This window comes from Pseudomonas abyssi (assembly GCF_003444685.1).
Lineage (GTDB): Bacteria > Pseudomonadota > Gammaproteobacteria > Pseudomonadales > Pseudomonadaceae > Halopseudomonas > Halopseudomonas abyssi.
Map to the genome: position 1 here is coordinate 518,269 of NZ_LMAZ01000001.1, position 50,962 is coordinate 569,230.

Annotated in this window: 42 protein-coding genes, 2 tRNA genes and 1 riboswitch (1 of these 45 cut by a window edge); of the genes, 29 read left to right on the top strand and 15 right to left on the bottom strand. The window is 62.3% G+C overall.

Annotation, left to right across the window (positions count from 1 at the left end; genetic code table 11):
* The 3 genes in view from ASB58_RS02405 to ASB58_RS02415 are tightly spaced (at most 3 nt apart) and all read right to left on the bottom strand, a layout consistent with a single transcriptional unit that may run on beyond the window.
* On the bottom strand, positions 1–682 hold the 5' portion of the coding sequence (locus tag ASB58_RS02405) for a metal ABC transporter ATPase (protein WP_118129226.1). Its footprint begins 179 nt before the window's first position; 682 of the gene's 861 nt are visible here — the first part of the coding sequence; its start codon is at positions 680–682; its stop codon lies beyond the left edge, outside the window.
* A 3-nt stretch (positions 683–685) separates the two neighbouring features.
* Entirely contained in the window at positions 686–1,489 is an 804-nt protein-coding gene (locus ASB58_RS02410; RefSeq protein ID WP_118129227.1) for an aldo/keto reductase, read from the bottom strand.
* A complete protein-coding gene (locus tag ASB58_RS02415) occupies positions 1,486–2,664 on the bottom strand; it encodes an FAD-dependent oxidoreductase (protein ID WP_118129228.1) in 1,179 nt (392 codons plus the stop codon). Before ASB58_RS02415 ends, ASB58_RS02410 begins: the two co-directional genes overlap by 4 nt.
* 116 nt (positions 2,665–2,780) lie before the next feature.
* Here ASB58_RS02415 and waaA point away from each other — a divergent pair, with 116 nt between their 5' ends.
* Positions 2,781–4,040: a lipid IV(A) 3-deoxy-D-manno-octulosonic acid transferase gene (gene waaA, locus ASB58_RS02420; RefSeq protein WP_118129229.1), complete on the top strand. Its 1,260-nt coding sequence runs from the start codon at positions 2,781–2,783 to the stop codon at positions 4,038–4,040.
* A gap of 51 nt (positions 4,041–4,091) precedes the next feature.
* On the opposite strand, the gene ASB58_RS02425 is transcribed toward waaA, so the two are convergent.
* Positions 4,092–5,525, bottom strand: coding sequence for a TolC family outer membrane protein (locus ASB58_RS02425; RefSeq protein WP_118129230.1), 1,434 nt, complete (start codon positions 5,523–5,525; stop codon positions 4,092–4,094).
* Between the two features lie 218 nt (positions 5,526–5,743).
* Positions 5,744–5,840: riboswitch (TPP riboswitch) on the top strand.
* Between the two features lie 73 nt (positions 5,841–5,913).
* On the opposite strand from ASB58_RS02425, the gene thiC reads away from it, so the two are divergent.
* The 8 genes from thiC to parC all read left to right on the top strand — a co-directional run bounded on the left by thiC (position 5,914) and on the right by parC (position 15,864).
* Positions 5,914–7,797, top strand: coding sequence for a phosphomethylpyrimidine synthase ThiC (gene thiC / locus ASB58_RS02430; RefSeq protein WP_118129231.1), 1,884 nt, complete (start codon positions 5,914–5,916; stop codon positions 7,795–7,797).
* A gap of 202 nt (positions 7,798–7,999) precedes the next feature.
* Positions 8,000–8,614, top strand: a complete 615-nt coding sequence (locus ASB58_RS02435; RefSeq protein WP_235827162.1) for an NUDIX domain-containing protein — start codon at positions 8,000–8,002, stop codon at positions 8,612–8,614.
* Complete coding sequence (locus ASB58_RS02440) at positions 8,611–9,075, top strand: DUF1249 domain-containing protein (RefSeq protein WP_407920648.1); 465 nt, start codon at positions 8,611–8,613, stop codon at positions 9,073–9,075. Before ASB58_RS02435 ends, ASB58_RS02440 begins: the two co-directional genes overlap by 4 nt.
* Positions 9,076–9,148: 73 nt before the next feature.
* Positions 9,149–9,949 (top strand): 3',5'-cyclic-AMP phosphodiesterase, encoded by an 801-nt coding sequence (gene cpdA / locus ASB58_RS02445; protein WP_118129232.1) that lies wholly within the window; start codon positions 9,149–9,151, stop codon positions 9,947–9,949.
* Between the two features lie 144 nt (positions 9,950–10,093).
* A complete protein-coding gene (gene parE / locus ASB58_RS02450) occupies positions 10,094–11,989 on the top strand; it encodes a DNA topoisomerase IV subunit B (RefSeq protein WP_118129233.1) in 1,896 nt (631 codons plus the stop codon).
* Positions 11,989–13,014, top strand: coding sequence for a DNA topoisomerase IV (locus ASB58_RS02455; RefSeq protein WP_118129234.1), 1,026 nt, complete (start codon positions 11,989–11,991; stop codon positions 13,012–13,014). The genes parE and ASB58_RS02455 overlap by 1 nt, the downstream gene beginning before the upstream one ends.
* Before the next feature lie 41 nt (positions 13,015–13,055).
* On the top strand, positions 13,056–13,535 hold the full coding sequence (locus tag ASB58_RS02460) for a retropepsin-like aspartic protease family protein (RefSeq protein WP_096003736.1): 480 nt from the start codon (positions 13,056–13,058) through the stop codon (positions 13,533–13,535).
* A 46-nt stretch (positions 13,536–13,581) separates the two neighbouring features.
* On the top strand, positions 13,582–15,864 hold the full coding sequence (gene parC, locus ASB58_RS02465) for a DNA topoisomerase IV subunit A (RefSeq protein ID WP_096003417.1): 2,283 nt from the start codon (positions 13,582–13,584) through the stop codon (positions 15,862–15,864).
* 27 nt (positions 15,865–15,891) lie between these two features.
* Here parC and ASB58_RS02470 read toward each other — a convergent pair whose 3' ends face one another.
* Positions 15,892–17,427: a histidine kinase gene (locus ASB58_RS02470; RefSeq protein ID WP_096003418.1), complete on the bottom strand. Its 1,536-nt coding sequence runs from the start codon at positions 17,425–17,427 to the stop codon at positions 15,892–15,894.
* 162 nt (positions 17,428–17,589) lie between these two features.
* On the opposite strand from ASB58_RS02470, the gene serB reads away from it, so the two are divergent.
* Entirely contained in the window at positions 17,590–18,801 is a 1,212-nt protein-coding gene (gene serB / locus ASB58_RS02475; RefSeq protein WP_118129235.1) for a phosphoserine phosphatase SerB, read from the top strand.
* A gap of 66 nt (positions 18,802–18,867) precedes the next feature.
* Here serB and ASB58_RS02480 read toward each other — a convergent pair whose 3' ends face one another.
* The 3 genes from ASB58_RS02480 to epmB form a co-directional block, all read right to left on the bottom strand.
* Positions 18,868–20,937 (bottom strand): EAL domain-containing response regulator, encoded by a 2,070-nt coding sequence (locus ASB58_RS02480; protein ID WP_118129236.1) that lies wholly within the window; start codon positions 20,935–20,937, stop codon positions 18,868–18,870.
* A 62-nt stretch (positions 20,938–20,999) separates the two neighbouring features.
* A complete protein-coding gene (locus ASB58_RS02485) occupies positions 21,000–22,784 on the bottom strand; it encodes a cyclic-di-GMP receptor FimW-related protein (RefSeq protein ID WP_118129237.1) in 1,785 nt (594 codons plus the stop codon).
* A gap of 182 nt (positions 22,785–22,966) precedes the next feature.
* Positions 22,967–23,995 carry an EF-P beta-lysylation protein EpmB gene (epmB, locus tag ASB58_RS02490; RefSeq protein ID WP_118129238.1) on the bottom strand — a complete coding sequence of 343 codons (1,029 nt, stop codon included), beginning with the start codon at positions 23,993–23,995 and terminating at the stop codon, positions 22,967–22,969.
* Positions 23,996–24,101: 106 nt separating this feature from the next.
* On the opposite strand from epmB, the gene efp reads away from it, so the two are divergent.
* Together efp and epmA are read left to right on the top strand one after the other, a co-directional pair.
* Entirely contained in the window at positions 24,102–24,668 is a 567-nt protein-coding gene (gene efp, locus ASB58_RS02495) for an elongation factor P (protein ID WP_083725482.1), read from the top strand.
* Positions 24,669–24,737: 69 nt separating this feature from the next.
* Positions 24,738–25,700: an elongation factor P--(R)-beta-lysine ligase gene (gene epmA, locus ASB58_RS02500; RefSeq protein ID WP_118129239.1), complete on the top strand. Its 963-nt coding sequence runs from the start codon at positions 24,738–24,740 to the stop codon at positions 25,698–25,700.
* On the opposite strand, the gene asd is transcribed toward epmA, so the two are convergent.
* The 3 genes from asd to ASB58_RS02515 form a co-directional block, all read right to left on the bottom strand.
* On the bottom strand, positions 25,701–26,555 hold the full coding sequence (gene asd, locus ASB58_RS02505; RefSeq protein WP_118129240.1) for an archaetidylserine decarboxylase: 855 nt from the start codon (positions 26,553–26,555) through the stop codon (positions 25,701–25,703).
* A 9-nt stretch (positions 26,556–26,564) separates the two neighbouring features.
* Positions 26,565–27,374 (bottom strand): rhodanese-like domain-containing protein, encoded by an 810-nt coding sequence (locus tag ASB58_RS02510; protein ID WP_118129241.1) that lies wholly within the window; start codon positions 27,372–27,374, stop codon positions 26,565–26,567.
* A gap of 89 nt (positions 27,375–27,463) precedes the next feature.
* Complete coding sequence (locus ASB58_RS02515; protein ID WP_118129242.1) at positions 27,464–29,038, bottom strand: hypothetical protein; 1,575 nt, start codon at positions 29,036–29,038, stop codon at positions 27,464–27,466.
* A 109-nt stretch (positions 29,039–29,147) separates the two neighbouring features.
* Between ASB58_RS02515 and motA the strand changes: the two genes are divergently transcribed.
* Positions 29,148–30,002, top strand: coding sequence for a flagellar motor stator protein MotA (gene motA / locus ASB58_RS02520; RefSeq protein ID WP_096003427.1), 855 nt, complete (start codon positions 29,148–29,150; stop codon positions 30,000–30,002).
* Between the two features lie 3 nt (positions 30,003–30,005).
* Positions 30,006–31,046 carry a flagellar motor protein MotB gene (motB, locus tag ASB58_RS02525; RefSeq protein WP_096003428.1) on the top strand — a complete coding sequence of 347 codons (1,041 nt, stop codon included), beginning with the start codon at positions 30,006–30,008 and terminating at the stop codon, positions 31,044–31,046.
* Here the strand turns inward: motB and rsgA are convergent.
* The gene (rsgA, locus tag ASB58_RS02530; protein ID WP_118129243.1) at positions 31,040–32,080 is read right to left on the bottom strand and encodes a small ribosomal subunit biogenesis GTPase RsgA; all 1,041 of its coding nucleotides are present in this window, start codon (positions 32,078–32,080) and stop codon (positions 31,040–31,042) included. The genes motB and rsgA overlap by 7 nt on opposite strands.
* A 91-nt stretch (positions 32,081–32,171) precedes the next feature.
* Here rsgA and orn point away from each other — a divergent pair, with 91 nt between their 5' ends.
* Positions 32,172–32,714 (top strand): oligoribonuclease, encoded by a 543-nt coding sequence (gene orn / locus ASB58_RS02535; RefSeq protein ID WP_096003430.1) that lies wholly within the window; start codon positions 32,172–32,174, stop codon positions 32,712–32,714.
* Here the strand turns inward: orn and queG are convergent.
* Positions 32,704–33,771: a tRNA epoxyqueuosine(34) reductase QueG gene (gene queG / locus ASB58_RS02540; protein ID WP_118129244.1), complete on the bottom strand. Its 1,068-nt coding sequence runs from the start codon at positions 33,769–33,771 to the stop codon at positions 32,704–32,706. The genes orn and queG overlap by 11 nt on opposite strands.
* Before the next feature lie 62 nt (positions 33,772–33,833).
* Here queG and ASB58_RS02545 point away from each other — a divergent pair, with 62 nt between their 5' ends.
* The 12 genes from ASB58_RS02545 (at position 33,834) to ASB58_RS02600 (ending at position 46,930) form a co-directional block, all read left to right on the top strand.
* Positions 33,834–35,336 (top strand): NAD(P)H-hydrate dehydratase, encoded by a 1,503-nt coding sequence (locus ASB58_RS02545; RefSeq protein WP_118129245.1) that lies wholly within the window; start codon positions 33,834–33,836, stop codon positions 35,334–35,336.
* On the top strand, positions 35,333–35,806 hold the full coding sequence (gene tsaE / locus ASB58_RS02550; RefSeq protein WP_096003433.1) for a tRNA (adenosine(37)-N6)-threonylcarbamoyltransferase complex ATPase subunit type 1 TsaE: 474 nt from the start codon (positions 35,333–35,335) through the stop codon (positions 35,804–35,806). Before ASB58_RS02545 ends, tsaE begins: the two co-directional genes overlap by 4 nt.
* A 10-nt stretch (positions 35,807–35,816) precedes the next feature.
* Positions 35,817–37,229 (top strand): N-acetylmuramoyl-L-alanine amidase, encoded by a 1,413-nt coding sequence (locus ASB58_RS02555; RefSeq protein WP_118129977.1) that lies wholly within the window; start codon positions 35,817–35,819, stop codon positions 37,227–37,229.
* A 1-nt stretch (position 37,230) separates the two neighbouring features.
* Entirely contained in the window at positions 37,231–39,087 is a 1,857-nt protein-coding gene (gene mutL, locus ASB58_RS02560) for a DNA mismatch repair endonuclease MutL (RefSeq protein WP_118129246.1), read from the top strand.
* Positions 39,087–40,073: a tRNA (adenosine(37)-N6)-dimethylallyltransferase MiaA gene (gene miaA, locus ASB58_RS02565; RefSeq protein WP_118129247.1), complete on the top strand. Its 987-nt coding sequence runs from the start codon at positions 39,087–39,089 to the stop codon at positions 40,071–40,073. The genes mutL and miaA overlap by 1 nt, the downstream gene beginning before the upstream one ends.
* Before the next feature lie 132 nt (positions 40,074–40,205).
* A complete protein-coding gene (gene hfq / locus ASB58_RS02570) occupies positions 40,206–40,460 on the top strand; it encodes an RNA chaperone Hfq (RefSeq protein ID WP_083728692.1) in 255 nt (84 codons plus the stop codon).
* Between the two features lie 17 nt (positions 40,461–40,477).
* Positions 40,478–41,779 carry a ribosome rescue GTPase HflX gene (hflX, locus tag ASB58_RS02575; RefSeq protein ID WP_096003436.1) on the top strand — a complete coding sequence of 434 codons (1,302 nt, stop codon included), beginning with the start codon at positions 40,478–40,480 and terminating at the stop codon, positions 41,777–41,779.
* A 109-nt stretch (positions 41,780–41,888) separates the two neighbouring features.
* A complete protein-coding gene (gene hflK / locus ASB58_RS02580) occupies positions 41,889–43,085 on the top strand; it encodes an FtsH protease activity modulator HflK (RefSeq protein ID WP_118129248.1) in 1,197 nt (398 codons plus the stop codon).
* On the top strand, positions 43,085–43,960 hold the full coding sequence (gene hflC, locus ASB58_RS02585) for a protease modulator HflC (RefSeq protein ID WP_096003438.1): 876 nt from the start codon (positions 43,085–43,087) through the stop codon (positions 43,958–43,960). Before hflK ends, hflC begins: the two co-directional genes overlap by 1 nt.
* A 33-nt stretch (positions 43,961–43,993) precedes the next feature.
* Positions 43,994–44,344, top strand: a complete 351-nt coding sequence (locus tag ASB58_RS20415) for a DUF2065 domain-containing protein (RefSeq protein ID WP_407920649.1) — start codon at positions 43,994–43,996, stop codon at positions 44,342–44,344.
* Between the two features lie 51 nt (positions 44,345–44,395).
* A complete protein-coding gene (locus ASB58_RS02595) occupies positions 44,396–45,586 on the top strand; it encodes an ATP phosphoribosyltransferase regulatory subunit (RefSeq protein WP_118129249.1) in 1,191 nt (396 codons plus the stop codon).
* Between the two features lie 48 nt (positions 45,587–45,634).
* Entirely contained in the window at positions 45,635–46,930 is a 1,296-nt protein-coding gene (locus tag ASB58_RS02600) for an adenylosuccinate synthase (RefSeq protein ID WP_118129250.1), read from the top strand.
* Between the two features lie 144 nt (positions 46,931–47,074).
* On the opposite strand, the gene ASB58_RS02605 is transcribed toward ASB58_RS02600, so the two are convergent.
* Positions 47,075–47,161, bottom strand: a tRNA-Leu gene (locus ASB58_RS02605).
* Positions 47,162–47,209: 48 nt separating this feature from the next.
* Positions 47,210–47,296, bottom strand: a tRNA-Leu gene (locus ASB58_RS02610).
* A gap of 258 nt (positions 47,297–47,554) precedes the next feature.
* Between ASB58_RS02610 and rnr the strand changes: the two genes are divergently transcribed.
* Together rnr and rlmB are read left to right on the top strand one after the other, a co-directional pair.
* Entirely contained in the window at positions 47,555–50,041 is a 2,487-nt protein-coding gene (gene rnr / locus ASB58_RS02615) for a ribonuclease R (protein ID WP_235827166.1), read from the top strand.
* A gap of 2 nt (positions 50,042–50,043) precedes the next feature.
* On the top strand, positions 50,044–50,790 hold the full coding sequence (gene rlmB / locus ASB58_RS02620) for a 23S rRNA (guanosine(2251)-2'-O)-methyltransferase RlmB (RefSeq protein ID WP_118129252.1): 747 nt from the start codon (positions 50,044–50,046) through the stop codon (positions 50,788–50,790).
* Positions 50,791–50,962: the final 172 nt, after the last annotated feature.

Here is a 50,962-nt window from a genome sequence, read left to right on the forward strand (position 1 = left end):
TATCCAGACGCGCGATCAGCTCGCCGCTTTCCTCATCGAGATACTCATCTGCGTGCAGTAGTGACAGGCTGCGCAGGCTCTCCGGCAGTTGCAGCGTCATGCTGTAGATCAGCTGCAGTGAGCTTGTGGGCAGGTGCACGTAGGCGTGCGGGCGCTCCAGCAGGTTGAGCTCGCGGCACAGTACCGGGCGGGCAGCGCCGCTGCGAGCGCCCAGGGCAAAGTAATGTTCATCGTTCAGCGGCAGGCTGTCGGCGTAGGGGGTAGGCAGCCAGGTGTCCTGATAGCGGCCCTGCAGCCAGCCAGCCTCGCTTTCTATCAGCAGCTCTTCGGCTATTTCCGTCATTACCGTGAGTAGCGGTACCCGCAGCTCGTGGGCTGGCACGTAGCCCGACAGCAGCTTGAGTACCCGGTCGCCGCGGTCCGGGCGGTCCTGGCGTACCAGTAGATGAAAGTCGCGACCTTGCCAGTGCAGGTGCAGGTCGACGGAGACCCCCAGATTGGCCAGCGTGACCTCAAAACAATGTGGATCATCCAGCTGCAATGGCTGCCGGCGCGCCTGCATCTGGGCAAAACTCAGTGGACTGCCGACCGGCTCGTAACGCAATACTTCAGGGCTGGCGGCCACCGAAATGGCCTGAGTCTTGAAAGCGACGGGGTTCTTGCGGGCGACAATCTGGGTCATGCCTTACTCCATCTGCGTGAGTACCGATACAGCAGCCTCGACGTTCTGCGCCAGGTGCACGGGGTTGATGGTGCCGATGATGGCGCTGGTGACGCCCGGGTGGCCGAGTACCAGCGCAAGGCCGGCGCGTACCGGGTCTTCGCCATCCAGGCAGAGATGCCCGCTGGCCAACGCCTTTTTGATCAGAATGCCCTTATTGTGTTGCAGCGCGAAGTCCAGCACCGGTTGTTCCGCCTGCTCGCGCAGGTTGTAGGTGACCATGGCGCAGTCGCCCTGCTGCAGGGCGCGCAAACCGCCGTCGACGGTCTTGCCGGAAAATCCGTAGGCCAGAATCAGGCCTTCCTGCTTGAGCTGAGCCAGGGTCGGGTAGACCTCCTGGTCGAGCACCTCAAGGTCGTTGCCATCCGAATGCACCAGCACCAGCTCGATCCGGTCGGTGCCCAGGCGTTGCAGGGAACGCTCGACCGATTGGCGTGTGTGTTTGGCTGAAAAGTCGAAGTGCGACTGCCCGTCGGTAAACTCCTCGCCCACCTTGCTGCAGATGATCCACTGATCACGTTGGCCCCTGAGCAGCGGCCCCAGGCGCTGCTCGCTGGTGCCGTAGGCTGGCGCGGTGTCGAGCAGATTGATGCCCAGCTCGCGAGCCTGGGCCAGCAGGTTGCGCACGGCGTCGTCGTCCGGCAGCTCGAAACCACTGGGGTATTTGACGCCCTGGTTGCGGCCGATCTTGACCGTGCCCAGCCCCAGCGGGGAAAGCTTCAGGCCGGTGCTGCCCAGCGAGCGGTAGTAGGGGCGCAGATCAGTCATCGAAAACACATATCCCAGATTGGTTCGGCGACGCGCGGGCGCGGCAGGTCGCTTGGCAGAGGCGCATGCGGCTGTGGCCTGATTTGCTGGCGTTCCAGCTCCTCGAATACCAGGTCGCTGAGGTTGGGGGCCAGGGCCAGCTTGGTCGGCCAACTGATCAGCGCGTTGCCCTTGGCCTGCACGTAGGCATTGTCGGGGCGTACTAGGCCACTTTGCGCCGGTTCTGCGCGGTTCACCGGCAGAGTAGTCCACTGGCAGTTATCCAGATTGATCCAGGGCAAGAGTTCGGTGAGTTCGCGCTTGGCTGCGTCAATCAGCGCATCGGCCGTCTGGTTGACGCCCTGTTCGGCCAACTCGCCGCCGAGATACCAGCACCATTGACCGTCTTCACAAGGGTGGGTAGTGACGGTCAGCCGCGGCTTGGGACTGGCGCCCAGGCAGTGCGCAAACAGTGGTGGCAAGTCCGGCCCCTTGACCAGCACCATCTGCAACGGACGGCGTTGCATTGCCGGCTCGCTTTCGCCCCATTCCTGCATGAGCGCGTCGGTGCCTTCACCGGCGGTCAGAACGTAGCGCTGGGCACGGATGGTGGCGCCATGAAGCTGCACTCCGCTGATGCTGCCATCGTCGGCGCGCAGCACGTGCGGGCTGCTGTCGGCGATCAGGCCGTCACCGCTCAGCTCGGCGAGGCGAGTGATGGCGGAGGGTACGTCCAATACCAGTTCGCCGAGCTGATAGACCTTGCCGCGAAAGGCCGGGTCATTGAAGACCTTGGGCAGCGCTTTGCCCTTCACTTGCTCGACGCGCCCGCGCAGGGCCTTGCTGGCAAAGAAACCGGCGAGGTTGCTGATCAGGCTACCGGGTGACCACAGATAGTGATGCTCGGAGAGCACGCGTACGCCGCGCAGATCCAGCTCACCGTCGCCCGCCAGGCAGCTGCGCCAGCGCTCGGGCATGCCGGCGATGGCCTCGGTAGCGGCATTGAGCTTGCCGCCCAACGCGTACTTGATACCGCCGTGAATAATCCCCTGGGACTTGACGCTTTGGCCGCCGCCAAGGGCGCCGCGCTCCACCAGCAGGCTCTGGTATCCCGCCTGGCGCAGCCGTGCATTGAGCCAGAGGCCGGCAATGCCGCCGCCGATGATGCAGATGTCGGTGTCGAGGGTTGTGCTCATGGGCTCCCGCTGAACGTTTGATAAAGGCCGTCTAGTATAGTCATTGGCGGCGGGCTGGGTCACACTTGCGACAGTTGCAATCCATTGCCGCCCGGCTTTTGATCTCAGGAGATGACATGGCGCGCCGCCTTTATACCTTGCTGTTCTGCCTGTGCATGCCACTGGTGCTGCTGCGCCTGCTGTACCGTGCCATCAAGGCGCCGGCCTACGCCCGCCGTTGGTCCGAGCGCTTCGCGCTGGGCGGTGATGTACGCGCTGGCGGTATCTGGGTGCACGCGGTGTCGGTAGGCGAGAGCATTGCCGCAGCCCCGATGGTGCGCGAGCTGCTCAAGCGTTACCCCGAGTTGCCGATCACCATCACCTGCATGACGCCGACCGGCTCGGAGCAGATTCGCAAGCTGTTTGGCGGTCAGGTCGGGCATGCCTATCTGCCCTATGACTTGCCCTGGCTGCAGCGTCGGTTGCTGCGCCGTCTCAAGCCGCGCGTCGGCATCATCATGGAAACCGAGCTCTGGCCCAACCTGGTGACCGAGGCCGCGCGTGCCAAGGTACCTCTGGTACTGGCCAATGCGCGCTTGTCCGAGCGTTCGGCGCGCGGCTATCAGCGCGTGTCTGCACTGGTGCGCCCGATGTTTGCGGCGCTGGACTGGGTTGCGGTGCAAAGTCAGGCCGAGGCGCTGCGCTTTATCACGCTGGGTGTGGCGCGGGAGCAACTGCAGGTCACCGGCAGTATCAAGTTCGACTTTCGCGCAGACCCGACGTTGTTGCAGCAGGCGGCTGATCTGCGCGCGCGCTGGGGCGAGCGCCCGGTGTGGATCGCTGCCAGCACCCATGCTGGAGAAGACGAGCAGGTACTGCGGGCTCATCAGACCGTGCTGCAGGCGTTGCCGGATGCGCTGCTGATTCTGGTGCCCCGTCATCCGGAGCGCTTTGATGCGGTGGCGCGGCAGGTGCAGGACGCCGGGCTTGCCGCAGTGCGTCGCAGCAGCGGCCAGCTGCCGGCGGCGGATCAGCAGGTGCTGGTGGGCGATACCATGGGCGAACTGGTGATGCTCTATGCCTGTGCCGATGTGGCGTTTGTCGGTGGCTCGCTGGTGCCCAACGGTGGTCACAATTATCTGGAGCCTGCTGCTCTGGGGGTGCCGGTCCTATCGGGACCGCACCGCTTTAACTTTACTGAAATCAGTGAGCTGCTGGAGGGGGCGGGCGCGTTGCAGGTGGTGAGCGATGAGCAGGCGCTGGCGAGCGCGGTGCAGGCGTTGCTGGAGGATGCGTCGGCCAGGGAGCGTGCCGGCGCCGCTGGCCGTGCGGTGGTGCAGGATAATCAGGGCGCGCTGGAGCGCCTGCTCGCCGGCATTGCCCGGCTACTCGGCTGATTGCCCCTGCCACCAACAACAACGGCGCCTGTGGGCGCCGTTGTTGCTAGCTTAGAACGTGGTGCTGTCCGGATCGCTCGGCGGCAGCGGCGTGGGGCGGTTGCCCATCGACATCTGCTCCATCTCCTCCTGGGTTGCCTGCGGGATGAAGTCCTCGTCCGGGTCATAGTTCGGGTTGAGCCACTGGGAGAGGTCCTGCAGGTCCTGTGGGCTAAGGGTGCCGGCGGCCAGCTTCAGGTTCAGGTTGTTGATGATGTAGTTGTAGCGCACGGTGTTGTAGTCACGCACGGTGCGGAACAGGTTGCGCTGGGCGTCCAGCACGTCAACCACGTTGCGGGTACCTACCTCGTAGCCGGTTTGGGTGGCGTCCAGCGCCGCCTTGGCGGAGACAATAGCCTGGCGGCGAGCTGACACTTCTTCAACGCTGGAGGTCACTGTGCGGTAGAGGTTGCGGGTGTTTTCCACCACGCGGCGGCGTTGCGCCTCGCTGGATTGTTCTGCCTGGGTCAGGCGGTAGGTGGACTCGCGCACCTGGGAGGTGGTCAGGCCGCCGGTGAACAGCGGCATGCTCAGCTCCACACCAAAACTGGTCAGCTCGGTGTCGGCGCTGGACTGGCCGGCAGTCGGGATCGAGGCCCCGCCGTTGTTGTTGCTGTAACGCACAAAGGCGTCAACCACCGGCGCGTAGCCGGCCTTGCTGCTGCGCAGGCTGTCTTCGGCGCCTTCAATGGCGTAGCGACTGGCTTGCAGGGTCAGGTTTTGCGCGGCGGCGGTTTCGACCCACTCCTGCATACTGGCCGGGGTCGGCGGCAGCACGGGCAGCTCGTGGCTGATGCCGTACAGGCTGTCGTAGCTCTGGTTGGTCAACCGGGTCAGCGCCTGGTAGCTGACATCCAGGTTGGTTTCGGCGGTCAGGCGGGCGGCGCGGGCGCTGTCATAGCCGGCGCGGGCTTCGAGCACGTCGGTGCGGGCCGACAGGCCAACGTCAAAGCGTTCCTGGGCTTGCTCCAGCTGGCGCTCAAAGGCCTTTTCCTCGGCCTTGGCGGTAGCCAGGTTGTCGGACGCCTGCAGCACGTTGAAGTAGGCCTGGGAGACTTCCAGGATCAGGTTCTGCTGCGTCGCCGAGAATTCCAGTTGGGCCTGCTGAGTGGTCGCCTTGGCGGCCTGGTAGGTGAACCAGCGATCGGCGCGGAATAGGGGCTGGGTCAGGCTGGCCTGGTAATAATGTGTGGAATACTCGTCACCGCCCACGTTGTCGATCTCGAGATCCTCGCGTGCAGCGCCGGCGCCAATGCCCAGGTTGGGCAGCAGTTGCGAGCGTGCCTGTGGCAGCGCTTCCTGACGTGCCAGGGCGTCTGCCTCGGCGGCGGCCAGATCGGCGCTGTTCAGCACCGCCTGGCGGTAAATGGTCATCAGATCGGTGTTGGCTGCAACCTGGGTAGAGGCGCCGGCCAGTAGCAGGGCAACGTAAAGAGGGCGGAGCATGCAGAGGTCCTTCGCATGGGGGCAAGTCAGGCAAGGCTAAAAGGCTCTGAACGCCGGGTCAAGCGGCCTGGTATCAACAATCGGGAACAAACTGTTGTGGCGACTTTTGCTGACATTTTCGCGGATTTTGTCAGCCAGCTTTCGCCCAGAAAAACCATTGCGGCAAAGCCCCTCTACTGCGGGCTTGAGACTACGGCGACAGGGCTCTAGACTGTGCGGACATCTTGACGGGGTGCTGCTTGCAAAGCGGCTGAGATGATACCCGTTGAACCTGAACCGGCTAGCACCGGCGTAGGAATCGAGATAGACGGCAAGCGCGAGTCCGCAAGGGCTGGCGTGGCCGTGGCTTTTCGGTTCCCTGCGCATCTCAACGCAGTGGAGCATAACAATGAACAGCAAGTTGCCTGATACCGCCATCGCCACCTCGGGTGCCGACAGCGCCGCCACCCAACCCTTCCCCAATTCTCGCAAGGTCTATGTGACCGGCTCGCGCCCGGACATCCGTGTGCCCATGCGCGAGATCAGCCTGGCGGATACGCCGACCGACTTTGGCGGCGAAACCAACGCGCCGGTGCTGGTTTACGACACCTCTGGCCCCTACACCGATCCGCAGGCCAATATCGATCTGCGTGCCGGCCTTGCCGATGTACGCGGCGCCTGGATTGACGAGCGCGGCGATACCGAGGTGCTGCCGGGGCTGACCTCCGAGTTTGGCGCCTCGCGCCTGGCTGACAGCTCTCTTGATCACATGCGTTTTGCCCACGTGCGCACGCCGCGCCGTGCCAAGGCCGGCTGCAATGTGTCGCAGATGCATTACGCCCGTCGCGGCATCATCACGCCCGAGATGGAGTACGTCGCGATTCGCGAGAACATGAAGCTGCAGGAGGCGCGCGAGGCCGGGTTGCTCAAGGAGCAGCACGTCGGCCACAGCTTTGGCGCGAATATCCCCAAGGAAATCACCGCCGAGTTTGTGCGCGAAGAGATCGCCCGCGGCCGGGCGATCATCCCTGCCAACATCAACCATCCGGAGCTGGAGCCGATGATTATCGGCCGCAACTTCCTGGTGAAGATCAACGGCAATATCGGCAACTCGGCGCTGGGTTCTTCCATCGAAGAAGAAGTCGAGAAGATGACCTGGGGGATTCGCTGGGGCTCGGACACGGTGATGGACCTGTCGACCGGCAAGAACATCCACGAAACCCGCGAATGGATCATCCGCAACTCGCCGGTGCCGATCGGTACCGTGCCGATCTATCAGGCGCTGGAGAAGGTGGGTGGCGTTGCTGAGGATCTGACCTGGGAGATTTTCCGCGACACCCTGATCGAACAGGCAGAGCAGGGTGTGGATTACTTCACCATCCATGCGGGCGTGTTGCTGCGCTATGTGCCGATGACTGCCAAGCGGGTCACCGGCATCGTATCGCGCGGCGGCTCGATCATGGCCAAGTGGTGTCTGGCACACCACCAGGAGAACTTCCTGTATACCCATTTCGAGGATATCTGCGAAATCATGAAGGCCTACGACGTCAGCTTCTCGCTGGGTGATGGCCTGCGTCCCGGCTCCATTGCCGACGCCAACGACGAAGCCCAGTTCGGTGAACTGGAAACCCTGGGCGAGTTGACCAAGCTGGCCTGGAAACACGACGTACAGGTGATGATCGAAGGGCCGGGCCATGTGCCCATGCAGCTGATCAAGGAAAACATGGACAAGCAGCTGGAGTGCTGCGACGAAGCCCCCTTCTATACCCTTGGCCCGCTAACCACGGATATCGCGCCGGGTTATGACCACATCACCAGTGGTATCGGTGCGGCCATGATCGGCTGGTTTGGCTGCGCCATGCTCTGCTATGTGACGCCCAAGGAACACTTGGGACTGCCGAACCGGGATGATGTCAAAACCGGCATCATTACCTACAAGATTGCGGCCCACGCGGCTGACCTGGCCAAGGGGCACCCGGGGGCGCAGATCCGTGATAACGCACTGAGCAAGGCGCGTTTCGAATTCCGCTGGGAAGACCAGTTCAACCTGGGCCTGGATCCGGACACAGCGCGCGCCTATCACGATGAAACGCTGCCGAAGGAGTCGGCCAAGGTAGCGCACTTCTGCTCGATGTGCGGTCCCAAGTTCTGCTCGATGAAAATCACCCAGGAGGTCCGCGAGTACGCTGCCCAGCAGCGCATCGATGCGGTCGATCTGGCGGTGGAAGAGGGCATGAAGGCTAAGTCCGAAGAGTTTCGTACCACCGGCTCTCAGCTCTACCACAAGCTCTAATCGCGTTCGCGCGCGTCTTGCGGTCCAGGGTCTGGCACGTCCGGACCCTTGCCGTCTGCCGGTCAGATATGCGAGCTTAAGCGACTGACTCTTATTCGCTGTGCCCCACGCCAATGGGGCATGGCGGATTTATGCTTTGCTTGCAGCCTGCAGGGGCCAGATGCCTTGTGCTCTGCAGCTGACTGATCCGGGGAGTGTGCTTTTGTCCTTTACGCGCGACGATGTGGACATCATCAGTCGGGAAACCGGCTTCAAGGGGTTCTATCGCCTCGACGTCCTAAATCTGCGTCACCGGCTGTTCAACGGCGGCTGGGGCCCCGTGCTGCGCCGCGAGCTGTTTGTGCGTCACGACGCGGTGTGTGTTCTGCCGTACGACCCCTGGCTGGATCAGGTGGTGCTGATCGAGCAGGTGCGCATCGGTGCTCTGGAGAAAAGCGACAACCCCTGGATGCTGGAGCTGGTCGCCGGGCTGATCGATACCGATGAATCCCCGGAGGAAGTAGCCCACCGTGAGGCGGACGAAGAGGCTGGCCTGACCCTGCGCTCGCTGCACCCGATTACCCGCTACTACCCGTCACCCGGTGGCAGCGACGAGTTTGTGCATCTGTATTGTGCGCTGGTCGACAGCCGTGGTGTCGGCGGTATTCACGGTCTGGCCGAGGAAGGCGAGGATATCCGCGTAAGTCTGTGGCCGCGAGAGCAGGCTCTGCACGCGCTGCACAGCGGCCGGATTGATAACGCCGCCAGCATCATTGCCCTGCAGTGGTTGCAACTGAACGTTGATCAGCTGCGCGCGGGTGCCGGAGACGCGCCGTGAGCGCCTTGCGCAAGCCACGTTACCGGGTCGACCTGATCGGCCTGCAGGCTGTCTGCGAGAGTAATTACTGGCGTCTGCTCAAGTTGATGCCGCGCCTGCACGAGGAAGATGAGCGGCGCATCGAGATTGATGCCGGTGACGGTGAGGAGCAGGCGCTGGTCATTCGTGTACTGGAGCGTTGTCCCTATACCTCGACGCTACAGCTGGCCCATGAGCGGCGCCAGAGCTGGGTGACGCCACCCAGCATGGAAGTGCGCATGTATCACGATGCCGGGCTGGCCGAAGTGGTGGCCGCCTATAACAGTCGGCGGTTTCGCGGCGTCTATCCGTACCCTAACGAGCAGATGCTGCAGCCGGACGAAAAATATCAGCTCAACCAGTTCCTGGGGGAGTGGCTTGGTTACTGCCAGCGTCATGGACAGAGCGCACAGCCGTTGTTCTTTGCTGGTCAGGGTCTGTGACCCAATCGCTGGAATCGCGGCGCGGCAGGGGCCAAGATAATCGCCGAGAGCGCGGACAAGGAGTGGGAGCAGGATGTCGTTAGGATCGGACTTCATCTGCGTTGTGCAGTTGACCGACAGTCATCTGTTTGCCGATGCAGAAGGTGATCTGCTGGGCTTGCAGACGCAGGCCAGTCTGGATGCCGTAGTGGACATGGTGCTGGAGCAGATTTCACGCATGGATCTGGTGCTGGCCACTGGCGATATCACTCAGGATGGCAGCGAGGCGGCGTATCGCCGCTTCATTGCCTCCAGCCTGCGTTTGCCGGCACCCTGTTACTGGATTCCCGGCAATCATGATGACGCCGAGCTGATGGCCCGGCTGGGCAAACCGCTGGGCCTGACCCGTGACTGGGTGGATATCGGCAACTGGCGGATCGTGCTGCTCGACTCAAGCATTTTGGGCGCGGTGCCGGGGCATTTGTCGGCGACCACCCTGAGCAGCCTTGACGACGCTTTGGCAACGGCCGGCGACCGCCATGTACTGGTGTGTCTGCATCACCAGCCCGTGAGTATCGGCAGCGACTGGATGGAGCCCATCGGTCTGCTCAATGCCGCGGACCTGCTGACCCGTCTCGAGCCGGATTCGCGGGTCAAGGCCGTGCTCTGGGGGCATATTCACCAGCATTTCGACCAACGGCTTGGACATCTGCGCCTGCTGGCAACGCCCTCGACCTGTGTGCAGTTTGCGCCCAGCAGTGACGACTTTGCGACCGACACCCAGGCTCCGGGGTATCGCTGGCTGCGGCTGTACGACGACGGGCGTATCGAAACGGCTGTGTCTCGCCTGCCTGCCGGCCAGTTTCTGCCCGATCCGGAAGCGGTTGGTTATTGAGTTCTCGCCGTGCAGACGGTGGCAGGCAAGCGGCCTGCCGGATACTATGTGACCCCATGTCTGTCTTTACTGCCGGTTGCCGCGCCTGCTGCGCATCCGCTGCCTGCATGTTGAAAAGATTCAAGAAGGAAACCTGCCTCCACCATGTCTCAATCGACCTATAACGCCGATGCGCTGGAAGTCCTCAGCGGTCTGGACCCGGTGCGCCGTCGTCCGGGCATGTACACCGACACGACCCGTCCCAACCACCTGGCCCAGGAGGTCATAGACAACAGCGTCGACGAGGCTCTGGCCGGTCACGCGCGCACCATCAGCGTGGTCCTGCACCAGGACAATGCCCTGGAGGTCAGTGATGACGGGCGCGGCATGCCCGTGGATATTCACCCGGAGGAGGGCGTTTCCGGGGTCGAACTGATCCTTACGCGGCTGCATGCCGGCGGCAAGTTCTCCAACAAGAACTACCAGTTCTCCGGCGGTCTGCACGGGGTGGGTATTTCGGTGGTCAACGCGCTGTCCCACAAGGTGGAAGTGCGGGTCAAGCGCGATGGGCAGGAATACGCCATGGCTTTTGCCAACGGCGACAAGGTGCGCGAACTGGAAGTCATTGGCACGGTCGGCAAGCGCAATACCGGCACGACCGTTACCTTCTGGCCAGACGCCAAGTATTTCGACTCGGCCAAGTTCAGTATCACCCGGCTGAAGCATCTGCTCAAAGCCAAGGCGGTGCTCTGCCCTGGGCTCAAGGTGGACTTCGATGATCGCCAGTCCGGCGAGAAGATCAGCTGGTGTTATGAAGATGGCCTGCGTGATTACCTGGTCGACGCCTGCGCCGAATGGCCGAAGCTGCCGGAGGAGCCCTTCTCCGGGGCCTTTGCCGCCAAGCAGGAGGCGGTCGACTGGGCGGTGTTCTGGCTGCCCGAAGGCGGCGAGCTGGTGCAGGAAAGCTACGTCAACCTGATCCCGACCGCCCAGGGCGGTACCCACGTTAATGGCTTGCGCGCGGGGCTGCTCGAAGCCATTCGCGAATTCTGCGAGTTTCGCAATCTGTTGCCGCGCGGCCTCAAGCTGGCGCCAGAGGATATCTGGGAGCGCGTTAGTTATGTGCTGTCGCTGAAAATGGCGGAGGCCCAGTTCTCCGGTCAAACCAAGGAGCGGCTGTCCTCCCGCGAGTCCGCGGCCTTTGTTTCCGGCGTGGTCAAGGATGCCTTCAGCCTGTGGCTGAACCAGCACGCCGATATCGGTCAGCAGATTGCTGAAATGGCGATCAGTCATGCCGGCCGCCGTCTCAAGGCCGGCAAGAAGATCGAGCGCAAGCGGATCACTCAGGGCCCGGCGTTGCCGGGCAAGCTGGCCGATTGCGTAGGGCAGGACAGCTCCCGCTCTGAACTCTTTCTGGTCGAGGGTGACTCGGCCGGTGGTAGTGCCAAGCAGGCTCGCGACAAGGAATTTCAGGCGATCATGCCGCTGCGCGGCAAGATCCTGAATACCTGGGAGGTTGAGTCCAGCGAAGTGCTGGGATCGCAGGAAGTGCACGATATTGCGGTTGCCATCGGGGTGGACCCGGGTGCCGCGAGCCTGGAGCAGCTGCGTTACGGCAAAATCTGCATCCTGGCCGATGCCGACTCCGACGGCCTGCACATTGCCACCTTGCTATGCGCGCTCTTTGTCCGTCACTTCCGTCCCTTGGTTGAGGCCGGGCATGTGTTTGTTGCCATGCCGCCGCTGTACCGGGTGGATATCGGCAAGGACGTGTATTACGCCCTGGACGATGCCGAGAAACAGGGCATTCTTGATCGCATCGAGGCCGAGGGTAAGCGTGGCAAGATTCAGGTGACGCGCTTCAAGGGTCTGGGTGAAATGAACCCGTTGCAGTTACGCGAAACGACTATGGCGCCAGATACGCGGCGACTGGTGCAACTGACCGTGGACGAGACACAGGATACCGAGCAGCTAATGGACATGCTGCTGGCCAAGAAACGTTCCTCTGACCGCAAGGCCTGGCTGGAAAGCAAGGGTGATCTGGCCGAGGTGCTGCTCTGATGCGTCATGCTGGTCTGCGCCTGCTGGGCGCCTGTGTGCTGCTGCTGAGCGGGCTTGCCAATGCTTTTGAACGAGCGCCCGAGTTGCAGCTGGAAGCCGCCCTGCCGGTAGACGGCATGCCGCGTGGCAACCTGTCTGCTTTGCAGCACTGTAATGGGCAGTTGCTGACGCTGTCTGACCGTGAGGACACCAGCCTGTTTGTGTTGCAGCGTGGCGAGCATGCCTATCAGGCGAGCGTAGAGAGCTTCACGCTGCCGGCCGATTCGCCCTCGATGTTGCCAGTCAAATTGCTAGCCGGTGCCTGGTTGCGCGGATTGAGCGGCCAGGCGCTGGATTTTGAAGGACTGGCCTGCGATGGCGAAGGCAACCGTTATCTGGTCAGCGAAAGTCAGCTGGGTGTCCTGCGTCTGCCGCCGCCCGCTGAGACGCCGGTGCAGGGTAGCTGGCTGGGTCTGGATCCGGCGGTCTACACCGAAGGGGAAGCCCGTGGTTTGTGGCAACAGGTCAACGCACTGGCCGAAGGGGTAGCGATTGATGCCCAGGCCGACACGTTGTGGCTGGCGGCCGAACGGCAGGGCAGGGGGTTGGTCAAGTTGCAGCGTCAGGGCGACCGCTGGGTCTGTCCTTTGGCTGGGTGTGTCCTGCTGGCTGAGCGCCGCTTCCTGCCGACCGAGCCTTTCGGTCCCGGTATTCTCAACCGTGAAGTCATGCCGGTCGACTTTTCCGATCTGGTGTTCTGGGAGGGATGGCTGTGGACCCTGGAGCGCAATGCGCATCAGGTGTGCCGGCGTAACGCACTTTCCGGCAAGCGCGAACGCTGCTGGTCCTTTGCCCAGTCGGTACTGGTTGAGCCCTATTTCTATCCGGACGCCCCGTTCGGCCTGGCAGAAGCCCTGCTGATCAGCGACGAGGGAATTGTCATCGGTCTGGACAACAACAACCGGCTGCGCCCGGATGGCGACGCGCGGCCCTGGTTGTTTCACTTTGCGCTGCCGGCGGACTGGCAGGAGGACGTGACGCCGTGAACGAATCTACGCCTCCCTCCCAGCGCAAGCTGGGCACCGGCATGATGATTCTGGCGTGGATTGCCGGCCTGTTGCTGGCTGCCTTCTGGTTCAGTGGTGTGGAGGAGCGTCAGCGCAATCCCAACCAAAACCCCGAGTCCAGTCGCCTGGACAGTGCGGTCGAGGTGCGCCTTGAGGCCAACCGCCAGGGGCACTATCTGGTCAACGGGCGCATCAACAGCAGCGCCGTTACCCTGCTAGTGGATACCGGGGCGAGTTTTGTTGCGGTGCCGGCCGGTCTGGCCGAGGAGCTGGGGCTGGAGCGCGGACGGCAATTTATGGTCGACACCGCCAATGGCACAGCAGAAGGCTATGCCACCAGACTGAACAGCCTGCAGATTGGCGATATTCGCTTGCATGACGTCGAGGCCGGCATTGTTCCCGGCATGGGCGGCGACGAAGTGCTGCTGGGCATGAGTGCCCTGCGCCAGCTGGATTTTCGTTCGCAGGGCGGTGATCTGCTGCTGCGACAGTATCAATGAGTTTTCAAGCGGGTAGCCCGGCGCTGCCCACCTGTGGAGATGAAACATGAGTGATGGACTGGACCTGAGCCTGGATGGCGTAGAGCGTCGCTCGCTGGCGTCCTTTACCGAGGAAGCCTACCTCAACTATTCCATGTACGTGATCATGGACCGTGCGTTGCCGCACATCGGCGACGGCCTCAAGCCGGTACAGCGGCGCATTGTCTATGCCATGAGCGAGCTTGGGCTGTCGGCCAGCTCGAAGCACAAGAAGTCGGCCCGCACCGTGGGTGACGTGCTGGGTAAATACCATCCGCATGGCGATTCGGCCTGTTACGAAGCCATGGTGCTGATGGCGCAGCCCTTCTCTTATCGCTATCCGCTGGTAGACGGACAGGGCAACTGGGGCGCGCCGGACGATCCCAAGTCCTTCGCCGCCATGCGTTACACCGAAGCCCGTCTGGCGCGCTACAGCGAGGTGTTGCTGGCGGAGCTGGGGCAGGGCACGGTGGACTGGCAGCCGAACTTTGACGGCACCATGGACGAGCCCATGGTGCTGCCGGCTCGTCTACCCAATCTGCTGCTCAATGGTACGACTGGCATCGCCGTGGGCATGGCCACCGATATTCCGCCGCATAACCTCAAGGAGGTAGCGGCGGCCTGTGTGCGTCTGCTGGATGACCCGGGCGCTGGCCTCGACGAGATTCTCGAGCATGTGCAGGGGCCGGATTTCCCCACCGAAGCGGAGATTATTACCCCCCGTCACGAGCTGCTGAAGATGTACGCCAGTGGGCGTGGTTCGGTGCGTTGCCGTGCAGTGTGGGATAAGGAAGATGGCGAGGTGGTCATCACTGCGCTGCCGCATCAGGTGTCCGGGGCCAAGGTGCTGGAGCAGATTGCCGCGCAGATGCAGAACAAGAAGCTGCCGATGGTCGCGGACCTGCGGGACGAGTCAGATCATGAAAACCCGACGCGCATTGTCATCGTGCCGCGTTCCAACCGGGTCGATCTGGACGATCTGATGCAGCACCTGTTTGCCACCACCGACCTGGAGCACAGCTACCGGGTCAACATGAACGTGATCGGCACCGACGGCAAGCCGGCGGTCAAGGATCTCTGGACCCTGCTCAGCGAGTGGCTGGGTTTCCGGGTGGCGACCGTGCGGCGCCGTCTGCAGTTCCGGCTGGACAAGGTGCTGGCTCGCCTGCACCTGTTGGATGGGTTGCTGGTTGCCTTCCTCAATCTGGATGAAGTGATTCACATCATTCGCACCGAGGACCACCCCAAGGCGGAGCTGATCGCCCGGTTTGATCTCAGCGAGCTGCAGGCCGACTACATTCTTGACACGCGTCTGCGTCAGCTCGCGCGCCTGGAAGAGATGAAGATTCGCGCCGAGCAGGATGCGCTGCGCGATGAACGTGACCACCTGCAGAGCGTGCTGGGTGACGAGCGCAAGCTGCGTAGCCTGGTGCGCGACGAACTGGTTGCCGATGCCGAGACCTACGGTGATGAGCGTCGCTCACCGCTGGTGGAGCGCAAAGAGGCCAAGGCCCTGTCCGAAACCGATCTGGTACCCTCTGAACCGGTGACCGTCGTGCTGTCGGAAAAGGGCTGGGTGCGTTGTGCCAAGGGGCATGATGTCGACGGCGCAGCGCTCAGCTACAAGGCGGGCGATGCCTATCTGGGGCAGGCCATCGGACGGTCCAATCAACAGGCGGTGTTTATCGACAGCAGCGGGCGCAGCTATTCGCTGGCAGCCCACACGTTGCCGTCGGCACGGGGGCAGGGTGAGCCATTGACCGGTCGTTTCAGCCCGCCAGCCGGCACCAGCTTTGATGCCGTGCTGATGCCCGAGGATGAGAGCCTGTATCTGCTGGCTTCGGATGCCGGCTACGGGTTCCTGGTCAAGGGCGAGGACATGCTGGCCAAGAACAAGAATGGCAAGGCGCTGCTGAATCTGCCGGAGGGTGGCCGCATCCTGACGCCGCAGCGCGTGCGATACCCGCAGAGCAGTCATCTGGCGGCGGTCTCCAACGAGGGACGTCTGCTGGTATTTCCGCTCAAGGACCTGCCGCAACTCTCCAAGGGCAAGGGCAACAAGATACTGTCGCTGCCCTCTGCTCGGGTTAAATCGCGCGAGGAGTTTGTTGCCGGATTGGCCGTGTTGCCGCCGGGGGCGCAGTTGGTGCTGACGGCTGGCAAGCGCACCCTGACGCTCAAGGCGGCGGATCTGGAGCATTACAGCGGTGAGCGGGGCCGCCGCGGCAACAAGCTGCCGCGGGGCTTCCAGAAAGTCGACGAGGTAGCTGTAGAGTTGCCGTCAGCCAGTGCGTCGGCCGAGGGCGTCTGATCGCTGCCTTGGGCAGCCAGCGCCGGCTCAGGCCTGGCGCTGGTTGTACAGCGAGCTGAGCTGACGCTCGAGCAGCGACTGATACGGCTCAAGTAGGCGTTCGATACAGAAGGTGCCCGGCTGGCTGGCCAGCCGGCGGGTTGAGGCGCATTGGCGCAGCGGTGTGCTGGCGGCCAGCTCGGCGTCTACCAGGAGCAGGTTGCGGCTGTGCTGTAGCTGCTCCAGTACCTGCTGACAGGCGGGGTGTTCACCCAGCGCCTTTTCATCCAGCCCGACCAGCCCGGCGGCATGGCCCAGCGCCAACTGCAGGTGCAGGGCAGTACCGGTGTCAGCAATCTCGATCTGCAGATCATGACCGAGTACTCTCAGCAGCTCGCCGCAGCACAGGCTGTGTTTCAACTCCGCACCGCCCGCCTCCGGATTATCCCGAAACAGCAGTACGCTGGTGCCGTCGAACAGCGTGTGCTGCTCACCGCCGTAGAGCTGGCAGGCTCGTTGTACTTGCTGGCGATAGCGTTCAAGCAGTGTCATCAGCCGCTCGCGCGGCAGGCGGCGCAGCGCCTCCTGATTGCCCAGGCGCACCGCCAGCAGCGCTTGGCGCGCTGGTTCAGGCGCCGGTTCACTTGCTGCTGCGCTGTCAGTCGGGGCGTCGTCCGTGGCTGCCCCATTGTCGGTTTCTGCGCTGCTCTCTTGTGCCTGCGGCTCGTCTGTCGGCGTGCTCTGGCTGTCGTCGTCCGGCTCTGACGCCAGAGCGGGTGTTGCGACGCTCTCGACCTCAAGGTTATCGGCCGCCTCAATATAGGCGGGTGTTATCAGCGGGACGTGATCGGGCTCCGGCTCGGTTACAGGCTCCGGTTCCGGCGCGGGTTCTGGCAGCAGCCCGCGATGAGCAAGCAAGGCGCGCGATAGTTCGCCCAGCTCATCACGGCGGCGATAACCGGGGGCCGGGTAGCTGGGGGTGCTGTCCCACTCGGCCAGGGCGGAGAGCTGGCGTGACAGTTCTCGTGCACGATGCCAGGCCAACAGGCCCCCGACACCACCAATAAGCAGCAGCCCCCAGATCAGGCGTTCAAGCAGCTGCTGCGCAGGCTGGTTGAAGGGCGCCGCGCTGAGAGTCAGCTGTACCTGACCGGCGAGCTGGTCCTGCAAGTGGACGGCTGCGGGGTAGCGTCCCTGGCCTGGTGCACGCAGATGGCGCGGCGGCTCGCTGCCGGCTTCGGCCAGCAGGCGGTTGTTGGGGGAGTAGAGGCTGACATGGGCGATCATCGGGTTCTGGGCCCACTGCGCCAACAGCATATTCAGGCTGAGACGGTCCTCGGCGGCCAGTGGCTCGGCGGCCGAGGCGGAGATCTGCCTGGCCAGCGCGCTACCCGTGCGGTCCGCCTGCTGGGCAATGTCCTGATTCAACTGCACCTTGCCAAGCCACAGCAGCAGAACGAGCATCAGCAGCATGGGGGCCAGTACCATCAGCGGCAGGGCACCGGCCAGTGTCAGGGAGCGGCGGCGCAGGTTGGCGTAGCAGCGTAAAAAGAGATTGTCCGGGGTAGAAGTTGGGCGGCTCAAGGCAAGACTCGACTGGTGGCGGAGGCGGCACCCTGGTGTAACCGGGCAGCGACGCGTTGGGCGAGTATAGCTATTCGCGAAAAGCGGAAAAAGGCTGATCTGTGAGCTGGTTGCCAAATGCGGGTAGAATAGCCGCCAGTTCCATCTGCCGGAGTGTGCGTCTTGAAGGAAATTGTCCTGATCAACATCACTGGCCCTGATCGTCCGGGCCTGACTGCTGCCATCACTGGCCTGCTGGCCAAGGCGCAGGTCCATATTCTGGATATCGGCCAGGCTGTTATTCACGACACCCTGTCCTTCGGGATTCTGGTGGAAATGCCGGTCGGGCAAGGCAGCTCTGATGTGCTCAAGGATGTGTTGTTTCGAGGCTATGAGCTGGACCAGCAAGTACGTTTCACTCCAGTCAGCGCCGAAGAGTACAGCCGCTGGGTAGAGGGGCAGGGCAAGGCGCGGCATATCGTGACGCTGCTGGCCCGTCGGGTTACCGCCGAGCACATTGCGCGGGTGAGTGAAATTACTGCTCGCTATGGCCTCAATATTGATCATATCGACCGTTTGTCCGGGCGTATCCCAGAAGGTCTGCCGGAAGATCAGGGCAAGGGCTGCATCGAGTTCTCGGTGCGCGGTGAGCCGGCGGATGCGGCAGCCCTGCGCGCCGAGTTCCTGGCTATCGCTCAGGAGCTGAGTGTGGATATCGCCTTTCAGCAAGACAGCCTGTTCCGCCGCAATCGCCGGCTGGTGGTGTTCGATATGGACTCCACGCTGATCGATGCCGAGGTGATCGATGAGCTGGCGAAGGCCGCGGGCGTGGGCGAGGCGGTGGCGGAGATCACTGAGCGGGCGATGCGTGGCGAGCTGGATTTTCGTGCCAGCTTCCGTGAGCGCATGGCGTTGCTCAAGGGCTTGCCGGTCTCCACGCTCGACAGCATTGCCGAATCACTGCGCCTGACCGAGGGCGCAGAAACCCTGATAGCCCAGCTAAGACGTCTGGGCTACAAGACGGCGATTCTGTCCGGGGGATTCAACTATTTTGCCGAGCGCCTGCAGCAGCGCCTGGGTATCGACTACGTCTATGCCAACGCCCTGCCGGTCGAGAATGGTCTGGTGACCGGTGAGGTTGAGGAGCCGATTGTAGACGGTCAGCGCAAGGCTGAGCTGCTGCGTCAACTAGCCCAGCAGGAAGGGATCAGCCTGGAGCAGACCATCGCCGTGGGCGACGGCGCCAACGATCTGCCGATGCTCTCCATTGCCGGGCTGGGTGTGGCGTTTCGTGCCAAGCCGCTGGTCAAACAGTCTGCCAAGCAGGCCATTTCGACTCTGGGGCTGGATGGCATTCTGTATCTGCTGGGCTTCCGCGACCGGGATGGCGCCTGAGCTGGATAGGAATGCGCTGATAAATCCCACGTGTCCTTGCGGGATGTATCAGCGCTTCCTTGCGAGTTACTCAGCGCTGAAGTCGTAGTTCATGGCGTCGCTGGGCGCCTGCAGGTAAGAGCCCTGAATGTAGTTGACGCCGGCCTGCCACAAGGTCGGCATCATGGTGGCGCTATCGACATAGGGCGCGATGGTCAGTTTGCCCTGGTTGTGCAGCGCGCTGATCATCTCCTTCAAAGTATCTACCGCCTTGGCAGTGGACAGGTCACGGGTAAAGGAGCCGTCGATCTGAATGTAGTCGGCCTGTACATGCTTGAGTGAGGCGTAGGGGTTCAAGGCGCCGCCGAAGTGGCTGATCGATACCCTGCAATGCATCTGGCGCAGCGCATCGGTGTGCACCTTGGCCTGCTTCAGGTAGGTGTTGATGTCGGCGTCGTTGAACTGGAAGATGATGGCGTCGGCCGGCAGGCGCGCTTCCTTGAGGATGGCGGCGATCCACTGAACCATATCGGGTGATTGCAGGCTGGCGGCGCTGAGGTTCAGCAGCAGATGCGTTTCAGCGCCCTTGCTGCGGTGGTTGCTCAACAGTTTCACCGCGCGGCTGATCAGCCAGCGGTCGATATCCAGGGCCAGTCCGGCTTCCATTGCTGCCGGCAGAAACTCGCTGGCGGGCACCTCTTCTCCCTTGCTGTTGAGTAGCCGCAGGAAGGTCTCGTAATTCTCGGCTTCGTCGCCGCGCAGGCTGATGATCGGCTGAAACAGCAGACGGAAGCCATTGGTCTCCAGCGTGTGGCGGATCAGCGCAATCAGGTCGCCGCGGTTGGCCTGCATGGCCAGTTCTTCAAGCGGGTCAAACACCTTGATTGCGTTGCCGCCGTCGGTGCTCAGCTGGTCGGCGATGCGGTGCGCGCGGTCGATGGCTTCAGTCGGATTGGCGCTGGTTTCGCTGATGGCAGCCACGCCCATGCTCACGGTGATGCGTACGGTGCGCCCGTTCGACTCGAACAGGTGGCCTTCGAGCTTGCTGCGCAGCGCTTCCAGTTGCGCCATGGCCGCTGCGGGCTCCTGACCCTCGAGCAACATGCTGCAGGCGTCATCGGCGAAGCGCGCCATCAGCGTATCTTCGCTGAAATGGTTGCGCAGCAGCTGCGCCAGGTCAGTCAGCAACAGGTCTGCTGCGCCAATGCCGATATCGGCCTGGAGGCTGCTGAATCCATCGATGCTGAGGTATACCAGCGTACTGGCAACGCCCTGGCGTACGGCCTGATCCAGTACGGTGTCGAGTTGCTCCTGAAAGTAGGCGCGGTTGAACATGCCGGTCACCAGGTCGCGGCTGGCCATCACCTTGAGCTTTTCCTCGAACTCGGCGCTGGCGGTCTCGGCGCGAATGACTACCTGGGTGCAGGGCTCGCCGTCGTAACTGGCAGGCGAGAAACTCAGGCGAACGGGGAAGCGCTTGCCGCTGCTGTCGACGGCCTTGCAGCGCAGGTCGCTTTGGCCACCCTGATCATCATGGTGACGCAGAAAGTCCTTGAACGCGGCTTGATCTTCGGCATCGATCAGGCCGACCATGGGTTCGGCGGCCAGGTCGTCGGCATCTTCGTAACCAAAGAGTTCGCTGTAGGCGCGGTTGGCGTAAATGTGCATGCCGTCATGTACATAGGCGATGGCGTCGACCGAGCTGTCGAGCAGCAACTGACAGCGCTTTTCTGCCTCGCGCAGGTTCTGCTCGGCAATGCGCCGCTGCCGTCGGGCCTCCAGGTTGACCAGTTCGCGGTCTACAATCAGGGTCAGCAGTGCGTCGGCGTCTTGCGGCAGGGCGTCTGCCATGCCGCAGCGCAGCGCGCTGGTGCGCATGTCGATATCGATGCCGGGCTTGAGCAGGATCAGCGGCACATCCCGCGACTGACGCTTGATCAGTGCAGCGGCGTCTTCGGCGCTCATGAAGCTGGTTTTCGGCTGGGCCAGGCACAGATCCCAGTTTTGCTGCAGGCACTCCTGCAGGTCTTCGGTCGAGGTGATGCGATGGGCGCGGGTGGCGTGCCCTGCATTGCGAAGCAGGCTAACCAGACGCTCAGCGTTGTTTTGCGAGTCGTCGAGGATCAGCAGCCTGATGGCTTTTTTATCGTTGGCCATGGTCTTCCGGGGAGTGCAGGCTGCCTTGCTGCGCAGCCTGTTGCGGTATCAGAGCACTGAATCTACAGAGACTTCCAGAGTGAGTCAAAGTCATCCTCGACAGCGACTGTCAAAGATGCGCCTTCAGTCTCAGATTGAGGCTTCTCTTCCCGTGGCTGCTCGATCAGGTGGTATTCGAACTGGCTGAAACTGCCGGTTGCGGTAACCCGATTGTTGAGGTGAGCCCGTTCTGCCTTGCCGCCTTGCAGGATGCTGATCTTGCTGTTGACCTGGAAGGGCAGGCGCGGAGTGATGATGGTTGCCGGCCGATCGATGGCGGTAACCTCGGGCAGCAGCAGGGCGCGCAGGTACTGGCTTGGTTCGCCGGTCTTGCGAATCAGCTTGGCTGCGCAGGGGGTGCAGTGGGGGGCGATAAGCTCGATGCCCATCTGTGTGCCGCCGCCGCGTACCTGCCGAATCCAGCGTACCACCGCGAGGCTCCAGTCTTGCTCGTTGGCTTCTTGCACGCCCAGCAATTCGCCAGCCTGCAGCTGCTTGGGTACGTCCTTGGGCCAGGTCAGGCAGAAACCGCCGGGGCTATGGTTGACGATCGGCAGGCTGTGGATCGGGTAGGTGTCGTCGCTGTCGTCGTCACCGTCGGCCTGGCTGCCGTAATCGATCTGTTCAATGTTGCCGCCGCTCCATTCGACCGATTGGCCGCCGTCAAAGGCGCCTGTCCAGCCGCCTTGCTTGGCGCGTTGGGCGGTCTCGGAGAAGGGGTTGAGCTCTTCTTCGGTGGCGTCGATCATGCGCGCAAAGGCCTTGCCGGCAATGCGGAAGTGAGTGGCGCTCATGCCGATGCTGACGCGCAGCTGGCCTTGACTGGGGATACGGTTGAACGTGCGCTCGGCGAGATCGCCCCAGGATTGGCTGACGTGCTGCAGCAGCTCGATGCCCAGGGTGCCCGGGATGTTCAGGTCGCCGGAATAGTCGTTGCCTTCGAGCATGAAATTCTTGATGTTGCTGACCAGCCCCCGGGTATCTAGGCCCAGGCTGTTGTCCAGGCTTTCGCCGCGAATCAGTGATTTGTAGCGCGGCGGGCAATCCATGTCCGGGTTGATGATGAACAACGCTTTGCTGTCATCCGGTTCAACCAGGCGGGCGTGTTTGCTCCAGTCTTCGAGGGTGGCGAACAGCCGGCCCATAGCGCTCTGGCGCATCTGGTTAGGACGCGCCGAGCCCATCAGCAGCGCCACCAGGTAGCACTGCTCAATGCTCAGCGGTTGCTTGTTGGCGCTTTCGGTGTCATTGACCGGGGTCTGGTGCAGCTTGCGCTTGCGAGCCATCTGATACAGCTGATGCAGCTCGAGCCAGATGCCGTCTGCGACCGGGCAATAGAGCTGGAAAGCGCGCAGCAGTGGACCGCACAGGCCACGAATGGAGCGCTGCAGGGCCAGTGTCATCAGGGTGCTGTGGTCGCGCGATTTGATGCTGCGCTCTTGCGCTACCACGATCTTGTAGCCATTGGCCAAGTGGTTTTGCAGGGATTGCGACAGGTTGGCAACCTTGCGAGGCTTGTCTTCCAGCACGATGGACTGGCCGAGATAGTACTTGGACAGCGCCGAACAGACGTAGTGAACTTCGGGGCGAATACGCTCGAGCATCGCCAGCCTGCGGTCTGGGGCGACCTCGTACTGGTTCAGCTCAATCAATCCTTGATAAAGCTGGCGGGCTGTTTCACCGATGTTGGCCTTGGGAAGGTTGGCCAGCCACTGGGTGATGCCCTTCTCGGTGCCCTCGGCGAAGCTCAGGCTGCTGAGCGTTTGCTGAGGTATGCGCAAGTGCATTTTTTGCGTCGTGCTATCCATAACAGTCGTATCCAGTACATGCGTTTCCGGCCGGGCCGTGGCAGCAATGGTGTGCTGCTCATCCGTGGCACTTGAAGGGTTCTGTCTTCTGTGAAAACACTGTAGCAGCTTAGTCCTCAACTGGCTAAGTGCAGAAGCCGAGTCGCGACCTGCCATGCGCTACTGCCAAATCCTCTGATTATTTATAGGTCATGCACCAGGGTGACGCTGACCGGGACCTTGGCGGGTTCACCGGCGGTTTCGCGTACCAGCCTGGGTACCAGGTAGCCGGGCAAGCGCGTAAGCAAGCGTCCGACCAGCTCTTGCGCTTGGTTGTCGGGCACCAGAAAGTGGCTGGCGCCGCGTACGCGGTCGAGCAAATGCAGATAATAGGGCAATACGCCACTGTCGCCTAGTGCTTCGCTCAGGGCTATCTGTGCCGACAGGGTGTCGTTGACGCCCCGCAACAGGACCGCCTGATTGAGCAGGGTGACGCCGGCCTGACGCAGACGGTTGGCGGCATCGCGCGTCAGCTCATCGAGTTCTGCGGCATGATTGCAATGCCAGACCATGGTCACTGGCAGGCGCGTGCCGCACAGCGCATCAATCAGCTCCGGGGTGATGCGTTGCGGAATCACGATCGGCAGTCGAGTGTGGATGCGTAGCCGGCGTACGTGGGGTATGGCGGCAATTTCGCGGGTCAGCCAGGCCAGGCGTCGATCGTTGGCGGCCAGGGGGTCGCCGCCGCTGTATATGACTTCGCTGATACTGTCGTCCTGACGGATGTAGTCCAGTGCCGCGTCCCATTCAGCGGTGCTGAGGCTGTTGTCCTGGTAGGGAAAGTGACGACGAAAGCAGTACCGACAGTTGACCGCGCAGCCGGCGCTGACCACCAGCAGCAGGCGACCATGGTACTTGTGGATGATGCCGGGACGGGCGTTGCTGTGCTGTTCGCCTAGCGGGTCGGCAACATAGCCTGGTTGCTCGTCCAGCTCGATGCCGAGCGGCAGCACCTGACGCAGTAGGGGGTCGTTGATATCGCCGGGCCGGATGCGCGAGAGGTACGGTTCGGGGACGCGCAGGGCAAAGTCCTGCGCGGCAGCCAGCGTGCCCTCGAGCAGTTGCGGGTCCAGTTGCAGGCGGTGAAGCAGGGTGCGCGGGTCGGTGATGCTGGAGGCGAGCAGATTTTGCCAGCTGGCAGGCTCAACACGAACTGCAGAAGCATGTATCATTGGCGTTTTTCCGCGCATGGGTATCAGGGTGTCCGACTGAATGCCCCGCACGCTGTGTGGTGCGGCGCGCTTCGGATCATCCGTTTAATTGAAAGTGGGAACTTGTATGGCCAACTATTCTACCAACGAATTCAAACCGGGTCTTAAGGTGATGCTGGACGGTGATCCGTGCTCGATCCTCGAGAACGAATACGTCAAGCCCGGCAAGGGTCAGGCGTTTAACCGCGTCAAGGTCCGCAACCTGAAAACCGGTCGCGTCAACGAGCGCACCTTCAAGTCGGGCGACAGCCTGGAAGGCGCTGACGTAATGGATCGCGAAATGGAATACCTGTACACCGATGGTGAGTTCTGGCACTTCATGGCCACCGACGGCTCCTTCGAGCAGTACGGCGCGGACGAAAAGGCCGTTGGCGACTGCATGAACTGGATGAAAGAGCAGGTGGTGTACACCGTGACCCTGTTCAACGGCGCGCCGATCGCCGTGACGCCGCCGAACTTTGTGGAGCTGGAAGTGGTTGAGACCGACCCGGGTGTGCGTGGCGATACTTCTGGCGGCGGCAACAAGCCGGCCAAGCTGGTTACCGGCGCCGTGGTCAAGGTGCCGCTGTTTATCAACACTGGCGACGTGCTGAAGGTCGATACCCGCTCCAGCGAGTACGTTGGTCGCGCATAACGACGCAAGTCGTTGAAGAAACCGGGGCCTGGCCCCGGTTTTTTGTGTCTGCAAATCGAGGTAAGCAACATGAGCCGAGCGTGGCAACCCAGCGCAACCATCGACGCCTTGCGCCAGCGCGCGGGCATCATTAACCAGATTCGTCAGTTCTTTGCCGAGCGCGGCGTGCTGGAGGTGGATACCCCAGCCCTGTCGCATGCCGCGGTCAGTGATCCGTTCCTGCACCCGTTTGCCACGGATTTTGTGCCCGAGGGCGGTGGCCAGGCGGCAACGCTGTATCTGCATACGTCACCGGAGTATCCGATGAAGCGCCTGCTGGCCGCCGGCAGTGGTCCGATCTGGCAGCTTTGCAAGGTGTTCCGTAATGGCGAGGTGGGGCGCAGGCACAACCCCGAATTCAGCATGCTGGAATGGTATCGCCCCGGCTTTGACCATCATCAACTGATGGATGAGGTCGACGCGCTGGTCTGTGCGGTGCTTGAAAGCGCGCCGGCGCGCCGGATCACCTATGCCGACGCCTTTGCCGAGCATACCGGGCTGGATGTGCACGCCTGCTCCGATATGGATCTGCAACGGCTGGCAGCGTCGCGCTGCGGCTTTGCTGGCCAGCTGAGCCGCGACGGTTATCTCAATCTGCTGTTTGCCGAGTGCGTTGAGCCGGCATTGCAGGCCCCCACGATGGTGTACGCCTTTCCGGCCTCGCAGGCGGCGCTGGCGCAGATTGTCGAGGGTGATGATCGGGTGCCGGCGGCGGCGCGCTTCGAGCTGTTTGTGCAGGGTATGGAGTTGGCAAACGGCTACTTTGAGCTGACCGACGCCGATGAGCAGCTGCGCCGATTTGAGGCTGACCAGCAGCAGCGTGAGGCGTTGGGTGTTGCTGCGCTGCCAATCGATTTGCCGCTGGTGGCGGCGCTGCACGCCGGTTTGCCGTCGTGCGCCGGGGTGGCGCTGGGGGTTGATCGTCTGGTGATGCTGGCGCTGGGCGCCAGCACTATTGCTGAGGTGATTGCCTTTGATGCCGGGCGGGCCTGATCAGGCGCCGCCGAGCGTACCCATTTTCTGACCCATGCTGACCGTGTCGCCTGCTTTCAGGGCGTCGCTCCAGCGCGCTGCGTCCGGTCCGAAGAGTACGATGGCGGTGGAGCCCAGCTTGAAACGGCCCATTTCTGCGCCCTTGTCCAATTGGGGCGCGGCTTCGCCGTAACGGGTGCTGCGCAGCTGGCGGCTGGGCGGTGCTACCAGGCCGGCCCAGACGGTCTCGACTGAAGCGACGATCATGGCGCCAACCAGCACCAGCGCCATGGGGCCGGCTTCGGTGTCAAACAGGCAGACCACGCGCTCGTTGCGCGCGAACAGCTCGGGCACGTTTTCGGCCGTCAGCTGGTTGACCGAGAACAGCTTGCCCGGCACGTAGATCATGTCTTTCAGCGTGCCGCCAAGCGGCATATGTACCCGGTGATAGTCGCGTGGCGACAGGTACACGGTGGCAAACTCGCCGCCCTGAAAGACTTGAGCCTGCTGGGCATCGCCGCCCAGCAATTCCTGCACGCTGAAGCTGTGGCCCTTGGCCTGGAAAATGCGGCCGTGCTCGATCCTGCCGAGCTGGCTGATGGCGCCGTCAGCGGGGCAGAGAATGGCGCCGGGGCTATCGTCCAGCGGCCTGGCGTCGGGCTTCAGAGCGCGGGTGAAAAACTCGTTGAAGCTGGGGTAGGCCGTGGGGTTTTCTTCTAGCGCCTGGCTCATATCCACGTCGTAGCGTTTGACGAACCAGCTGATAAAGGGGTTCTTGACCCAGTTCCAGCGACAGTTGGCCAGCCAGCCCGCTGCGCGGGACAGCAGGTGGTGCGGCAACAGATACTGAAACAGGATAAACAGACGGTCTGACATGCGCTTTCCTCAGGATTCAACAGGGGTGTCGGGGTGGTTGCCCCACTCGGACCACGAGCCGGCGTAGGCCTTGACGCGCGGGTAGCCGAGAATTTTGGCCGCCAGGTAGGTAAAGCCCGAACGGTGATGGGTTTGGCAGTGGGTCACCACTTCCTTGTCTGGCACGATGCCCAGTTGCTGCAGCTGCTCGGCCAGATCGCTGCGCAGACGCAGACCGCGTGACGGGTCCATACCTGCGGTCCACTCGAAGTTGATGGCGCCAGGAATGTGTCCGCCCTTGCTGGCGACGACCTTCTCGCCGCGATATTCCTGCGGCGAGCGCGCGTCCCAGATGACCCGGTCGGGGTTGTTCAGATCGGCCAGCAAGTCAGTCAGCATGATGGTGTGGCCGCGCTCGATCTCCAGTTGCGGCGCGCTGGGTTCGGCCTGATTGGGCATTGTCTCCAGGGTCAGGCCGTCAGCGATCCAGGCTTTGAGACCGCCGTTGATGTAGCTGTAGTGGTGATGGCCGATGCAGTCGAGCATCCAGATAAAGCGCCCGGCCCAACCGCCGCCCTCGTCGTCGTAGACAATGTAATGCAGATCATCGTGATGCCCTAGCTCGGCAAATATCGCCTGCAGCTCGGCCATGCCCGGGAGTGGACCCGGGCGCGGGGCGGGAGAGGCGGTGCGCGAAGGGGCCAGGTGAACGGCACCTGGAATGTGGCCGGCCAGGTATTGCTCGCTGCTGCACAGGTCAACCAGGCGAGTCGTGCGGGCGTCAATCGGCAGCGTCAGATCGCATGGTTCGATCAGTAGCGGCAAGGTGGCTTGAGCCATGGGAAAGGTCTCCTGGAGGTCCGGACCGGAAAAGGATGAATGCTAGAGCTTGTGGGGGCGTCACCACAAGCGCTGGTGTGTGACGATGGTCAGGCGCGCTGTTTGAACTGTACCAAGGCCTTGTGCAGACACTGGGCGGTTTTCACCAATGCCTGCTGGCGCTGGTGGCTCAGCGCGCGGCCCTGTTCGCCGGCGACAAAGATCAGTGCCAGCACCTGCTGGTTGTGCATTACCGGTGCCAGGTGAAAAGCAGTGGTGTAGGGGTGCTGCTGCAGCGGTGTTGGCAGTTGATTGAACTGCAGGTGGCTGGCGCTGACGCTGTGGCAGGCTGCTGAGCTTAGCCAGCGGAGCCAGACGCTGTTCTTGCTCGGGCCGACCCGGCTGCCGGAGCTGAACAGGTCAGGTGCGAAGCCGGCGTTGCTGCGCACCACCAGTTGGGCGCTCGCGCCGTGGGCCAGAGCGATCCAGCTGCGCTCGGCGCCCAGTCCGTCCTGTAGCGCCTGTTGGGCACAGTCGAGCAGGGCTCCGAGGTTCTCAAATGGTGACGGTGTGGCACTGAGCTGCAGGCAAAGGGCGCGCCAGTGGGCGGGTCTCGCTCTGGTCTGTTCTGGCTGTTCGACAACATTGCCCTGCAGCGGCAGGGTGGCCGACAGTTGCTCGATGGCCGCTGGTTGCTCAGTCCACGGCAGAGTGGCGGCGGGCAGGAGCAGGTCCTGGGTGACCGCCTGGTACTGGGTTCGAGCATTCTCCACGGCATTTTCATGGCTCAGGCGTTGCGCTTCCGGGACGTCGCAATTCAGGTACAGCGCGGCCAGTTGCTGCCAGCGCAGGGTATGGCTGGTGTACCAGTTGCTGTGCGCGCCGAGCGCCAGGCCGCTGGCGATCAGTACGCCATTGGCCGGCTGCGTCAGCCAGCGATACAGGTCACGGTCGGCGTCAAGGCGGGCCAGCTGTTCCTGCGGATGGGTGCTGTCACGGGCTACGTGCAGCGCCTTGACCATGGTGCGCCGGTGGTCGTTCAGGGAGCGGTAACCTTGCAGTATCCACGGCGGTAGCCACCAGTCCTGGGCGACCAGCTGTACCAACTGAAAGCCGGCAGTGGTGGTGGCGGCTATCCGGGTGCGGGTCACACCTTCAGGCAGCGCACCGCGATTGAGGCGGTCCCACTGCTCAAACAGGTGAGGCTTGAGGTAGGTCAGCGCCCACAGCGGGGAGAGGAACAGCAAGGTGGCCAGCGACATCTCTTGCCATAGGCGGGCAATGCGGTTGGCAAACAGCCCTTGCGCTTGGCCGACGGCATGCTCGCTGATGCTGAGCAGCTGGCGGTACGGGCGCGGCAGTTGGTCGTGCTCAACCACTGGCAGCTCTCGCAACAAGTTGATCAGGCGTTGGGTGCCAAGTAATGAGCAGGCTTGCTCCAGTGTCAGTACGTCGACATCGCGCTTGCGCGCCGCCTCGCCGGCTTGGCGACAGATGTGCAGGGCTGCCACCGGGACGCGCATGATCTGGTGCGTCAGCTCGGTAATGCTCAGCAGGTCGCTGCCAAGCTGTTCCAGCAGGTGGTCGCGTTGGCAGCGGGTGATGGGCAGCACGCAGGCATTCAGCTTCTGGCGCAGCTCGCCGATAACCTCTGTGTAAGCGTTGATGTCGGGGTGTGTGCTCATGCGCTTTGCGGCTTTATAATAGGTATTTGCACGACTATAACCTGAAAGGCAGCTATTTTGCTGCCCTGCGCTGTTTTGTGCGCTTGATCGCTCGGGATGACACGGATCTATGTTGAAAATTGGTGGTTTTGTTGTAGTCATCGGCGCTGTGCTGGGTGGCTTTTTGCTGTCTGGTGGCAATATCGCTGCGCTGTGGCATCCCTTTGAGATCTTGATTATTGGTGGTGCGGCCTTCGGCGCCTTTCTGGTGGCCAACAGCGGCGCCGTGGTCAAGAAGGCCATGTCTGCCGGGCCGGCCATTCTGTTTGGTCATCGCTTCAACAAGGCGTTTTATCTGGATGTGCTGGGCGTGCTCTACGAGGTGCTGAACAAGAGTCGGCGCGAGGGCATGATGGCCATCGAGGTTGACGTCGAGTCGCCGGCTGAAAGCCCCATCTTCAGCAAGTATCCAGCGATTCTCAAAGACACCCACATGACCGAGTTCATCTGCGACTATCTGCGCATCATGTCCTCGGGCAACATGGCGCCACACGAGCTGGAAGCGCTGTTTGATGTCGAAATCTCGGCCTTGAGCGAAGAGCTGCAGGAGCCGTCCCATGCGGTGACGCGGGTTGCCGACGCCCTGCCGGGCTTCGGTATCGTGGCCGCCGTGCTCGGCATTGTCATCACCATGGGGATTTTGGGGGATGCCGAGAAGGCCGAGATTGGTGAGAAGGTCGCCACTGCGCTGGTCGGTACCTTCCTCGGTATTCTCGCCGCTTACGGCTTTGTTGGCCCCTTTGCTACGGCCATGGGGCATGTGGCCCATGAAGAGGCCAATACCTACGAGGCGATCAAGATGACGCTGGTCGCCAGTGCACAGGGCCTGCCGCCCGCGCTGGCGGTTGAGTTTGGTCGTAAGTCCCTGCTGCCGGAGCATCGTCCGAGCTTCAACGAGCTGGAAGACTCGGTCAAGGGACGCTAAGCGGTGGACAATAACCAACCTATTATCGTCAAGCGGGTGACCCGCAAGGACCACGGGCATCATGGTGGTTCCTGGAAAATCGCCTTTGCCGACTTTGCCGTGGCGATGATGGCCTTCTTTCTGGTCATGTGGCTGATCACGGTTGCGACACCTGAGCAGCTGCGCAGTATTTCCGGCTACTTCAACGACCCCATCGGCTTCAACGAAGGGGGCAGCCCCTGGGCGATTGATTTGGGCGGCTCCCCTGAAGTGGCCCCGCAGACCACCTTGAATCAGACGCCGCAGGAAACCGGGCAGCAGGAGGTCAGCGAGGATAGCGCGCGTGAGCTGGCTGATCAGGCCGAGCGCCGCGATATGGAAATGCTGCTGCAGGAGTTGCAGAACCAGATCGACAGTGAGCCGGTGTTGCAGCGCTTCAAGGATCAGATTCTGATCGAAATCACCCAGGATGGGCTGCGCATCCAGATTGTCGACGCCGAGAACCGCCCCATGTTCGCCAGCGGCAGCGCCCAGCTGCAGCCGTATTTCGAGGAAATCCTGTTGTCGCTGAGCGACACCATTGCCAAGGTCAAGAAAAAGATCAGTGTCAGCGGCCACACCGACGGACAGCCCTACGCCGGGCGTCGCGGTTATGGCAACTGGGAGCTGTCCAGTGATCGTGCCAACGCCGCCCGCCGCACTCTGCTGGCGGCGGGCTATCCGGAGGAACAGGTAGCCCGAGTGGTGGGTTATGCCGATTCGGCGTTGTTTGATCGGGAGGATCCGCTCAGTCCGATCAATCGACGCATCGATATCGTGGTGCTCAATCGTCAGGCCGAGGAGCAGATTCGCGAGGGCGCTGACAGTGCTGCGCCAGCGGTGGCGCCGGAAACGCTGGACGTTCAGCCGCCGGTGATCGAGCTGCCGGAGCCGGACGCGGCTCCGGTGCCTTCGGCGCCAGAAGCTCAGACTGCGGACCCCGCGGCGGCCGCACCGGCTGCCAATGGGCAGCGCCGATTGAACCTGTTTGACAACGCCGAGCAGCTACGCGGACTGGATCAGTAGCTGTCTGAGCCGTCGTCCAGCGTCGAGAGGATATGGCGGTAGCTGGCCATACGCACGGCCGATATGTCTCCGCGCTCCACCGCTTGCAGCAGCGCGCAGCCGGGTTCGTGCAGATGCTGGCAGTCGCGAAAGCGGCAAAGGCCAAGCAGCGGGCGAAACTCGATAAAGCCTTCAAGCAGCTCGTCGTGACTGATATGCGTCAGGCCGAACTCGCGGATGCCGGGCGAGTCGATCAGGTCGCCGCCGTCAGGAAAATGAAACAGCCTGGCCGTGGTGGTGGTGTGAGTGCCCTTGCCGGTGCTCTCCGACAGGGCGCCGACGCGCAGATCCTGCCCGGGCAGCAGGGCATTGATCAGCGACGACTTGCCAACCCCGGACTGGCCGACAAAGACGCTGGTGTGGTCTCGCAGTTCGCCGCGCAGCTGGTCCAGTCCGTCACCTTCTCCCGCCGACAGCAGCAGCGTGCGATACCCGAGGCGAGCGTAGTCTTCCAGCCATTGCAGCAGCTCTGCTGCACCTGCGCTGCCTGGCAGCAGGTCAGACTTGTTCATTACCAGCAGTGGTTCCAGCCCGGCCTGCTCGGCGGCCACCAAGTAGCGGTCGATCAGGTTGGTATAGGGGGTGGGTAGCGGGGCAAAAACGATGATCAGCCGGTCTACATTGGCTGCTACCGGCTTCAACTGGCCGCGCTGGTCTGGACGGCACAGTTCGGTTTGGCGCGGCTGTTGAGCAACGATAACGCCACTTTGCTGATTGTCGGCGCGCCAGACGACCTGATCGCCGGTCACCAGCGCCGGCAGGTTGGCACGGCGATAGCAACGCCGAATCTGACCTGCCAGTTCGCCGCTGGTGGCTTCCACGTCGACCTGTACGCCAAAGTGGGCGATCACCAGGCCGGGCTGCTCTGGGCCCAGGTCGCCGCCTTCCAGGCTCTCTTCGGCTTTTTCGGCGCGTCGCTCTGCGCGCGCAGCGCGCTCGTCCTGAATCTTCTGAATGCGCCAATTCTGGCGGCGGGTGAGGTGTCGTTTGGCCATGGGCTCGGAGTCTGAATAATCGGCGGCAGTTTAGCAGTTATACTGCAGCCAATGCGCGTTTCGCGCTGCCAACTCTCATGCAGGAGCTCCCATGCAACACCCTGACAACCTGATCTGGATCGACCTGGAAATGACCGGCCTGGATCCGGACAACGATGTGATCATCGAAATCGCCACCATTGTGACCGACGCCGAGCTCAATGTGCTGGCTGAAGGCCCAAGTCTGGCGGTCAAGCAGCCGGATGCGCTGCTCGATGGCATGGATGAGTGGAACACCCGCCAGCACGGCCAGTCCGGCCTGACCCAGCGCGTGCGCGATAGCCAGATCAGTGCGGCAGAGGCCGAGCGTCAGACCATCGCCTTTCTTGCCGATTGGGTGCCGGCGGGCAAATCGCCCATGTGTGGTAATAGCATCTGTCAGGATCGGCGCTTTCTCTATCGCGGCATGCCGGCGCTGGAAAAGTACTTCCACTACCGCAACCTGGATGTCTCGACTCTGAAAGAGCTGGCCTCACGCTGGGCGCCTGAGGTCAAGAACGGCTTCAAGAAGCAAAGCAGTCACCTGGCGATGGATGACATTCGTGACTCGATCGCCGAGTTGCAGCACTACCGCGAGCACTTCATTAAGTATTGATGCCGTGCTGCGCCAGCGCCCAGTCCACATGCTCGCGCACCAGCGCTGAGGGGTGCGCCTGGCGCAGCTTCAGGGCTTCTATCACGTTGATGCTGCTGGTTGCGTTACCCAGGCCAATGGCTAGGTTGCGCAGCCAGCGTTCATGGCCAATCCGCCTGACAGGTGAGCCCTCGGTGCGCTTGAGGAAGGTGGCTTCATCCCAGCGAAACAGCTCCACCAGGCTGGCTTGATCCAGATTGTGTCGAGGCGTGAAGTCCGCTTCCTCGGTCGCTTTGGCAAACCGGTTCCAGGGACAGACCAGCTGGCAGTCATCGCAGCCGAATACCCGGTTGCCCACCGGCTTGCGCAGTGCTTCGGGTATCGCGCCCTTGAGTTCGATGGTCAGGTAGGAGATGCAGCGGCGTGCGTCCAGCAGGTGCGGGCCGACAAAGGCGCCGGTCGGGCAGGCGGTCAGGCAGGCGGTGCATTTGCCGCAATGCTCGGTTTGTTGCGGGGCGTCGATCGGTAGCGGCAGGTCCGTGTATAGCTCACCCAGAAAGAAATAGCTGCCAGCCTTGCGGTTGATCAGCATGGTGTTCTTGCCGATCCAGCCGAGTCCTGAGCGGGTGGCGAGTGCGCGCTCCATGACCGGTGCGCTGTCGACAAAGGCGCGGTAGCCGAAGGGGCCGATCAACTGCTCGATACGTTCGGCCAGTTGTTGCAGGCGGCGCCGGATCAGCTTGTGGTAGTCGCGCCCCAGGGCGTAGCGCGAGATATAGGCGGCATCGGGGTTGGCCAGACGCTTGGCCATCTCGGTCTCGGTCGGCAAGTAGTCCATCCGCACCGAGAGCACTCGCTGCGTACCGGGCACCAGTTCGTTCGGGCGGGTACGCTTGCTGCCGTGGCTGGCCATCCACTCCATCTCGCCATGGTAGCCAGCATCAAGCCAGTGTTGCAGGTGCTGTTCGTGTTCGCCCAGCTCTGTCGCGCCGATACCCAGTTGCTGAAAGCCCAGTTCGCGCGCCAGTTGGCGAATCTGCTCGGCTAGCTGCTGATAATCTGGTGTTTGGGAGGTCATGGCGGCTGGGGTTGGTTGACAGGCTTCCCTATAATTGTGCCAGACCTCAAGGGAGCCTAGCCATGCTCGCATCATTACCTCCTGTGCTTTATTCCCGCGACCAGACCCGGGCGCTGGACGCGACGCTGATCGCTGGCGGCCTTGCCGGGCTGGAGTTGATGCAGCGCGCCGCCTCGGCGGCCTGGAGCGCGGTGCAGCAGCGCTGGTCGCGGCATGACGGCATGACGGTACTCTGTGGTGCCGGAAATAACGCGGGCGATGGTTACCTGCTGGCGTGTCTGGCGCAGGCTGCTGGCTGGCAGGTGTCGATCCTCACACTGTCTGCACCGGAGCGCCTGCAGGGAGATGCGGCACTGGCCTGGCAACAGGCCCGGGACGCGGGTGTTGATATCGCGCCTTGGCAGGCCGGCAGCGAGCTGACCGGCGTGCTGGTCGACGCCATGCTGGGCACCGGTCTGCAGGGAACTGTGCGGCCTGGCTATGGTGCGGCGATCGAGGCGCTGAACCGCTCCGGTTGTCCGGTGCTGGCGCTGGATGTCCCCAGTGGCCTCGATGCTGACTGCGGTGTGCCGTTGGGCGCTGTGGTGCAGGCCACGGCGACGGTGACCTTTATCAGCGTCAAACCGGGCCTGCTGACCGGGCAGGGGCCCGATTGCTGCGGTGAGCTGCTTTTTGCGCCTTTGGTCGAGTTCCTTCCGGACAGTGTCCCGGCGACCATGGAGCTCTTGCTGCCAGAGCGCTGGCAGAGCTGTCTTGCTCCGCGTGCCCGGTCTGCCCACAAGGGGCGCTATGGGCACTTGGTGCTGGTGGGCGGTGGCCCCGGCATGGGGGGCGCGATCATGCTGGCGGCTGAGGCTGCACTGCACTCGGGCGCGGGGAAGATCAGTGTGGCAACCGCGCCCGAGCATGTTGCGCCGCTGCTGGCGCGACATCCGGAGATCATGGTGCACGGTCTGGCCGATGCGGCTGAGCTGGGGGCCTTGCTGCAGCACGCGGATGCCTTGGTGGTGGGGCCGGGCCTAGGCCGCTCGGCCTGGGCCCAGCAGTGTCTGGCAGCCTGTATTGCGGCGGATCTGCCGCGCGTGTTCGATGCCGATGCGCTGAATCTGCTCGCGCGTATGCCCCGCCCGCCGGCGCTGGGCGCTCGCTCGATAGTGACGCCGCATCCGACCGAAGCCGCGCGCGTGCTGGGCTGCGCCACGGCAGATGTCTCGCAGGATCGCTTGCAGGCGACCCTGCGCCTGGTGGAGCTGCTCGATTGTCACGCGGTGCTCAAGGGGGCGGGCTCGCTGGTCGCCAGTCCGGTGTCGGCAGGGCTGTTGCCGGCCTTGTGCAGTGCGGGCAACCCGGGCATGGCGGTGGGGGGGATGGGCGATGTGCTATCAGGCTTGCTGGGCGCGTTGTTGGCGCAGCGCGTTCCCGCCGCGAAGGCGGCGCGGTATGCTGTGCTGGTGCATGCGCAGGCCGGTGATCATCTGGCGCGCCGAGTGGGTGAAGTCGGGCTGATGGCGAGCGAGATGGCGCCAGTGATACGCGGCGTCTTGAATCAACGGGGAGTGGTATGAAGCTGGAATTACTGGCCAATGGCGAAGACGCCATGGTCGAGCTGGGGGCGCAGATTGCAACGGCGCTAGAGGGGCGGGGTGTCGTCTATCTGGAAGGCAACCTGGGTATGGGCAAGACCACGCTCAGTCGCGGCATTGTTCGCTCTTTCGGGCACACAGGGGCGGTCAAGAGCCCTACCTACACGCTGGTTGAACCCTACGAGCTCGGACCGGTCAATGTATATCATTTTGATCTGTATCGACTGGCCAGTCCCGAAGAATTGGAGTTTCTGGGTGTGCGCGACTACTTCGATGGCGACAACCTGTGCCTGGTAGAGTGGCCAGAGAAGGGGGCGGGCGCTTTGCCAAGGCCTGATCTGACGATTACCATTGACGCCGTGGGAGCCGGGCGGCGTCTGACGCTGACCGCAGGCAGTGCCCACGGCCAGGCGACCTGCCAACGGATACAACAATTGCGGAGTGAAGGCTAGCGTGAATCGCATGACCGGGGGAAAGCGCCGGCTACCGCTGTTGGGGGCGGTGGTGCTCTTTGGCCTGCTGGCCCAATGGGCGCAGGCGGCAGATATCAAGAGTGTGCGTCTGTGGCGTGCGCCGGACAACACGCGGCTGGTGTTTGATCTGAGTGGGCCAGCCGAGCATACGCTGTTTACCCTGTCCAACCCCGAACGTATTGTCATCGACATCAGTAATGCCCGGTTGACCGCAAACACCAGTGGCTTGGAACTGGACAATACCCCGCTCACCGGCTTGCGGTCGGCGCCGCGTGACGGCGGTGACCTGCGTGTGGTGCTGGACCTGTCCACGGCGGTGAACCCCAAGAGCTTTGTGCTGCCGCCCAACCAGCAGTATGGTGACCGGCTGGTCGTCGATCTTTTCGACCAGAGCCCTCGCCGGGCTGGCAGCCTGCCGACGCCGAGTGAGCCCTCTGCCTCCCCGTTACCGCAAACACCTACTCGCTCGGCCAGCGAAGCTGGGGACCGTGACGTCATCATCGCCATCGATGCGGGGCATGGCGGAGAGGATCCTGGTGCCATCGGCCATGGCGGTGCACGTGAAAAGGACGTTGTGCTGGCGATATCGCGCGACCTGAAGCGCCTGATTGACGCCGAGCCGGGCTTCCGAGCCGAGCTGGTGCGCACCGGCGATTACTTCATTCCATTGCGTCGGCGCACCGAGATTGCGCGTCAGCACAATGCGGACCTGTTTGTTTCCATCCATGCCGATGCCTTTACCCGTGCCAGCGCCAACGGCGCATCGGTCTTCGCCTTGTCCGATCGCGGCGCTACCTCCGAAACCGCGCGCTTGCTGGCCGACCGGGAAAACCGCTCGGACCTGATTGGCGGCGTTGGTGGTGTCAGCCTGGACAACAAGGATCAGGTGCTGGCCAGCGTGTTGCTGGATCTGTCGATGACGGCGACCTTGTCGGCCAGTCTGGACGTCGGGCAGCAGGTCTTGTCGTCGGTTGGACAAATTAATCGGTTGCACAAGTCCCGTGTGGAGCAGGCCGGTTTTATGGTGCTGAAGTCACCGGATATTCCCTCGATCCTGGTGGAAACCGGGTTTATCTCCAATCCGGGAGAGGCGCGTAAGCTGGTTACCCGGGATCACCAGCAATCCATGGCGCGTGCCATCTTTACTGGCGTAAAAGGGTATTTTCATCGCAACCCGCCGCCTGGTACCCGTGTGGCAGCCATGAAGGCCGAGGGTCGCCTGGCACAGGGCCCCCGCGAGCATACGGTGCGTCGGGGCGACAGCCTGTCTGCTATTGCCAATATCTATCAGGTGTCGCTGGCCAGCCTGCGCGATGCCAATGACCTTTCCTCCGACCGGATTCGTGTTGGCCAGGTGCTCAAGGTGCCGGCCGGCAGTGTGCTGGTCCAGAACGAACGCTGATATGTCTCGTATTCAACTGCTTAGTCCGCGTCTGGCCAACCAGATCGCGGCAGGGGAGGTCGTTGAGCGACCTGCCTCGGTAATCAAGGAACTGCTGGAAAACAGCCTCGATGCGGGCGCCAGGCGGATCGATATCGACGTGGAGCAGGCGGGCGTCAAGCTGCTGCGCGTGCGTGACGACGGCTCGGGAATCGAACAGGATGACCTCCCGCTGGCCCTGTCGCGCCATGCCACCAGCAAGATTCGCGATCTGGATGATCTGGAGGCCGTGGCTACGCTGGGCTTCCGTGGCGAAGCGCTGGCATCGGTCAGCTCGGTTTCGCGGCTGACCCTGACTTCCTGCCCCGAGGGGGCGGACCAGGCCTGGCAGGTCGAAACCGAGGGGCGCGATATGGCGCCCAGCGTGCGCCCTGCCGCGCACCCGCGGGGCACGACTGTCGAGGTGCGGGACCTGTTTTTCAATACGCCGGCGCGGCGCAAGTTCCTGCGCACCGAGAAAACCGAATTCAGTCACCTGGAAGAAGTGGTCAAGCGGCTGGCTCTCTCGCGCTTCGACGTGGCATTCAACCTGCGGCATAACGGCCGTCCGGTGCTGGGGCTGCCTCCGGCGCAGACCGAGCAGGAGGCGCGCCGCCGGGTTGCCAGCGTCTGTGGCCCTGCCTTTGTTGAACAGTCACGGCAAATTGACAGCGAACGCAGCGGCTTGCGCCTGTGGGGCTGGGTCGGGCTGCCAACCTTCTCGCGCAGCCAGGCGGACCTGCAGTATTTCTTCGTTAATGGACGCATGATCAAGGACAAGCTGGTCGCGCACGCCGTTCGTCAGGCGTATCGCGACGTGCTGTTCAACGGCCGCCATCCGACCTTTGTGTTGTTTATGGAGCTGGACCCGGCGGTGGTCGATGTGAATGTGCATCCGACCAAGCATGAAGTGCGCTTCCGTGATGGGCGGATGGTGCACGACTTTCTGTTCAGTACGCTCTATCGCGCCTTGGCTGACCAGCGGCCCGGTGACCAGGCTGAGGGTGACGAGGCGCCAGCTCCGGGGGCGCAGCCGGTCAGCCAGCCGACCGTATCCGGGCTGGATGCCGGCGTCTTTTCCGGTCAGCAACGCATGGCGCTGAACGAGGCGCCAGCAACCTGGAATGCACCGTCTCCAAGTGCCTATGTGCCGCCAGCCGCGCCGCCCGCCGGGGCGGCGGCAGCCTACGCGGGACTTTATGGTAGCGGCGGCGCGTCAGCGCCAAGCCTGCCGGCAGCAGTTGAAGGGGAGGATGTGCCTCCGCTGGGCTATGCCGTCGCCCAATTGCATGGGGTCTACATTCTGGCTGAAAACGCCGCCGGCATGGTCATTGTCGACATGCATGCGGCTCATGAGCGGATTACCTACGAGCGCTTGAAACAGGCGATGGACCACGAAGGGCTGCGCAGTCAGCCGCTGCTGGTGCCGGCCAGCATGGCCGTGAGTCAGCGCGAAGCCGACTGTGCGGACGAACATGCCGCCTGGTTTCAGAAGCTGGGCATGTCGCTGCAGCGCATGGGGCCGGAAACCCTGGCGATTCGCGAAGTGCCCTCGCTGTTGCGACAGGCTGACGCCGAGCCGCTGGTGCGGGATGTGCTGAGTGATCTGCTGGAATATGGCAGCAGTGACCGTATCCAGGCGCACCTCAACGAATTGCTGGCAACCATGGCGTGCCACGGCTCGGTGCGAGCCAATCGTCGCCTGACCCTGGCGGAAATGAACGCGCTGCTGCGTGATATGGAGCACACCGAGCGCAGTGGTCAGTGTAACCATGGGCGTCCGACCTGGACCCAGCTGAGCATGACCGAGCTCGACAAGCTGTTTCTGCGGGGGCGCTGATGGCTTCAGTCTCCGGCACGTCAGGGCTGCCGCCGCTGGTCTGTCTGATGGGGCCGACCGCCTCGGGCAAAACGGATTTGGCCATGTATCTGTACGACCAGTTTCCCTGTGAACTGGTCAGCGTCGATTCGGTGCTGGTGTACCGTGGCATGGATATCGGGTCGGCCAAGCCTGATGTGCAAACGCTGCAGCGCTATCCGCATCATCTGATCGATATCCTCGACCCGGCCGAGCCCTACTCGGCAGCGCGGTTTCGCGATGATGCCCTGGCATTGATACGGGACATCACTGCGCGTGGCCGTGTGCCGCTGCTGGTGGGGGGCACCATGCTGTATTTCAAGGCGCTGGCGGGAGGTCTGGCAAGCATGCCGTCGACCGACCCGGTGGTGCGTGCGCGCATTGACGCCATGGCGCAGGAGCAGGGCTGGCCAGCGGTGCACGCGGCGTTGGCGCAGGTTGATCCGGTCTCGGCTGAACGCATTCACCGCAATGATCCGCAGCGTATTTCCCGTGCCTATGAGGTATTTCTCGGCAGCGGGATTACACTGACTCAATGGCATGAGCGTCAGCACGCAGAAAAAGCCGCGGATCAGACGCCCGGTGGCGGTGTTTTACCTTATACTGTGCGTTATCTGGCGGTTGCTCCGCAGGAGCGCTCGGTACTGCATGAACGAATTGCCGAACGTTTTTCGCTGATGTTGCAACAAGGGCTGATTTCCGAGGTCGAAGCACTGCACGCGCGTGGCGATCTGGACGTCAGCATGCCCTCGATCCGGGCGGTCGGTTATCGACAAGTCTGGGATTATCTCGAAGGGCAGCTGAGTTACGAGCAGATGCACGAGCGAGGTGTCATCGCAACGCGCCAGTTAGCCAAGCGTCAGTTTACCTGGTTGCGTGGCTGGAATGAGCCGATTGAGTGGCTTGACAGTCTCGACCCGAAAAGATTCGAGCGGGCCTTGAAAGTGCTGCAGACGGCCTCATTATGAGGCTTCGACGCTTCTGCAAGCTGTGCTTGTGCAGTAACGGTGCCTGCTCGTCTTTTGGATAATGGACAGGCCGGCCGATTCGCATTCAAATAATGCTCAAAAATATACGGTTTCCATAAAAGGAGTGAGGCAATGTCAAAAGGGCATTCACTACAAGACCCTTACCTGAACGTTCTGCGTAAGGAACGCGTTCCGGTATCCATCTATCTGGTCAACGGCATCAAGCTGCAGGGGCAGATCGAATCTTTCGACCAGTTTGTCATTTTGCTGAAGAATACTGTCAGCCAGATGGTCTACAAGCATGCTATTTCCACTGTTGTTCCCGGTCGCCCCGTGCGTCTGCCGACACAGCCTGGTGCTGACGAGGCCGAGGCCGGCAATCCCTGATGATGCAGGAGGCCTGATTGTTTTTTGAGCGCCATGAAGGGGGTGAACGTGCGATTCTTGTTCACCTCGAAGGTCTGGACGAGCAGCGCCAGGAAGATCCGCAGGAATTTATCGAACTGGTACGGTCTGCCGGCGCTGAAAATGCAGGTTTCCTGACCATTTCCCGCCATCAGCCCACCCCGCGTTTTCTTATCGGTAGCGGTAAGGTCGACGAGCTGCGGGCGCTGGTCAAGGCCAGCGAAGGTGAGCTGGTCATCTTCAATCACACCCTGACCCCCAGCCAGGAGCGCAATCTCGAGCGCGAACTGGAGTGCCGGGTCATTGACCGTACCGGTCTGATTCTGGATATCTTCGCCCAGCGTGCGCGTACCCACGAGGGTAAGCTGCAGGTGGAGCTGGCTCAGCTCGACCATCTCAGCACGCGTCTGGTGCGTGGCTGGACCCACCTTGAGCGTCAGAAGGGCGGGATTGGTCTGCGCGGCCCGGGTGAGACCCAGTTGGAGACCGACCGTCGCCTGCTGCGCGTGCGTATCAAGCAGATTACCAAGCGGCTGGAGAAGGTGCGCAGTCAGCGTGATCAGGCGCGCCGCGCCCGGCGCCGGGCGGAAATCCCGGTGGTGTCGCTGGTGGGTTATACCAACGCGGGCAAGTCGACGTTATTCAACACGCTGACGGTCTCCGAGGTTTACGCGGCAGATCAGTTGTTCGCTACCCTTGATCCGACGCTGCGGCGCATCGATCTGGCCGATATTGGGCCGGTGATCCTCGCCGACACGGTGGGTTTTATTCGCCATTTGCCGCACAAACTGGTCGAGGCGTTCCGTGCCACGCTGGAGGAGTCCAGTCAGGCTGATCTGCTGCTGCATGTGATCGATGCCGCCGACGAGGAGCGTGAATCCAATGTCGATCAGGTACATCACGTGCTCGGTGAGATCGGCGCGCTCGAGTTGCCGATGCTCGAGGTGTACAACAAAATCGACCTGATTGACGGTTTTGAACCGCAGATCCAGCGTGACGAAGAGGGTGTGGCGGTGCGCGTCTGGATTTCGGCTCGCCAGGGGCGCGGGCTGGACCTGCTGGCCCAGGCCGTTTCCGAGCGACTGGGCGATGATATCGTGCAGGAGCGGATCCAGCTGGACTATGCTGAGGCGCGTTTGCGCGCCCAGTTCTACGCCGCCGGTGCGGTGGTGGGAGAGCAGATTGGCGACGATGGCCGGCAGCAGCTGGAGGTGCGCCTGCAGCGCAGCGATTTCAATCGGCTGCTCAAGCGCGAAGGCTGGCAGCCGGAGCAGTTTCTGCAGCAACATACTTTGCAATGAAAGCAGGGGAGGCCAGTTCGCGTCCCCTGTCAGGTTTACGGTAGGATTGCACCCTGTTTCGGGTCGTCGCGGCCCGGGCTTTGATTGGTTACAGACAACGGAGAACGCTATGGCCTGGAATGAGCCTGGTGGCGGCAACAATTCTAACGACCAGGATCCCTGGGGCAGTGGCGGCGGCGGTGGCAATCGCGGCGGCAAGCAGGGTCCGCCGGACCTGGATGAGGCGCTGCGCAAGCTGCAGGACAGCCTGAATAACCTGTTCGGCTCGGGCAAGCGTAACAACCGCAACGGCGGGTCGGCTGGTAACGGCGGCAGTGCCGGTATTCCGGGCTGGATCTGGGCGCTGGGCCTGGTTGTCATCCTCGGTTTCTGGGTGTTCAAGGCCGTGTATATGGTCAATGAGCAGGAGCAGGCAGTGATTCTGCGCTTCGGCGAGTACCACCGCACTGTGGGGCCGGGTCTGCATCTGTACTTCCCGCCGGTCGAGAAGAAGTTCCAGCGTAACGTGACGCAGGTGCGCTCTTATCGCCAGCAGGGTCAGATGCTGACAGAAGACGAGAACATCGTTGAGGTGCCGGTCGCGATTCAGTACCGCATTTCCAATCTCGAGAACTTTGTGCTCAAGGTTGAAGACCCGGAGACCAGTCTGCGTCATGCCACCGAGAGCGCTGTGCGCCACGTCGTGGGTTCCACGCCGATGCACCAGGTGCTGACAGAAGGGCGTGAGCAGATGGCGGTTGAGGTAACCGAGCGTCTGCAGCGCTATCTGGACAGCTACAACACCGGTATCGCGGTGACCCAGGTGAATATCGAGAACGCCCAGGCACCGGCCGAGGTACAGGACGCGTTTGACGACGTTATCCGTGCCAAGGAAGACGAAGTGCGTGCGCGTAACCAGGCCGAAGCCTACGCCAATGGCGTGATTCCTGAGGCGCGCGGTCGTGCCCAGCGGATGTTGGAGGAAGCCAACGGTTATCGGGATGAAGTGGTGGCGCGCGCCGAGGGTGAAGCCAGACGCTTCGACCTGCTGCTGGAACAGTATGTGTTGGCGCCCGAGGTGCTGCGCGAGCGTATGTACATCGATGCCATGCAGAGTGTGCTGAGCAGCACCAGCAAGGTGCTGGTGTCTGGCGGCGAGGGCAGCAATAACCTGTTGTATCTGCCGCTCGACAAACTGATGAGTCAAAGTGGTGGCGGGTCGTCCAGTGGCTCTTCCGCCGGCCTGCCGCCGGTTGTGCAGAGTGATTCGTCCGCCCGTACGCCTGCTTCGCAGCAGCGTGATCTGCGCTCCAGGGAGTCCCGCTGATGAGTAACAAGTCACTGTTTGGATTGATAGTGCTGCTGGCCGCGGTCATCGTTGGCTGGAACAGCTTCTTCGTGGTCGCCCAGACCGAGCGGGCGATTGTGCTGCAGTTCGGAAAGGTGGTGGAGAATGATGTGCCGCCGGGGTTGCACTTCAAGCTACCCTTTGTGCAGGAAGCGCAAGCCTTTGATGGCCGTCTGCTGACGCTGGATACCGCGACCCAGCGTTATCTGACGTTGGAGAAGAAGGCGCTGATGGTGGATTCCTACGCCAAGTGGCGCATCGCTGATGTGCAGCGCTTCTACACCGCTACCTCGGGCCTGCGCGCCATCGCCGAAGAGCGTCTGTCGCGCCAGCTGGAGTCCGGTCTGCGCAACGAGGTGGCTCGTCGTACCCTGCATGAGGTGGTGTCTGGTGAGCGCGATCAGCTGATGGCTGATATCACGGCCACGCTGGATGAAAATGCCCGTCGCGAGCTGGGTATCGAGGTAGTGGATGTTCGGGTCAAGGCGATTGACCTGCCGGCCGAGGTAAATCGCAGCGTATTTGATCGCATGAGTACCGAGCGTGAGCGCGAAGCGCGCGAGCACCGCGCCAAGGGTGCCGAGCTCGCCGAGGGGATTCGCGCCGATGCCGACCGCCAGCAGCGCGTAATCATTGCCGAGGCGTTCCGTGAGTCCGAGAAGATTCGGGGTGATGGCGATGCGCAGGCGGCGGCGATCTACGCTGAGGCCTACAACAAGGACCCGGAGTTCTACTCCTTCTCGCGCAGCCTGCAGGCCTACCGCGAGAGCTTTGCCAACAAGTCCGACATGCTGGTGCTGGACCCGGAAAGCGAGTTCTTCAAGTACATGCAGGCTGATCCGCTGCAACGCTGAGTGCCTTGGCACTGAAAGACGGGCTGCCCTTGGGTGGCCCGTTTTGCTGTCTGGGCTGGTGATGGGCGGCTGCGGATTTGCGCAGGTGCCGACTGCGCAAAACGTGGTACACTTGCGCAGCCGGGGAAATCCCGGCTTTTTTGTGACCGGTCCACGCTGCTTGATGCGCTGGCAGAGGTGGTGCTGACGGGGGCGGGCATGTTGCAGGAAATCTTGACGGCACTCTGTCTGGTGCTGGTGATCGAGGGCATACTGCCTTTTCTGATGCCGGCGCGCTGGCAGCGTATGCTTGGCGGTATCGCCGAGCTAGGTGTGCGTCAGATAAGGCTGGCAGGTCTTGCCAGTATGTTGATCGGCACCTTGTGCCTGTATCTGGTTCGCTAGGTGTCTGAGCGTCACGCCGAGGCTCGGCACCCTGTATGAAAGGTTTAAAAAATGCCTAGTGTAGATCGCTGGCTGTTGCCTGACGGCATCGACGAAGTGCTGCCCCGTGAGGCGGTACGTATTGAAACAGCTCGTCGACAGCTGCTGGATCTGTTCTCCCGCTGGGGGTATGACCTGGTCATCACCCCGCACATCGAATACCTCGAATCGTTGCTCACTGGCGCTGGCCATGACCTCGAACTGCAAACCTTCAAGATGATCGATCAGCTGTCCGGGCGCATGCTCGGTCTGCGCGCCGATATCACGCCGCAGGTTGCGCGCATTGATGCGCATACGCTGGGGGCCGAGGGGCCATCGCGTCTGTGTTACTGCGGTAGCGTGCTGCATACGCGTCCACGGGCGTTGTCGACCTCGCGCAGCCTGATCCAGCTGGGTGCCGAGTTGTATGGCGATGCCTCCAGTGCCAGTGATATTGAAGTCATCTCCCTGATGCTCGAAACCTTGGCGCTGTGCCGGGTGGAAGGAGTGCATCTGGATATCGGGCACGTTGGCATCTATCGCGGTCTGATTCAGGCGGCCGGGGTGGATGAGTCGACCGAGAGTGCCTTGTTTGATGCTCTGCAGCGCAAGGCCGCTGACGAGGTGGCTGAGCTGGCGGGTTCGCTGGAGCAGGCCTCGCTGGGGGGCATGTTGTGCAGTCTGGTCGAGCTGTCCGGTGGTGTCGAGGTGCTTGATCGTGCCCATGCGCTGCTCGACGGTGCGCCTGAATCGGTCATGGCGGCGCTGGACGATCTGGCCGAGGTGGCACAGGTGCTGGCGCGCAACTACCCTGATGTGCCGCTGTATTTCGACCTGGGTGAATTGCGTGGCTACCATTACCACACGGGCGTGGTCTTTGCCGCCTTTGTGCCGGGGCTTGGCCAGAGTGTCGCTCAGGGCGGTCGTTATGATGACATCGGCAGCGACTTCGGCCGCGCTCGTCCGGCTACCGGTTTCTCGACTGATCTGCGTTTTCTGGTGCAGCGGGGGCAGATCGTCGGTGCCGATCAGGCCTCGGCTATCTGGGCGCCCTACAGTGCAGAAGCCGGTTTGCAGCAGGCCGTGGCTGAGCAGCGCGCGGCGGGGCAGCGCGTGATTGTAGCCTTGCCTGGGCAGGCGGATAGTGAAGCGGTGACGCATGGTTGCGATCGTGTGTTGACCTGGCGTGACGGCCGTTGGCAGGTCGTTGAACTGAATTCGTGATTAGACGGCCGTAAGGCCATTTCAATTCTAGTGAGGCATGGGCTGAACATGGGTAAGAATGTTGTCATCCTGGGGACCCAGTGGGGCGATGAGGGTAAGGGCAAGATCGTTGACCTGCTGACCGATCAGGTCGCGGCGGTAGTGCGTTATCAGGGCGGCCACAACGCCGGCCACACGCTGGTGATCGATGGTGAGAAGACCGTGCTGCACCTGATCCCGTCCGGGATTCTGCGTGACAACGTCCAGTGCTTCATCGGTAATGGTGTCGTGTTGTCGCCCGAAGCGCTGCTGAAGGAGCTGACCGAGCTGGAAAGCAAGGGTGTTCCGGTGCGCGAGCGTCTGCGTATCAGCCCGGCTTGTCCGTTGATCCTGCCTTATCACGTTGCGCTGGATCAGGCCCGCGAGCTGGCCCGTGGCGAGGCCAAGATCGGCACCACCGGTCGCGGTATCGGTCCGGCCTATGAAGACAAGGTGTCGCGTCGCGGTCTGCGCGTGGCTGACCTGTTCCATCGCGAGCGCTTTGCCGCCAAGCTGGGCGAGGTGCTGGATTACCACAACTTCGCCCTGCAGCATTACTACAAGGTTGAGCCGATCGACTTCCAGAAGACGCTGGATGAGGCGATGGAGTATGCCGAGTGGCTGGCGCCGTTGATGACGGATGTCACTGCGCGACTGCATGAGTTGCGTCGCGAAGGCGCCAATATCATGTTTGAGGGGGCTCAGGGTTCGCTGCTGGATATCGACCACGGTACCTATCCCTTCGTAACCAGTTCCAACACCACGGCTGGCGGTACTGCCACCGGGTCTGGCTTTGGTCCGCTGTATCTGGACTATGTGCTGGGTATCACCAAGGCCTATACCACCCGTGTTGGCTCCGGTCCTTTCCCGACGGAGCTGTTCGATGAGGTGGGTAGTCGTCTGGCTGAGCGTGGCCACGAGTTCGGCTCCACCACTGGCCGTGCGCGTCGCTGTGGCTGGTTTGACGCCGTCATCCTGCGCCGGGCAATCGAGATCAACAGCATCAGTGGTCTGTGTCTGACCAAGCTGGACGTGCTGGATGGTCTGGATGTGATCCGCATCTGTGTCGGTTACCGCAACGCCCAGGGTGACGTCATTCAGGCGCCGACCGATGCTGATAGCTACATTGGTCTTGAGCCGGTGTACGAGGATGTGCCGGGCTGGCAGGAATCCACGCTGGGCGTGAAGACCCTGGAAGGTCTGCCGGCCAATGCTCAGGCTTACATCCGTCGCATCGAGGAGCTGGTGGGTGCGCCCATTGATATTATCTCCACTGGCCCGGATCGTAATGAAACAGTGATTCTGCGTCAGATATTCCAGGCCTGAAGGCTGGTCGAGAAGGCGCTCTGAAGGGCGCCTTTTTTATTTGCGAGTTTCGCTGGCATGTCGCTCGACGCTGGAAGGAAGGGTGAGGTGTTAAAGCGATAGACATAAAAAAACCGAGCGCTTGGCTCGGTTCTTTTACGAAATTGGTGCCCAGGAGAAGACTCGAACTTCCACGACCGTAAGGTCACTAGCACCTGAAGCTAGCGTGTCTACCAATTTCACCACCTGGGCGATTTCTTGAAGCTGAAAAAACCGAGCGTTGCTCGGTTTTTTCTGAATTGGTGCCCAGGAGAAGACTCGAACTTCCACGGCCGTAAGGCCACTAGCACCTGAAGCTAGCGTGTCTACCAATTTCACCACCTGGGCATGTCATCTGAAGCTGCTATGCTGAACCGGGGTCCACTACGATAGCCGTTTCCTGTTGACGGCGCGAATCTTAGATAGTCGTGGCGTACTTGTAAACCCCTGACGTAAAAAAATTATCCCGCAAACAGGTGCATGTGGCATTGATTTTCGGTTCAATAGGGGCCTATGACGAAAAAGACCAAATCCCCCGGTGCGACCTCTCGGTCGGACCACCCCAACACTTCCCACAATTCCGCTGTGTCGTCTGACTGGAGTCAGATGGACCCCGAAGCTCGGCGCGAAGCAGAGAAGTATGACAATCCCATCCCCAGTCGCGAGCTGATTCTGCAGTTGCTGGAGAATCGTGGTGCGCCCGCAACGCGTGCCCAGCTGCAGCAGGAGTTCGGCCTGCAGGACGAAGAGAGTATCGAGGCGTTGCGCCGCCGTCTGCGCGCTATGGAGCGCGATGGTCAGGTCATCTATACGCGTCGCGGCGCCTATGCGCCAGTGGACAAGCTGGACCTGATTCCCGGACGGGTGCAGGGGCACCGTGACGGCTTCGGCTTCCTGGTGCCTGATGATGGCGGCGAAGACCTGTTTCTTGGTCCCTCGCAGATGCGTTTGGTATTTGATGGTGATCGCGCGCTGGGGCGTGTTACCGGTGTAGATCGCCGCGGTCGCAGCGAGGGCGCCATTGTTGAGGTGATCGCCCGCGCCCACGAGATCCTGGTTGGCCGCTATTACGAGGAAAATGGCATCGGCTTTGTGGTCGCTGACAACGCCCGTATCCAGCACGATGTACTGATTGCTCCGAATGCCAAAGGCAGTGTCAAGCACGGCCAGTACGCTGAAGTGCGCATCACCCATTGGCCGACCATGAATCGTCAAGCCCAGGGCGAGGTGATTGAAGTGGTTGGCGACTACATGGCGCCGGGCATGGAAATCGAAGTGGCGCTGCGCAGCTATGATATTCCCAGCGAGTGGCCCGAGGCGGTTGTCAAGGAGGCGAGTCGCCTGAAGGATCACGTGGTCGAGAAGGACAAGCTCAAGCGTGTCGACCTGCGCCACCTGCCACTGGTCACCATTGACGGTGAAGACGCCCGCGATTTTGACGACGCGCTCTACTGTGAGCCGCACAAGGCCAGCGGCTGGCGGCTGTTCTCCGGTGGCTGGAAGCTCTACGTTGCCATTGCTGACGTGTCGCACTACGTGCCGGTTGGCTCGGCACTGGACGAAGAGGCCGAGTTGCGCGGCACCTCGGTGTACTTCCCCAGTGAAGTGATTCCCATGCTGCCGGAGGCGCTGTCCAACGGGCTGTGCTCGCTGAATCCGCATGTTGATCGTCTGGCGATGGTCTGTGAGATGACCATCTCCAAGACCGGCGAGCTGACAGACTTCGAATTCTACGAGGGTGTGATCCACTCGCATGCGCGCCTGACCTATAACAAGGTCTCCAGCATGCTGGAGCACCCGCGTAGTCGCGAGGGTAAAGCCCTGCGTGATGAGTACAACGAAGTGCTGCCGCACCTGGAGCACTTGTATGAGTTGTACAAGGCGCTGGCCAAAGCGCGTCAGGGCCGGGGCGCCATCGATTTCGAAACAACCGAAACGCGCATGGTATTCGGTGATGATCGCAAGATCATCGAGATCAAGCCGACAACGCGTAACGATGCGCACAAGATCGTTGAAGAATGCATGCTCTGCGCGAACGTTGCGACCGCACGCTTCCTGCAGGAGTTGGAGCTGCCGGGCCTGTATCGCGTGCACGATGGGCCGCAGGCTGAAAAAGTTGAGCGGCTGCGTGAGTTTCTCAACTCCCAGGGCCTGAGCCTGACGCGCAAGAAAGGCGTGCCGACGCCGGAAGACTATGCTGCGGTACTGGCCAAGGTTCAGGGGCGGCCTGATGCCCAGCTGATCCAGACGGTCATGCTGCGCTCGCTCAGTCAGGCGGTCTACAGCCCGGACAATGCAGGGCATTTTGGCCTCAACTACGAGGCGTACACGCACTTTACCTCGCCGATCCGTCGCTACCCCGATTTGCTGGTGCACCGAGCGATCCGCAGTGTAATTCGCTCGCGTCGCAAAACGGATCTGGTGCGCCGGGCCGGTGCCGGCCTGATGCCGAAGGGGCGTATTTATCCCTACGACCACCAGCGCCTGGCTGAGCTGGGCGAGCAGTGCTCGCAGCATGAGCGCCGCGCAGATGAAGCGACCCGTGATGTGGTCAGCTGGCTCAAGTGCGAGTTTATGCAGGACAAGGTGGGTGAGAGCTTTGATGGCCTGGTCACGGCCGCTACCAGCTTTGGTCTGTTTATCGAGCTGACGGATATCTACGTTGAGGGCTTGCTGCATGTGACGGCGCTGCCGGCGGACTACTACGTGTTTGATGCGGTGCATCACGCGCTGGTTGGTGAACGCTCAGGCAGGCGTTTCCGTCTTGGCGATCCGGTGCGCGTGCAGGTGGCTCGGGTGGATCTGGATGACCGCAAGATCGACTTCGAAATGGCGGCCGATGCACCGCCGCCGCCGGCCGCAGAGCGTCAGGTGTCGGCCAGCCGGGCCATGCGTGAAAAGCTGCTGGCCGATGCCCGCCGCGCTGCGGGTGAGGCGGAGCCGCGCGGCAAGGTCCGCTCCGGCGCCAGCGCGGGGAAGGCGCCGGCGGGCAAGGGTAAGGGCAAGTCGGCCAAACCGGCCGGTGCTGCCAAGCCTGCGGGCAAGAAACCTGCCGGTGATAACCGCAGCCCACGCAAGCGCAAGGCCCGTTGAGCATGAGTGATCTGGAGCGGGTGTTTGGTTTGCACGCGGTGCAGGCCTTGGTCGAACGACATCCCAAGCGCATCAAGCGACTATTGCTGCAGACGGGACGGTTGAATGAGCGGCAGCAGGCGGTACTGGCCTCGGCTGAACAGCAGGGTATTGCTGTTCAGCGGGTGGCTGGTGACGAGCTGGATGCCCAGGCCGAGGGCGTGCATCAGGGTGTGGTGGCGGAGGTCTCACCGAGTCAGTTGTGGTCAGAGGAGATGCTTGGGCATCTGCTGGACCGGCTCGAGGGTACGCCTTTGCTGCTGGTGCTGGACGGCGTGACCGATCCGCACAACCTGGGCGCCTGTCTGCGCAGTGCCGATGCCGCTGGAGCGCACGCGGTGATCGTGCCGCGTGATCGCTCGGCCAGTCTGAATCCTACGGTACGCAAGGTGGCCTGTGGTGCCGCGGAAACCGTGCCGCTGGTGGCGGTGACCAACCTCAGTCGTACCCTCAAGCAGCTCAAGCAGCGCGGGCTCTGGGTGGTCGGCACGGCGGGGGAGGTGGAGCAGTTGATCTACGACGTCGACTTTACCGTGCCGTCGATCATTATCATGGGGGCCGAGGGCGCTGGTATGCGGCGCCTGACTCGCGAGCATTGCGACTACCTGGCCAAGCTGCCCATGGCTGGCAGCGTCAGCAGTCTCAACGTATCGGTGGCAACCGGTATTTGCCTGTTCGAAGCGGTGCGTCAGCGCAGGGCATCGAGCTGACCTGGATGCCGACGGTGCCGAGGGCGCCGTCGGTGTAACTTAACCCTTGCAGGTTAACTAGCCTCCCGCCCACACTATTGGCTTCCAGCTTCCAGCTTCCAGCTTCCAGCTTCCAGCTTCCAGCTTCCAGCTTCCAGCTTCCAGCTTCCAGCTTCCAGCTTCCAGCTTCCAG

What these genes read in the sequence shown, in the direction of transcription:
- waaA (WP_118129229.1), top strand. Translation starts at nt 2,781, where the DNA reads ATGGCGCGCCGCCTTTATACCTTGCTGTTCTGCCTGTGCATGCCACTG.
- parE (WP_118129233.1), top strand. Translation starts at nt 10,094, where the DNA reads ATGTCTCAATCGACCTATAACGCCGATGCGCTGGAAGTCCTCAGCGGT.
- rlmB (WP_118129252.1), top strand. Translation starts at nt 50,044, where the DNA reads ATGAGTGATCTGGAGCGGGTGTTTGGTTTGCACGCGGTGCAGGCCTTG.
- motA (WP_096003427.1), top strand. Translation starts at nt 29,148, where the DNA reads ATGTTGAAAATTGGTGGTTTTGTTGTAGTCATCGGCGCTGTGCTGGGT.
- ASB58_RS02515 (WP_118129242.1), bottom strand. Translation starts at nt 29,038, where the DNA reads ATGAGCACACACCCCGACATCAACGCTTACACAGAGGTTATCGGCGAG.
- asd (WP_118129240.1), bottom strand. Translation starts at nt 26,555, where the DNA reads ATGTCAGACCGTCTGTTTATCCTGTTTCAGTATCTGTTGCCGCACCAC.
- ASB58_RS02595 (WP_118129249.1), top strand. Translation starts at nt 44,396, where the DNA reads ATGCCTAGTGTAGATCGCTGGCTGTTGCCTGACGGCATCGACGAAGTG.
- hfq (WP_083728692.1), top strand. Translation starts at nt 40,206, where the DNA reads ATGTCAAAAGGGCATTCACTACAAGACCCTTACCTGAACGTTCTGCGT.
- ASB58_RS02545 (WP_118129245.1), top strand. Translation starts at nt 33,834, where the DNA reads ATGCTCGCATCATTACCTCCTGTGCTTTATTCCCGCGACCAGACCCGG.
- efp (WP_083725482.1), top strand. Translation starts at nt 24,102, where the DNA reads ATGGCCAACTATTCTACCAACGAATTCAAACCGGGTCTTAAGGTGATG.
- hflK (WP_118129248.1), top strand. Translation starts at nt 41,889, where the DNA reads ATGGCCTGGAATGAGCCTGGTGGCGGCAACAATTCTAACGACCAGGAT.
- epmB (WP_118129238.1), bottom strand. Translation starts at nt 23,995, where the DNA reads ATGATACATGCTTCTGCAGTTCGTGTTGAGCCTGCCAGCTGGCAAAAT.
- ASB58_RS02480 (WP_118129236.1), bottom strand. Translation starts at nt 20,937, where the DNA reads ATGGCCAACGATAAAAAAGCCATCAGGCTGCTGATCCTCGACGACTCG.
- ASB58_RS02600 (WP_118129250.1), top strand. Translation starts at nt 45,635, where the DNA reads ATGGGTAAGAATGTTGTCATCCTGGGGACCCAGTGGGGCGATGAGGGT.
- mutL (WP_118129246.1), top strand. Translation starts at nt 37,231, where the DNA reads ATGTCTCGTATTCAACTGCTTAGTCCGCGTCTGGCCAACCAGATCGCG.
- tsaE (WP_096003433.1), top strand. Translation starts at nt 35,333, where the DNA reads ATGAAGCTGGAATTACTGGCCAATGGCGAAGACGCCATGGTCGAGCTG.
- ASB58_RS02555 (WP_118129977.1), top strand. Translation starts at nt 35,817, where the DNA reads ATGACCGGGGGAAAGCGCCGGCTACCGCTGTTGGGGGCGGTGGTGCTC.
- orn (WP_096003430.1), top strand. Translation starts at nt 32,172, where the DNA reads ATGCAACACCCTGACAACCTGATCTGGATCGACCTGGAAATGACCGGC.
- miaA (WP_118129247.1), top strand. Translation starts at nt 39,087, where the DNA reads ATGGCTTCAGTCTCCGGCACGTCAGGGCTGCCGCCGCTGGTCTGTCTG.
- parC (WP_096003417.1), top strand. Translation starts at nt 13,582, where the DNA reads ATGAGTGATGGACTGGACCTGAGCCTGGATGGCGTAGAGCGTCGCTCG.
- epmA (WP_118129239.1), top strand. Translation starts at nt 24,738, where the DNA reads ATGAGCCGAGCGTGGCAACCCAGCGCAACCATCGACGCCTTGCGCCAG.
- rnr (WP_235827166.1), top strand. Translation starts at nt 47,555, where the DNA reads ATGGACCCCGAAGCTCGGCGCGAAGCAGAGAAGTATGACAATCCCATC.
- ASB58_RS02415 (WP_118129228.1), bottom strand. Translation starts at nt 2,664, where the DNA reads ATGAGCACAACCCTCGACACCGACATCTGCATCATCGGCGGCGGCATT.
- ASB58_RS02425 (WP_118129230.1), bottom strand. Translation starts at nt 5,525, where the DNA reads ATGCTCCGCCCTCTTTACGTTGCCCTGCTACTGGCCGGCGCCTCTACC.
- rsgA (WP_118129243.1), bottom strand. Translation starts at nt 32,080, where the DNA reads ATGGCCAAACGACACCTCACCCGCCGCCAGAATTGGCGCATTCAGAAG.
- cpdA (WP_118129232.1), top strand. Translation starts at nt 9,149, where the DNA reads ATGTCGTTAGGATCGGACTTCATCTGCGTTGTGCAGTTGACCGACAGT.
- ASB58_RS02485 (WP_118129237.1), bottom strand. Translation starts at nt 22,784, where the DNA reads ATGGATAGCACGACGCAAAAAATGCACTTGCGCATACCTCAGCAAACG.
- ASB58_RS02455 (WP_118129234.1), top strand. Translation starts at nt 11,989, where the DNA reads ATGCGTCATGCTGGTCTGCGCCTGCTGGGCGCCTGTGTGCTGCTGCTG.
- hflC (WP_096003438.1), top strand. Translation starts at nt 43,085, where the DNA reads ATGAGTAACAAGTCACTGTTTGGATTGATAGTGCTGCTGGCCGCGGTC.
- queG (WP_118129244.1), bottom strand. Translation starts at nt 33,771, where the DNA reads ATGACCTCCCAAACACCAGATTATCAGCAGCTAGCCGAGCAGATTCGC.
- ASB58_RS02410 (WP_118129227.1), bottom strand. Translation starts at nt 1,489, where the DNA reads ATGACTGATCTGCGCCCCTACTACCGCTCGCTGGGCAGCACCGGCCTG.
- thiC (WP_118129231.1), top strand. Translation starts at nt 5,914, where the DNA reads ATGAACAGCAAGTTGCCTGATACCGCCATCGCCACCTCGGGTGCCGAC.
- ASB58_RS02460 (WP_096003736.1), top strand. Translation starts at nt 13,056, where the DNA reads ATGATGATTCTGGCGTGGATTGCCGGCCTGTTGCTGGCTGCCTTCTGG.
- ASB58_RS02510 (WP_118129241.1), bottom strand. Translation starts at nt 27,374, where the DNA reads ATGGCTCAAGCCACCTTGCCGCTACTGATCGAACCATGCGATCTGACG.